Below are 40,756 nucleotides of genomic sequence, written 5' to 3'. Positions count from 1 at the left end.
GGATGTGTTGTGCTCCTTAGAAAGGAGGTGATCCAGCCGCACCTTCCGGTACGGCTACCTTGTTACGACTTCGTCCCAATCGCCAGTCCCACCTTCGACCACTCCCTCCCCTTACGGGGTTGGGCCATGGGCTTCGGGTGTTACCGACTTTCATGACGTGACGGGCGGTGTGTACAAGGCCCGGGAACGTATTCACCGCAGCGTTGCTGATCTGCGATTACTAGCGACTCCGACTTCACGCAGTCGAGTTGCAGACTGCGATCCGAACTGAGACCGGCTTTAAGGGATTCGCTCCACCTCGCGGTATCGCAGCCCTCTGTACCAGCCATTGTAGCATGTGTGAAGCCCTGGACATAAGGGGCATGATGACTTGACGTCATCCCCACCTTCCTCCGAGTTGACCCCGGCAGTCTCCCACGAGTCCCCGCCATAACGCGCTGGCAACGTAGGATAAGGGTTGCGCTCGTTGCGGGACTTAACCCAACATCTCACGACACGAGCTGACGACAGCCATGCACCACCTGTACACCAACCACAAGGGAAGCCCCATCTCTGGGGATGTCTGGCGCATGTCAAGCCCAGGTAAGGTTCTTCGCGTTGCATCGAATTAATCCACATGCTCCGCCGCTTGTGCGGGCCCCCGTCAATTCCTTTGAGTTTTAGCCTTGCGGCCGTACTCCCCAGGCGGGGCGCTTAATGCGTTAGCTACGGCACGGACAACGTGGATGTCGCCCACACCTAGCGCCCAACGTTTACAGCGTGGACTACCAGGGTATCTAATCCTGTTCGCTCCCCACGCTTTCGCTCCTCAGCGTCAGTATCGGCCCAGAGACCCGCCTTCGCCACCGGTGTTCCTCCTGATATCTGCGCATTTCACCGCTACACCAGGAATTCCAGTCTCCCCTACCGAACTCAAGTCTGCCCGTATCGACCGCACGCTCCACGTTAAGCGTGGAGATTTCACGGCCGACGCGACAAACCGCCTACGAGCTCTTTACGCCCAATAAATCCGGACAACGCTCGCACCCTACGTATTACCGCGGCTGCTGGCACGTAGTTAGCCGGTGCTTCTTATCCAGGTACCGTCACTTGCGCTTCGTCCCTGGCGAAAGAGGTTTACAACCCGAAGGCCGTCATCCCTCACGCGGCGTCGCTGCATCAGGCTTTCGCCCATTGTGCAATATTCCCCACTGCTGCCTCCCGTAGGAGTCTGGGCCGTGTCTCAGTCCCAGTGTGGCCGGTCACCCTCTCAGGCCGGCTACCCGTCGTCGCCTTGGTAGGCCATTACCCCACCAACAAGCTGATAGGCCGCGGGTTCATCCTGCACCGCCAGAACTTTCAACAACCCCCCATGCGAGAAGTTGTGATATCCGGTATTAGACCTCGTTTCCAAGGCTTATCCCAGAGTGCAGGGCAGATTACCCACGTGTTACTCACCCGTTCGCCACTCATCCCCACCGAAGTGGTTCAGCGTTCGACTTGCATGTGTTAAGCACGCCGCCAGCGTTCGTCCTGAGCCAGGATCAAACTCTCCAACAATGAACAGTTTAATCGAGGCAATTTAATGCTCTCAAAGGAACCTCATACGAGGTTCAATACATAAGCTCTACTGGCTTAGTTCACTAGCACACTGTTGAGTTCTCAAGCAACACACTCTGAATCCACCCGCGTTATCCGCGGCTAAATCCTCGGCAGTTGTTCCAAGCGATATTCACAAGCTTTTGGTCGAGCATGCCTTAGCCTACGGTGTTAGTCGTAGGGGGTCGGCGGCCGCTCGTGGGCCGACGCTGAACATTACCCGGTCCGATCCGCGGTGTCAACCCGCTCGTCCCGGCCTGGTCTCCGGGGCTTGCGGCCCCGGTGTGACCCGGTGTTCCTGGCGACGAAGAGAAGATTACATGCCCCGGAACCACCCCGAAACAGGGGGGTCACTTAACGCCATTGCCGCAGGTCAGAGTGCTTACAGACGGCTACGACGGCAAGGTCGGCAGATACCGCGGCGGGACCCGCGCCGGCGCGACGCGTTCGAAGTCGGCCGCGAGGGCCAGCATCTGGGCGTCGGACCACCGGGCACCCATGAACGAGATGCCCACGGGGAGGGGTCCGGCAAACCCGGCCGGCACGGTCACGTCCGGATACCCGGCCACCGCGGCCGGCGTCGAGGACGGGATCACGTCGTTGTCGCCCACCGCGCAGTCCGTCTTCCACGCCGGCGGGTTGGTCGGCGAGGCGATCGCGTCCAGGTGGTGCGCGGCCAGCGTCTCGTCCAGGGAGCGGCGGGCGAGGTCCGACAGCTCCGCCCGGCCGGCGAGGTAGCCCGGGTCCGTGGGCGGGGGCGCGGCCAGGGCCTGCTCGAACAGCTCCTGCCCGGCGAAGCACGTCCGCTCCAGGGGGTCCGCCCGGTTGTAGGCGATCAGCTCGGCCAGGTTGCGCGGGCCGGACGGGCGGGTCGCCAGGTAGGCGTCGATGTCGCGGTGGAACTCCGTGAGCAACGCCGGGAACTCCAGCTCCCCCAGCCTCGCCTGGTACGGCAGCGTCACCTCGACGACCGTCGCACCGGCCTTGACCAGCGCGTTTCGCGCCGACGTCATGATCGCGTCGGTGGCCGGGCCGAGGACCGGGAGGCGCCAGAGACCGATCCGCGCACCGCGGAGGACACCCGGTCGGAGGTACCTCGCGTAGTCCGTCGGCTGCGTGCGCGGGTAGGTCAGGGTCGCCGGGTCTGCAGGGTCGCGGGCCTGCAGGACCGACAGCGTCAGGGCCACGTCGACGACGTTGCGGGCGATCGGGCCCGCCGTGTCCTGCTCGGCGGAAATCGGCACCACGCCGGTGCGGCTGACCAGGCCGAGGCTGGGTTTGTGGCCGACCGTCGCCGTCATCCCGGCGGGGCACACGATCGAGCCGTCCGTCTCCGAGCCGATCGCCACCTGGGCCAGCGACGCCGCCACGCCGGCCGCCGACCCCGCGGACGACCCGCACGGGTTGTGGTCCAGCACGTACGGGTTGTTCGTCTGCCCGCCCACGCCCGACCAGCCGGACGTCGGTTTCGCGGCGCGGAAGTTCGCCCATTCGGACAGGTTCGCCTTGCCGAGGATCACCGCACCGGCGGCACGCAGCCGGGTGATCAGGGTGGCGTCCTTCGCCGGGTAGCTGCGCAACGCCCGCGAACCGGCCGTCGTCCACTGGTCACGCGTGTCGACGTTGTCCTTGACCAGCACCGGGATCCCGTCGAGCGGGCCACGGAGGTGGTGCGCGCGACGCCGGGCGTCACTGGCCGAAGCCTGCGAGAGCGCCGCCGGGTTGAGGGCCAGGACCGCGTTGACCTTGCCGTCGATCCGGTGAATCCGGTCGAGGTAAGTCCTGGTCAGGCCGACCGCGGTGAGCCGGCCGGACGCCATCCGCGCCTGCAGCGCCGGGATGTCGGCCGAGTCGAGGTCGAACTTCGCCGGGGACGCCGAGGCCGCGGGCGCGGCGGGGACGAGCACGAGTGCGGCGGCCAGGATCGCGAGGAACACCGGCCGCCGCCCCATCAGAGCACCGGGAGGAGCGTTCGGAGTTCGTACGGGGTGACCGCGCTGCGGTAGTTGTCCCACTCCACGCGCTTGTTCCGGAGGAAGAAGTCGTAGACGTGCTCGCCGAGGGCCTCCGGCAGCAGTTCGGACTTCTCCATCTCGGCCAGGGCTTCTCCCAGGTTCTGCGGTAGCTGTGCGTACCCGGCGGCGCGCCGCTCGGAGTCGCTCAGCTGCCAGATGTTGTCTTCGGCGGGTGGCGGCAGCTCGTAGCCCTTCTCGATCCCCTTCAGCCCGGCGGCCAGGATGACCGAGTACGCCAGGTACGGGTTGCACGCCGAGTCCAGCGTACGGATTTCCACCCGCCGAGATGACGCCTTTCCGGGTGAATACATCGGGACCCGGACGAGCGCCGAGCGGTTCGCCCGGCCCCACGACACCGTCGTGGGCGCCTCACTGCCGCTGATCAGGCGTTTGTAGGAGTTCACCCACTGGTTGGTGACCGCCGAGATCTCCTTCGCGTGGTGGAGCACCCCGGCGACGAAGGCCTTGCCGGTCTCCGACAGCTCGTGGGGGTCCTCGGCGTCGTAGAAGGCGTTGCGGTCGCCTTCGAACAGGCTGACGTGCGTGTGCATGCCCGAGCCGGGCTGGTCGGTGAACGGCTTCGGCATGAACGTGGCGCGCACGCCCTGCGTCAGCGCGACCTCCTTGACGACGTAACGGAACGTCATCACGTTGTCGGCCATCGTCAGCGCATCGGCGTAACGGAGGTCGATCTCCTGCTGACCCGGTGCCCCTTCGTGATGGCTGAACTCGACCGAGATGCCCATCGCTTCGAGGGTCTCGATGGCGTGCCGGCGGAAGTGCGTCGCCGTGGCGTGGCTGGCCTGGTCGAAGTAGCCGCCGTTGTCCGCGGGCTCCGGCTCGCTGCCGTCGTCCGGCATGGTCGAGAGGAGGAAGAACTCGATCTCGGGGTGGACGTAGCAGGTGAAGCCGGCCTCGGCGGCCTTCGACAGCTGGCGGCGCAGCACGTGCCGCGGGTCCGCCCACGACGGCGAACCGTCGGGCATCGCGATGTCGCAGAACATGCGGGCCGAGTACGGGCCGCCCTCGGGGGTCTCCCAGGGCAGGACCTGGAACGTCGACGGGTCGGGCTTGGCGACCATGTCCGATTCGTAGACGCGCGCGAAGCCCTCGATGGCCGAGCCGTCGAAGCCGATTCCGTCGTTGAAGGCGCCTTCGAGCTCGGCCGGCGCGACCGCGACGGACTTGAGGAACCCCAGCACATCGGTGAACCAGAGACGAACGAAACGGATGTCGCGCTCCTCGAGCGTGCGGAGCACGAATTCCTGCTGGCGATCCATGGCCGCACCCTAACCACAGCGTGTTAACGGCGTGTTTCGCGACGCGCCGACGCCGCCGAAGTCACGTCGCGAGTACCGCGACGGGCTTCTTCGCGCGCGTGATGGCCAGCGAAGCCACCGACGCGATGACGGCCAGGACCGCGGCCGCATACCAGGCCAGGTCGTAGTTCCCGAGCTGGTCGCGGACCAGGCCGGCGGCCGAGGCGGCGAACGCGGCGCCGAGCTGGTGGCAGGCGAACACCCAGCCGAACACGATCGGGCCGGCTTCGCCGAACGCGCGGACGCAGAGCGCGACCGTCGGCGGAACCGTGGCCACCCAGTCGAGGCCGTAGAACAGGATGAACGCCCACATGCTCGGCTGCACGGAGCCGGTGAACAGCTGCGGCAGCAGGGCCAGCGACAGCCCGCGCAGGGCGTAGTAGACGCCGAGCAGGATCCGCGGGTCGACGCGGTCGGTGAGCCAGCCGGAGAAGATCGTGCCGACGACGTCGAAGACACCGACCAGGGCCAGCAGGCCCGCGGCGGTCGTCTGCGGCATGCCGTGGTCGTGCGCGGCCGGCACGAAGTGGGTGCCGACCAGGCCGTTGGTCGTCGCGCCGCAGATCGCGAAGCCGACGGCGAGCAGCCAGAACGTCCGGGTCCGCGCGGCCTGGCCGAGCACGGAGAGAGCGCGGCGGACCGAGCCGGTCTTCGGCGCCGGGGGCGCGATCTCGGTGCCGGCCGGCGCGCCGTAGGCCGTGGTGCCGACGTCGGCGGGGTGGTCGCGGATGACCAGCAGGACCACCGGGACGACGGCGAGCGCGGCGATCGCGATCACCAGCGAGGCCGTGCGCCAGCCCGAGGTCACCGCCAGGTTCGCGATCAGCGGGAGGAAGATCAGCTGGCCGGTGGCGCCGGCCGCGGTCAGGACGCCGGTGACGACGCCGCGGCTGCGGACGAACCACCGCGTCGCGACCATCGCGGCGAAGCTCATCGCCATCGAGCCGGTGCCCAGCCCGACCAGCACGCCCCAGCACAGCACTAGCTGCCAGCTCGCGCTCATGAACACCGTGCCGCCCGCGCCCAGCGCGATCACGAACAACGCCGTCGCCGAGACGCGGCGGATGCCGAAGCGGTCCATCAGCGCAGCCGCGAAGGGCGCGAAGAGGCCGAAGAGCACGAGGTTGACCGAGACGGCGGAGCTGATCGTGGCGCGCGACCAGCCGAACTCCTCGTGCAGCGGGTCGATGAGGACCCCGGGCGCGGCGCGGAAGCCGGCGGAGGCGAGCAGCGCGACGAAGGCGGCACCGGCGATCAGCCAGGCGCGGTGCAGCTTCGGGGCGGGACGGGTTTCGACAGTCACCCAGGCAGTCTCTCCGCGCGCGCGGGCCGCCGGAAGTGGCCGGAAGGACATCATCCGCAAGGATCAGGCCATCAGTAGGCTTCGGGGATGCGCCGCCTCGCCCTCCTGCTCGTGCTCCTGCTGACGGCCGGCTGCACCGGATCACCCGACACGCGCGGGCCGTTCCCGGCGGGGTCCGAGCTGGTCCGCACCGCGGCGACGTCGTTCGCCTCCGTGCGCAGCGTGCACTTCGCGGCCGGGGTCAACGGCGTGCTCCCCGGTTTCCCGCTCCGCCAGATCGAGGGCGACGCGACCCTGGCCGACGGCGGCCACGCGACCGGCACGATCGACGTCCAGTCCGGTGACGGGCACGCCAAGTACCCCTTCGACGTGCACGACGGGCAGGATGCGCTGCCCGAGGCCTACCGGGTCGGCGCGTTCCTCGGCCCGCACGGCGGCCTGAAGCGGCTGCTCGACGGCGTGACCGACACCAGGACCGAAGGCCGCGAGAACGTCGACGGTGCGCCCGCGCTGCGGGTTGCCGGCACGGTGCCCGCCGCCGTCGCGCACAGCGTGCTCGCGCAGGTCGACGCCGACCTCAACGTCAAGGTGTGGGTGTCCGACGGCGGGCCGCGGCGGTTCGTCCGGCTGTGGGTGCAGATCCCGCCGCCGGACGACCACCTGAGCCCGGTGATGATCGAGCTGTCGCTGACCGAGCAGGCGTAGCTAGGGCGAGCAGCGCTTGCCCTCCGGCGGCACCGTGCCGTCGACGAGGTAGTCCGTGCCCGCCTGGTCCACGCACTTCACGCCCTGCAGGAACACCGTGTGCTGGGTGCCCTCGAAGGTCAGCAGCGCGCCCTTCAGGCCCTTCGCGAGGTTGACGCCGGCCTGGTACGGCGTCGCCGGGTCGTTGGTCGTCGAGATGACCAGCGTCTTCGCGAGCCCTTCGACGTTCGGCACGTGCGGCTCGGACGTGTTCGGCACCGGCCAGAACGCGCACGCGTCGCGCGCCGCCGAAGCCGGGCGGCCGTCGTCGAGGAACGGCGCCACCTTCACGTACTGCTCCTGCGCCTTGAGGATGACGGCCGGGTCCGTGACGCGCGGGTCGTCGACGCAGCGGATCGCGGTGAAGGCGTCCTGCGTGGTTCCGTACCTGCCGTCGGAGTCGCGCTCGTTGTAGATGTCGGCGAGCTTCTCCAGGGTCGCGCCGCGCTGCTGCTTCAGCTCGTTGAGGCCCGAGTTGAGGGTGTCCCAGAGGGTTTCCTGGTAGAGCGCCTGGATGACGCCGGTGGTGGCGTCCTCGTAGGAGAGCTTGCGGCCGTCGCCGACCGGCACCGGGAAGTCGATCAGCGGCCGGACCAGGTTCTGGAAGGCCGCGACCGCGCCGTCCGGGTCCGCGCCGAGCGCGCAGTCCTGCTGGGCCGCGCACCACTTCGCGAACTGGGTGAACGCCGTCCCGAAGCCCTGGCCCTGGGCGACCAGCGACTCGACGGCGTCCTGCTCCGGGTCGACCGCGCCGTCGAGGACCATCGCGCGGACGTTCTTCGGGAACGCCTCGGCGTAGGCCGACCCGATCCGGGTGCCGTAGGAGTAGCCCAAATAGGTGAGCTTTTCATCGCCGAGGACCGAGCGGAGGACGTCCAGGTCCTTCACGACGTCGCGGGTGCCGACGTTGGCCAGCATCCCGGTGCCGTCGTCGGTGCGCTGGGCGCACTTCGCGGCGAAGTTCTTTTCCTGCGCTTCCTGCTTCTGCACCCCCGCCGGCGAGCCGTCCGTCTCGCTGTCGTCGGCGCGGTCGGCGTCGCGCTCGGAGTCGGTGAGGCAGTGGATGGCCGGCTGGCTGGCCCCGATCCCCCGCGGGTCGAATCCGACCAGGTCGAAGCGTTTGCCCAGGCCGGCGCCCGTGGCCGGCTTGACCAGCCCGGCGGCCGCGACCATCCCCGACGCGCCCGGGCCACCCGGGTTGACGACGAGCGAGCCGATCCGCGAGCCGGCGTCGGTCGCCTTGTGCCGGAGCAGGCCGAGCGTGATCGTGTCCCCGGCCGGCTTGGCGTAGTCCAGCGGCACGGTCAGGCGCGCGCACTGGACGCCCTTCGCCTGGAACGCCGACCTCGAGTCTTCCGACGTCGCGTAAGGTGCGCAGTCGGCCCAGGACAGGCTCTGGCCGTAGAACCGCTCCAGCCCGGCGGGCACCGGCCCGGACGGCGGGTGCGACTCGGTCGTCGGGGCGGGCACCTCCGTTCCGGTGGACGTGCAGGCGGCCAGCGAGGCCGCGATCAGCACGGATGTCGCAATTGCGGTGATCCGGCGACGACCGGACCTGGCGCTGGGATGAGGGAACACGGTTGGATCGTCCCATCCGGCCGCGGAACTCGAACGCACCACCGTCGCGTTGGGTGGTGGAAGCCGGTCGAGCGAGAGAGAACGGGAGACCAGGGGTGGCAGCACTGATCAGCCGGATGGGCAAGAAGCTCCGCCGGATCATCCAGCGGCCGGGCAGCGTCGAGCTGACCCGCTACGAAGCACTGCTGCCCGCGGTCGAGAAGCTCGAACCCGAGCTCGAAAAGCTCTCCGACGAGGAGCTGACCGAGCGGGCGGGCAAGCTTCGCGAGACGCTGAAGGACACCGCGTTCGGCGACGAGCAGCTCATCGAGGTGTGCGCGCTGGGCCGCGAGGCCGCGCGGCGGGCACTGGGCGAGCGCGCGTTCGACGTGCAGGTGCTGGGCACGATGGGCCTGCTCACCAAGCACGTCGTGCAGATGGAGACCGGTGAGGGCAAGACCCTCGCCGGCGCGCTGGCCGCGGCCGGGTACGCCCTGCGCGGAAAGCGCGTTCACGTCGTCACCGTCAACGACTACCTGGCCCGCCGCGACGCCGAATGGATGGGCCCGGTGTACGCCCTGCTCGGCGTGTCGGTCGGCTGGGTCGAGCCGTCGCACTCGCGCGAAGAGCGTCGTGAGGCGTACGCCAAGGACGTCACGTACGGCGCCGTCGCCGAGATCGGCTTCGACGTGCTGCGCGACCGGCTGGTGACGTCGGTCGGCGACCTCGTCCAGCCGGCCCCCGAGGTCGCGATCGTGGACGAGGCGGACTCGGTGCTGGTCGACGAGGCCCGCGTCCCGCTGGTGATGGCCGGCTCGATCGACCACACCGACGCCGACGAAGAGGTCGCGAAGGTCGTCCGGCGGCTGCGTCTCGGCCTGCACTACGAGACCGACAGCGAAGGCCGCAACGCCTGGCTGACCGACGCCGGCGCGTCCGTCGTCGCGAAGTCGCTCGGCCTGGAGGTCGACGACCTCTACGGCGAGACGGCGTCGGACCGGCTCCCCGCGGTGAACGTCGCCCTGCACGCGCACGCGCTGCTCACCCGCGACGTCGACTACCTGGTCCGCGACGGCAAGGTGCAGCTGATCAACGCCGCCCGCGGCCGCGTCGCCGAGCTGCAGCGCTGGCCGGACGGCCTCCAGGCCGCCGTCGAGGCGAAGGAGCAGGTCACCGCGACCGACCGCGGCGAAATCCTGGACTCGATCACCGTCCAGGCGCTGCTGGCGCGCTACCCGGAGGTCGCCGGCATGACCGGTACCGCGGTCGCCGTCGCCGAGCAGCTGCGGGAGTTCTACGAGCTCGAGGTCGCGGTCATCCCGCCGAACACCCCGAACATCCGCGAGGACCTCGAGGACCGCGTCTTCGCGTCGCCGTCGCAGAAGCTGCGGGCGATCGAGGAGGAAATCCGCACGGTGCACGAGACCGGGCGGCCGATCCTCGTCGGCACCCAGGACGTCGCCGAGTCCGAAGAGCTGGCCGAGAAGCTGGCGAAGGTCGACCTCGAGTGCGTCGTGCTCAACGCGCGCAACGACGCCGAAGAGGCCGCGATCATCGCCGAGGCCGGCAAGAAGGGCGCGGTCACCGTGTCCACCCAGATGGCCGGCCGCGGTACCGACATCCGGCTGGGCGGCACCGACGGCGCCGACCGGGACGAGGTCGTCGAGCTGGGCGGGCTGCACGTCATCGGCACCGCGCGGTACCCGTCGAGCCGGCTCGACGGCCAGCTGCGCGGCCGCTCCGGCCGCCAGGGCGACCCGGGCAGCGCGATCTTCTTCGCCAGCCTGAACGACGACCTCGTGCTGTCGAACGCGCCGGACATCCCCGAGGGGATCGTCGACGACGAAGAGACCGGCGAGATCACCGACAACGCGGCGCTGCGGCAGCTCAACCACGCCCAGCGCGTCGCCGAGGGCGTCGACCTGGAGATCCACCGCAACACCTGGCGCTACACGCGGCTGATCGAGCGGCAGCGGCGCGACCTGCTGGTGCACCGCGACAAGGTGCTTCGCACCGCGTACGCGGCGGAGGCGCTGGAGAAGGCGCACCCGGAGAAGTTCGGCGAGCTGAAGGAGAAGCTCGACGACCAGGACAAGCTGGAGCAGATGTGCCGCGAGGTGCTGCTGTTCCACATCGACCAGCTGTGGTCGGACCACCTGGCGTACCTGACCGACGTCCGGGAGAGCATTCACCTGCGGGCGCTGGCCCGCGAGACGCCGCTGGACGAGTTCCACCGCGCGGCGATCCCGGAGTTCCACAAGATCATCGCCGAGGCCGACTCGCGGGCGGCGAAGACGCTCGAAGAGGCGGAGCTGACGGACGACGGCATCGACCTCGGTGACGCCGGGGTGCGGCGGGCGAACACGACGTGGACGTACCTCGTGCACGACAACCCGTTCGATTCGGACTTCGAGCAGACCATCAAGAAGGTCCGGAGCATGATCAAGCGCAAGTAGTCCTTCTCTCGGGAGGCCCCGTCCGGTTCGCCGGGCGGGGCCTTTCGATTTCCCCCACATTCGCTCGGCCTTCCGGGTGACCGTGAGCCAGAATGGCGGCATGCCGCAACTGCGCATCGCGCTCGCCCAGGTCAACCCCACCGTCGGCGACCTCGACGGCAACGCCGAGCTGCACGTCGAGTGGACGCGGCGGGCCGCCGAAGCCGGCGCGCACGTCGTCGTCTTCCCCGAGATGTCCCTGACCGGGTACCCCATCGAGGACCTCTCGCTCCGCAAGACCTTCGCCGCCGCATCGCGGCAGGGCGTCGAGGCGCTCGCGCGGCGGCTCGACGAGGCCGGCTGCGGTGACGTGCTCACCTACATCGGGTACCTCGACCTCGACGACGTCGGCCCGCGGGACGCCGCCGCGGCGCTCTACCGCGGCGAGGTCGTGGCGCGGCAGTTCAAGCACCACCTGCCCAACTACGGCGTGTTCGACGAGCACCGCTGGTACAAGCCGGGCACCACGCTCGACGTCGTCCGGTTCCACGGGCTCGACATCGGCATGGTCATCTGCGAGGACCTCTGGCAGGACGGCGGCCCGATCTCGGCGCTGGGCCGGGCCGGCGTCGACCTCGTCGTGGCGCCGAACGCGTCGCCGTACGAGCGGTCGAAGGACGAGCAGCGGCTGCCGCTCATCGCGCGCCGCGCCGCCGAAGCCGGGGCGCCGCTGGTCTACACCAACCAGATCGGCGGGCAGGACGACCTCGTCTTCGACGGCGACTCGCTCGTCGTCGGCGCGGACGGCACGCTGCTGGCCCGCGCGCCGCAGTTCGTCGAGCACCTGCTCGTGCTGGACACGGACCTCACCGCGGGCGGGCACGCCACCGACGGCGAACTCGAAGGGCTGCACGTCCGGCGCCGGGTGCTGAGCGCGGACCCGCTGCCGGCGTACGAGCCGACGGCGACGCCGGTGATCAGCGAGCCGCTGTCCGACGAGGCCGAGGTGTGGCACGCGCTGGTCATCGGGCTGCGGGACTACGTGCACAAGAACGGCTTCTCGTCGGTCACCTTCGGGTTCTCCGGCGGCATCGACTCGGCGGTCTGCGCGGCGCTGGCCGCGGACGCGCTCGGCGGCCAGAACGTTCACGGCGTCTCGATGCCGTCGAAGTACTCGTCGGGGCACTCGAAGGACGACGCCGCCGACCTGGCGCAGCGGATCGGCGCGCACTACCGGGTCGAGCCGGTCGAGGACATGGTCCGCGTCTACGTCGACCAGCTTTCGCTGACCGGCCTGGCCGAGGAGAACATCCAGGCGCGGACGCGGGGCATGCTCCTGATGGCACTGTCCAACCTGGACGGTCACCTGGTCCTCGCCACCGGCAACAAGACCGAGCTCGCCGTCGGGTATTCGACCATCTACGGCGACGCGGTCGGCGCGTTCGCCCCGATCAAGGACGTCTTCAAGACGCACGTGTGGCAGCTCGCCCGGTGGCGCAACGCCGAAGCGGTGAAGAACGGCGAAACCCCGCCGATCCCGGAGAACTCCATCACCAAGCCGCCGTCGGCCGAGCTGCGGCCGGGCCAGGTGGACACCGACTCCCTGCCGGACTACGAGCTGTTGGACGACATCCTCGACGACTACGTCGAGGGCGACCGCGGGTACGCCGACCTGGTGGCCGCGGGCTTCGACCCGGAGACGATCGACCGCGTGGTCCGGATGGTCGACAAGGCCGAGTACAAGCGGCGCCAGTACCCGCCGGGCACGAAGATCACGTTCAAGGCCTTCGGCCGCGACCGGCGGCTGCCGATGACCAACCTGTGGCGCGAGGGCAAGGCCTAACTCAGCGCCACCTGGCGGCCGTCCGGCGTCCGGAGGGCCGCCGTCAGGCTCGCCTTGTCCGCGCGGCGGACCAGCAGCTCCAGGCCGAGCGCGTCGGTCACCGCGAGCACCGAATCCGGGTCCGGGTGGGTGCCGGTGACCATCAGCAGCGGCAGGGACGGCAGGCCACGCGTGGTCGGGTGCGGTGTCGGACCCCAGTCGATCAGGAACGGGTGCAGGGTGCCCGGGACGCTCGGCGGGGTCAGGCGCCAGCGCAGCGTTTCGCCGTCGCCGGTTTCGCGGGACATTTCGGTCGCGTCGCCCGGGTCGAAGCCGTGGGCGCGGGCGTTCGCGATCGTCTCGTTGATGTCCGTCGTGCGGACGGCCCAGGCGACCAGCGCGGGCTCGGTCAGCTCGTCGATGCCGAACGGGCGGGGCGCTTCGGGGTCCGGCTGAGCCGGGTCGGGGCCGATGACCTCCAGGTACCTGCCCGCGCCGAGGTCGGCGAGGTGGTTGGCGGTGCCGAGGCCGACGTGGCGGCCGCCGGGCGCGGGCGTGACCCCGGTGAGGGCGGTGACGCGGGCGACGGCGTCGGCGAGGTCCGGGCCGGCGTAGACGAGGTGGTCGAGCACGGCGCCATCATCCCGCGCCGACGGCCCGCGCCGCATCGACCACCCCGTGGCCGTAGTAGGTGGTTCCGTGCTCCGTGGGCGCGCAGGTGGTGTCCGGACAGGGCAGCGGCGTCGCCGTGGCGTAGAGGGCGCGCTTGATCCGCTCGGCGCTCCAGTGCGGGTGCTCGCTCGCGATCAGGGCCGCGACGCCGCTCGCGTGCGGGGCGGCCATCGACGTCCCGCTCGCCGACCGGTATTCGCCGTTCGGCCAGGTCGACCAGACGCGCGCGCCGGGCGCGGCGACGCTGATCCGGGACGCCGAGTAGTTCGAGAAGGTCGCTTTGACGAGCTTTTCGTCGAGCGCGCCGGTGCCGACGACGCCGGGCAGTTCGTGCGGCAGCCGGGTGCAGGTGGGGTCGATCCGGCGCTCCACCGGGGTGCTGTCGGCCGGGCTTTCGCGGTCGACCGAGCGCGTGTCGAGGTTGATCCCGGCGTTGCCGGCGGAGGCGACGACGAGGACGTTCCGGCGTTGCGCGTAGGCGACCGCCCGCCCGACGGCGAGCTTCGCCGCGGCCTGGTCCGGCTGGTCGTCGCAGTTGTAGCGCCACGGGATCGAGCGGTAGCTGTTGTTGGCGACGGCGAAGCCGTGCTCGGCGGCCCAGACGAACCCGCAGACCATGCTTTCGGCCGTCTCGGTGTCGTCGAGTTCGGCGAGCTTGACCGCGGCGATCCGGGCTCCCGGGGCGACGCCGACGACGCCGGTTCCGTTGCGGGCCGCGGCGATCGTGCCCGCGACGTGCGTGCCGTGGCCGTCGAGCGTGGGGCGCCAGGCGCCGGGGCCGCGGTCGGGCCAGCCGGACAGGCAGGAGACGGAGTTCCTCGCGTCGAACGCCGGTTTCAGCTCCGGGTGGGCGTCGTCGACGCCGACGTCGAGGACGCCGACGAGCGTGCGCCGGCTGCCGTCGGTGACCTGGTGCGCTTCGGGCAGGTGCAACGCCGGGACGTCCCACGCCGTTCCCTCCGGCGGGACCTGGCCGGAGTTCGGCGAGCCGGGGCCGGTGTAGCGGAGGTCCTTGCGGGGGGCGAAGAACGCCTTCGGGATCTTCGCGGTGCGGGTGGCGCCGACGGCGTCGATGCCGGGCGTTCTGCGGACCTTCGCGGCGAAGTCGTCCTTCGCCGTGTACGCGACGACGACGCCGATCTGCGGGTAGCTCGCGACGACCGTCCCGCCGGCTTTCTCGACGACGAGCTCGGCCCACCACGTGTGGTGCGCGACGACGACGTGCGGCATGACGAGCGGGTCGGCGGCGGCCGGGGTGGCGATGAGGCCGAGCAGGAGTGCCGTCGCCAGGATGATTCGCCGCACGCGTCCTCCTCGAATTCGCCCAAAACGAACTTAGCGATCATTTACGGCGCAGCGGTACCCCTCTTCGGTCGTAGGCTGACCGCATGACGACGGGGTTCACGGTGTTCGACACGGCGATCGGGGTGTGCGGGCTGGTGTGGCGCGAGGACGTCGTCGTCGGGACGTCGCTGCCCGAGGGCAGTGCTTCGCGGACCCGGGCCTGGCTGGTCCGGCGCTTCCCGGACGCCGTCGAGGGGCCGCCGCCGGCGCCGGTGCAGGAGGCCGTGGACGGGATCGTGGCGCTGCTGGGCGGCGCGCGTTCCGACCTGGCGTCGGTGCCGCTGGACATGACGGGCGTGCCGGCGTTCCACCGGCGCGCGTACGAGATCGCGCGGGCGATCCCGCCGGGCAAGACGCTGACGTACGGCGACATCGCCCACCGGCTCGGGCAGCCGGGATCGGCACAGGCCGTCGGGCAGGCCATGGGGCACAACCCGTTCCCGATCATCGTGCCGTGCCACCGGGTCCTGGCGGCCGGCGGGAAGGACGGCGGGTTCTCGGCCCGGGGCGGGGTCGGGACGAAACGCCGGATGCTCGTGATCGAGGGCGCGCTGGCGGACGAGCCGACGCTGTTCTGAGCCGGGCCCGCAGGGGCATCACGCGCGCTGGGAGGGTCGGCTCGCGTGCCGGGAGGGTCGGCTCGCGTACCTGGGAGGTCGGCTCGCGTGCCGGGTGGGTCGGCTCGCGGTGGGCGCGAGGGTCGGCTCGCGTGCCGGGAGGGTCGATTTGCGTGCCGGGTGGGTCGGCTCGCGGTGGGCGCGAGCCGAGCCGAGCCGCGGTGAGCTGTCAGGCCGGGGTCCAGGGCTTGATCCAGGGGCTCTCCGGCCAGCCCTCGGCCGCGGCCATCAGGGGCATGGCCGTGCCGCCGTCGATGTGCTCGCGGATGATGTCCGCGTGGCCCGCGTGGCGGGCCGTCTCCTGGATCAGGTGCAACAGGACCCAGCGGACCGACCACGCCTCGACGTCCTGCGGGAACCACGGGACGCCCTTCGGCACCGGGACCGGCCGGCCGAGGTCGTCGATGCCCGCGATGACCTCCACCGTGCGGGCCGCCACCTCGTCGTAGCGGGCCAAGACGCCCGCCAGGGTCTCGTCCGGGCGCAGGCGGTGGGCGTCCTCGTACTCCGCCACCGCCTCGTTGAACGGCTTCTGCGGCACCTGCAGCACCGTGTCCAGCCAGCCGTACTCGGTGCTGGCGACGTGCTTGACCAGCCCGCCGACCGACAGCGAACTCTTCGTCGGGGTGGCTCTCGCCTGCTCGTCGGTCAGCCCGTGGGCCGCCAGCTTGAGCACGTACCGCTGCTGCTCCAGGAAGTTCAGCAGCCCGTCACGCTCGTCGGCCACCGGGCGCACGTTTCCGGCCATGTCGATCCTTCCGCCTTGGGACACTGCGGCGATCGTGCCACCCGGCACCGACAATTTCGCTACCGGTGCGCGTGCCTCGGCGCCGGCTTCACGAAGGCGTACGCCCCGCCGATGCTGTACAGGGCGGCACGGACCACGAGCTGGACCCGGGTGAACACACCCTCGTACGTGTCGAACTGCCGGGCGAGCACGACGGCCAGCCAGGTCGCCAGCACCACCGCCAGGCCGGCGACCGCGAGCGCGCGCCAGCCCGGCGGCCACCACAGGATCAGGCTGATCACCCCGGCCACCAGGACGACGCTGAGCAGCGACGACCAGACGTCGCTGCGTTCGGGGTAGGCGGCCTGGAGCAGCACGACGAGGCCGAACGCGCTCACCGAGATCGAGCTCAGCCGCGCCGACCACTGGACCGGCCCCAGCCGGTGCAGCGGGGGACCGGCGAGCAGGAACGCCACACCCGACACGGCGAGCAGGATCCGGAACACCGGCGGCCCGGCCAGCAGCGCCTCGGCCGGGTCCCGGACCGGGGACACGCCCGTGGGCAGGAGGAATTCCAGCAGCCAGCCCGAATACGCGAGGACGGCCACCCCTATCAAGAGGGCCGAGGCGATCCGAGCCGTGCGCACGAGGCACACAGTAAGCGACCCCCCGCGCCCCGGCCGAGTCACCGTGACCAGGTCGACCGATCCGTTATGCCTGCGGACGGACGAAGGGGAACAGGACTGTCTGGCGGATGGAGGCCCCGGTGAGCATCATGAGCAGCCGGTCCACGCCCAGGCCGAGCCCGCCGGTGGGCGGCATGCCGTGCTCCAGGGCCAGCAGGAAGTCCTCGTCCAGCTCCATCGCTTCGACGTCGCCGCTGGCCGCGCGCAGGGACTGCGCCTCCAGCCGCCGCCGCTGCTCGATCGGGTCGGTCAGCTCGGTGTAGGCGGTGCCGACCTCCGAGCCGAACGCGATCAGGTCCCAGCGTTCGGCCAGCCGTGGGTCTTCGCGGTGCTGGCGGGTCAGCGGCGAGACGTCGGTCGGGTAGTCGGTGTAGAACGTGGGCAGCACGGTCGCGCCCTCGACGAGGTGCTCGAACGCCTTGAGCACCAGGTCGCCGTGGCTCGGGTCCTCCCCCACCGGCACACCCGCGGCGACGCACAGGCGGCGCAGGTCGGCCACCGGCGTCCCGGAGCCGACCTCCTCGCCGAACGCCGCCGAGACGGCCTGGTGGACCGGCACGACCGGCCAGTCGCCGGAGATGTCGTGCTCGACGAGCTTCCCCCCGGCGTCGGGCCGCCGCACGATCTGGGCGCCGTACGCCGCTTCCGCCGCGTGCTGGACGAGCTCGCGCGTCAGCGTCCTCATCGTGTCGTAATCCGCGTACGCCTGGTACGCCTCGAGCATCGTGAACTCGGGGTTGTGCGTCGCGTCGACGCCTTCGTTGCGGAAGTTGCGGTTGAGCTCGAAGACGCGCTCGACGCCGGCCACGCAGAGCCGCTTCAGGTACAGCTCGGGCGCGATCCGCAGGTACATCCGCATGTCGTAGGCGTTGATGTGGGTGACGAACGGCCGGGCGTTCGCGCCGCCGTGCACCGTCTGCAGCATCGGCGTCTCGACCTCGAGGTAGTCGGCGTGGTGCAGCCGGTCGCGCACCGCGCGGACCACGGTGGACCGCAGCCGCAGCATGTTCGTCGAGTCCGGGTTGACCGCCAGGTCGAGGTAGCGCTGCCGGACCCGCGTCTCCGGGTCGGTCAGGCCCTTCCGCTTGTCGGGCAGCGGGTGCAGGCACTTCGCGGTGACCGTCCACTCGTCGACGAGCACCGAGAGCTCGCCCCGCTTCGAGGTGACGACCTGGCCGCTGACGCCGACGTGGTCGCCGAGGTCTACGCCGGTCCGCCAGCGGGTGAGGTCGAGTTCGCCGGCTTCGAGCATCAGCTGGATCTCGCCGCTGAAGTCCTTGATGCGGGCGAAGCACAGCCCGCCGAGGACGCGCAGGTTCAGCACCCGCCCGGCGATCCGGACGCGGTGGCCGGTGGTGGTGTCCGGGGCCAGGTCGCCGAACTTCGCCACGACGTCGCCGATGTGGTCGTCGCGCCGGAACCCGACCGGGTAGGGGTCGATGCCGGCCTCGCGCAGCTTGCCGAGCTTGTCGATGCGGACGCGGACCTGCTCGGGCCGCCGCACCGCCTTCGCCGCCGGCGTCGCCGCCGACTCCTCGATCTCCCGGACGCGGGCGACGAAGTCGTCGCCGACCGTCTCCAGCCGCAGCGACCGCGCCCGTCCGGTCGGGACGAACCCTTCGAGCGCGCCCGCGACGATGCCGACGCGCGGCAGCCGCCGGGCCGAGGAGTAGCAGAGGAACCGCGGCTCCCAGTCCGGCCCGTACTTGGCGTTCGACCGGTACAGCGACTCCAGCTGGAAGAACCGGGAGAACACGCTCAGGATGCCGCGCCAGGCCCGCAGCACCGGTCCCGCGCCGATCCGCTCGCCTTCGGAGAACACCGCGCGGAACATCGCGAAGTTGAGCGAGATCCGCTGCGCGCCGAGGTGCTGCGCGGCCGCGACGACCTCGGCGATCAGGTACTCGTTGAGGCCGTTCTCGGCGTCGCGGTCGCGGCGCATGAGGTCCAGCGAAAGCCCGCGGCGGCCCCACGGCACGAACGACAGCAGCCCGCGCAGCTCGCCGCGGGCGTCGTACGCCTCGACCATCACGCTGCGGCCGTCGCTGGCGTCGCCGAGCCGGCCCAGCGCCATCGAGAAGCCGCGTTCGGTCTCCGCGCCGCGCCAGGACTGCGCCCGCCAGAGCAGCTCGGTCATCTCGGCCGCGGGGATCTCGCCGTGGCGGCGGACCCGCGAGGTGTAGCCGGCCCGTTCGATGCGCTTGACGGCCTGGCGCACCGACCGCCGTTCCGGCCCGGCCAGGCTGAACTCGCGGACGTCGAGGACCGCTTCGTCGCCGATCTCCAGGGCCCGCAGCCCCGCGTCGGTGTACGCCTTCGCGCCGCGTTCACTCGCCCCGAGCACACCCGGGGTCCAGCCGTACGTGCGCGTCTCGTCGAGCCACGCGCGGACCGCGTCGGGCCACGCCTCCGGGTCGCCGACCGGGTCGGCGCTGGCGACGCTGGTGCCGCCGAGGACGCGGTAGGTGACCGCCGCGCGGCCGTTCGGCGCGAAGACGACGCTCTTGTCGCGCCGGGTCGCGAAGTAGCCGAGCGAGTCGTCCTCGCCGTGTTCGGCGAGCAGCCGGCGCAGCCGCAGCTCTTCGTCGTCCGTGCGCAGGCTGCGGCTGCGGACACCGCGGAAGAGCATGTACAGCGCCGCGGTGGCGACCGCGGTCGCGCTGAGGTCGAGGAAGACGTCGAGCCAGCCCGGTCCCTCGCCGACGCCGATCCGGCGCAGCTGCAGGTTCTCACCGGTGGCGTGGTTGACGACCCAGGCGAACCGCTCCCAGCTGTCGCCGAGGTGGCCGGGGAACGCCTCCGCCAGGCCCCAGCCGACCAGGATGACCACGGCGAAGCCGCCGAACAGCATGGCCAGGCCGTCGCGCCAGGCGCTCGGCGCGAGCCGGGCCGGGAAGGCCGGGCGCAGCGCGAGCAGGAACACGATCAGCGCGATCGAGGCGATGTCGGCCAGGGTCAGCACCCACAGCTGCGCCGGGATGTGCCGGACCTGCTTGGGGCCCAGCGTCAGCAGTTCGGGTGACCAGAGCAGCGTCGCCTGCAGGGCCAGGGTGAGCACCAGGCCGCCGACCTGGAACAGCACCAGCGTGTACAGCGCGGCCGCCTTCCGGCGGCGCAGGGCGCCGCCGAGGACGACCAGCAGCAGCACCATCACGAGGCTCGCGCTGGTGGGCACGCTGAGGGCCGAGAACGCCATGTCGATGCCGTTGAGGAGCCGTCCGTGCGGGCCGTTGGTGAACAGCAGGACCACCGAGAACACGGCGGCCAGCTGCACGACGGTCGCGGTGATGCCGCCGGCCTTCGCCTTCCAGACGGGAAGGCGCGGACGCGAGCTCGCGAGGGTACCCATGGGTGGTTTCGTCGCCTTTCGCGGCCGTTCGGTGGTCATGCCCTCTTCTTGACGTGAGTGAACCCGGATTGGTTGTCCCCCGGCATCAACCTGGAGGCTGACCGTCCATGGTCCTCGGGGGTGTGAAGCTGGTCGCAGGCGGTCGGTGCCGGTCCGGGGGCGTGTCACCCTGTGAGACGCCTCTGCTCCACGACCCGGGGACCTCACCGAGGCCTCGAGGGAAGGACGGTCGACGACGATGTCTGCCAGCGCCGAAGAACCCGCCCCGTACGGCACCGGGCCCGCCGCTCCCGCGGCACCCGCCCCGGGCCGGAAGGTCCGCGTCCACCACCTGCGTGAGCTCAAGGAACGCGGCGAACCGTGGCCGATGCTCACCGCCTACGACATGTACACCGCCGCGTTGTTCGACGAAGCCGGGATCCCGGTGCTGCTCGTCGGCGACTCCGCGGCCAACAACGTGTTCGGCTACGACACCTCGCTGCCGGTGACGGTGGACGAGCTGCTGCCGCTGGTCCGGGCGGTCACCCGGTCGGTCAAGCGGGCCCTGGTGGTCGCCGACCTGCCGTTCGGCTCGTACCAGCTCTCGCCGCAGCAGGCGCTGGAGACGTCGGTGCGGTTCATGAAGGAGGGCCGCGCGCACGCCGTGAAGCTCGAAGGCGGGCGCCGGTTCGCCCCGCACGTCGAGGCGCTGACCTCGGCCGGCGTGCCGGTGATGGGTCACATCGGGTTCACCCCGCAGAGTGAACACAACCTCGGCGGCTACCGGGTGCAGGGGCGCGGCGAAGCGGCGGACGTGCTGCTCGCCGACGCGCTGGCGCTGCAGGAGGCCGGGGCGTTCGCGGTGGTGATGGAGATGGTGCCCGCCGAAGCCGCGAAGCGCGTCACGGCGGAGCTGAAGATCCCGACGGTCGGCATCGGTGCCGGCCCGGACTGCGACGCCCAGGTGCTCGTCTGGCAGGACATGGCCGGGCTGCGGCGCGGCAAGGCGCCGCGGTTCGTCAAGCGCTACGCCGACGTGGCGACGGTGCTGCAGAACGCGGCGACGGCGTTCGCCGAGGACGTCCGGCGCGGGGAGTTCCCCGCCCCGGAACACACGTTCCACGACTGACCGCCGCCCCGAGCGCCCCAATGTGGCGTTGGTTGCGTCTGACGCACCCAATGTGGCGTTCGGTGCGTCTGACGCCCCGAACGCCACATTGGGGCGCTGGAGGAGCCTGGTCGTCACCGGCGCTTGAACCGTTCCGCGAGCGCCGGGTCGTGCTCCCACCACAGGCCGGTCGGGGGTGTCTCGTCCAGCCGGGCGTCGATCTGCTTCGCCCGCCGTTCGTCGTCGCGGGCCCACCGCACGAACAACGCGACGACGAACGGCAGGCCGGCGACGTCGCCGCCGATCCACAGCACGCCCGCGCCGATGATCTGGTCCGTGCGCGGGTCCGGGCCCCGGCCCGGGTGCGCGGCCGCGTAGTGCGCCGGCGCGAGCAGGGGGCCGAGCCACAGGACCAGGCCGAGCGCGCCGTCGAAGACGACCTCGGTGATCGCGATCCACACCGACACCAGGTGGGGGTCCGCCCGCGGCGTCGGGTCGAGGCCCAGGCGCGTCCAGAAGTACGTGAAGCCGGCCAGGACGAGGACGAGCCGCATGAGGCCGTCCACGAGCGGTGAGCGCAGCGTGAGGTCGTAGAGCGGGGTCAGGTACAGCACCAGCACCGGCGCGACCAGGACCGCCGTGACGACCGGCGGGAACGTCAGGGCACGGGCGAGCGGGCCGCGCCCGTGCCGCCGCAGCCAGGCGGCGCGCGGGAGGCTGTCCAGGAGCAGCCGGATCGGCGCGCCGAGGGCCAGCAGCAGCGGCGTGATCATCAGCAGCGTGACCGTCTGGACCGCGCGGACCCAGAAGAACGTCGTGTCGTAGCCGGCCAGCGGGGAGCAGGTGACGACGACGATCGTCGCGAGCCCGGCGAGGAACGCCGTCGTGCGGCCCGGTGGCCAGCCGCGGCCGCGGGCCGCGCGGACGTAGAGCGTGCCCAGGAGGAGCACGCTGCCGGCCGCCGGTGCGTCGAACGTCAGCGGCACGTCAGACCGCGAAGAAGATCAGGCTGCCGATTCCGGCGACCGCGCAGTAAATGGCGAACGGGGTCAGAGTGCGCGTTTCGAAGTATCCGGTGAGGAACCGGACAGAAATGTACGAAGCGACCCCGGCGATGACGCTGCCGACGAGCGCCGGGCCGAGTGAAGCGTGGTTTTCGGGGGCGAACAGCGTCGGCATCTTGAGCACGCCGGCGGCGAGGATCACCGGGGTGGCGAGCAGGAACGCGAACCGCGCGGCGTCCTCGTGGCCCAGTCCACGGCGCAGGCCGGCGACCATCGTGATGCCCGAGCGGCTGATACCCGGCAGCAGGGCGAGGATCTGCGCGGCACCGATCAGCACGGCCTCGCCGACCCGCAGCTTCGCCAGCCGGACGTCGGTCGCCTCCTCGACGGTGACCGCCCGCATCACCATCGTGTCCTCGGCCGAAAAGTCCACTGTGTCCGCTTCCGCCGCGGCCTTGCCCGGCTTGGAGAACTTCTCGGCGGCGTAGAGGACTCCGCCGTTGAGGGCGAGGAAGATCGCGGCCGGCACCGGCTTGCCGAGGAAGTCGCGCAGCAGGCTTTCGAAGAGCAGCCCGGCCAGCCCGACCGGGATGGTGGCGAGCACCAGCAGCCACGCCAGCCGCTGGTCCGGCGTGCGCACTTCGCGGCGGCGGATCGACGTCCACAGCCCGCCGATGATCCGCACCCAGTCCTTCCGGAAGAACAGGACCAGCGCGAGCGCGGTGGCGACGTGCATCGCCACGAGCACCGCGAGGTACGGCGAATCCTTGCCGATGCTCAGGTCCCGCTGCCACGCCCCGCCGAGCCAGGCGGGCAGCAGGATGCTGTGGCCGAGACTGGACACCGGAAACAATTCCGACACCCCTTGCAAGGCGCCGACGACAATCGCCTCGACATAGGTCACCGCGGACATTCCGTACCCTCTTTCCAGCGAATCCGACACCGGAAAGTACCGGCCCATTCGTTAACCGGTGGCAAGGGGGACGGGCGCGCTCAGCGTCCTCACAGCGGATGTTCACATGCATGAACATCAATCATGTTCTTGACTGGTGTTCGACTTGTGGCTTAGCGTTTAGCCCGTCGCCGCCACGACGAAGCATCGAACCTCGACGAGGAGGACGGGAAATGCGTGTGCGGATCGCCGGCCGTCGTGACCACTCCGACGGCATCGGACTCGCTCCCCCTCCGAACCTCGCGGACGCGGCCGACAGCCGCTGACGCGTCACGAACCGGGGACCCGCTCAGCCCGGCGGCGGGGGCGGGTCCCCACCTATCTCGGCCGTCGTCCCGGCACCCGGCGGCGAGGCACCGGGGCGGCGGCCGGGGCCCTGCGGCACAGGTGCTCTTTCGGGTTCCGGGTGGTGGAGCCCGAGGCCGCGGATGTCACCACCTGTCCTTCGGGGGTTCCGGGTGGCGGAGCCCCCGGCCCGGGGCGAAGCCCCGGATGTCACCACCACTCCTTCGGGGGTTCCGGGTGGCGGAGCCCCCGGCCCGGGGCGAAGCCCCGGATGTCACAGTGGCGGCATGGACGAGCTCTACCCGCCGATCGGCCCGCGCGCCGAAGGGTTCCTGGACGTCGGCGACGGGCACCGGATCCGCTGCCAGGAGGCGGGGAACCCGGCCGGGAAGCCGGTGGTGGTCCTGCACGGCGGTCCCGGCAGCGGGATCGCCCCGATGACCCGGCGGCACTTCGACCCGGCCGCCTACCGGATCCTGCAGTTCGACCAGCGCGGGTCCGGCCGGTCGACGCCGGGTGCGGACGACCTCGCGGCCAACACGCTGTGGCACCTGGTCGCCGACATGGAGGCCCTGCGCGAGCGGCTCGGCATCGAACGCTGGCAGCTCTTCGGCGGCTCGTGGGGCGCCACCCTGGCCCTCGCCTACGCCGAGACGCACCCGTCACGGGTCAGCGAAATGATCCTGCGCGGGGTGTTCACCGTCCGGCGGAGCGAGCTGGACTGGATCTACCGCGGCGGCGCGGCCCACCTGTTCCCGCGCGAGTGGGAAGCGTTCCTGGCCCCGCTTCCGGAGGCCGGCCGCGACGACCCGCTGGCCGCGTACGCCGAGCTGCTCGACGACCCGGCCGAGGAGGTCCGGCACCGGGCGGCGGTCGCGTGGAGCACCTGGGAGGGCGCGACGGTCTCGGTGGTGCCGCAGGAGGCGTTCGTCCGCCAGTACGCCGATCCGGCGTTCGCCCTGCCGTTCGCCCGGCTCGCCGTGCACTACTTCCGCCACGGCGCCTGGCTCGACGACGGGCAGCTGATCCGCGACGCGGGCAAGCTCGCCGGCATCCCGGGCGTGCTGGTCCAGGGCCGCTACGACACGGTGTGCCCGCCGGTAACGGCGTACGAGCTGCACCGGGCGTGGCCGGGCTCGGAGCTGACGCTGCTCGAGGGCGCCGGCCACGCGGCGACGGACCCGGGCGTGCTCGCCGCGTTGCGCGCGGCGACGGACTCATTCCGCGAGTAGCACGGCGAACACCTTCTCGAGCTTGCGCCGCAACACCCCTTCACCCGCCTCCGCGAGCGCCGTGCTGCCGATGAGCGTGCGCATCAGCCAGAACCCGGCGATCACGGACAGGGCGAGGCCGCGAGGTCGGCGGCGAGCGTCGCCGGGTCGCCGGTGAGCACGTCCGCTCCGCCATCGCCGCGTCGACGACCTCGGCGAAGAGTCCTTCCTTCGAACCGAATCAGCTCAAGTCCACCCTCGTATACATGAGACCCGCAACGCCGCCGCGACCCCGCCCGCGACCTGGTCCCCAACGACATCGGGCGCCTGGGCCGCCCGAGGAGGTCGCGGCGGCGGTCGGGTACCTGGTCAGCCCGGCGGCGGCCTACGTGAGCGGTGCGACGATCCGCGTGGACGGCGGCACGATCCGCTCGGTGCACTAGAGCCGGCCGCCGGACGCGGTGTCGCCGGACAGCCGCTGGGCCAGGTACACCGGCACCGTCGAGGCGACGATCAGGACCGCCGCCACCACGTTCACGATCGGCGCCTGGTTCGGCCGGAACAGGTTGTTGTAGATCCAGATCGGCAGCGTCTCCATGCCGGTGCCCAGGGTGAAGGTCGTCACGATGATCTCGTCGAACGACAGCGCGAACGCCAGCAGCCCGCCGGCCAGCAGGGCCGAGCGGAGCATCGGGAACGTCACCAGGCGGAACGTCGTGAGCCCGGTCGCGCCGAGGTCCATCGACGCCTCCTCCAGGTTGCCGCCCATCCGCCGCAGCCGCGCGACGACGTTGTTGAACACCACCACGATGCAGAAAGTCGCGTGCGCGATGATCGCCGTCAGCAGGCCGAGGTCGATGCCGAGGATCGTCCGGAACGCGTTGTTCAGCGCGATGCCCGTGACGATCCCCGGCAGCGCGATCGGCAGGATGATCAGCAGCGACACCGGGTTGCGGCCGAAGAACCGGTAGCGCTGCAACGCGAACGCCGCCATCGTGCCGAGCACCAGCGCGATCGCCGTCGCCGCCAGGCCCGCCTCCACGCTCGTCCACAGCGCGTGCAACGCGCCTTCGTTGGACGCCGCGCGGCTCCACCACTCCACGGTGAACCGGGTCGGCGGGAAACCGAACGTGGTGTCCGCGTTGAACGAGTTGAGCAGCACCACGACCAGCGGGAAGTAGATCACGGCCAGCCCGAGCCCCAGCGCCGTCCACAGCAGCTTGCGCACGAGAGCTCCTAGAGGTTGTCCAGCGCGCCGGTGCGGCGCACGGCGGCCAGGTAAACCAGCATGATCACGACCGGCACGGTGGCCACCGTCGCCGCGAACGGCAGGTTGTCGGCCGTGCCGATGTTGTCGTAGACGACGTTGCCGAGCATCTGCGAGGTACCGCCGACGATCTTCACCGCGATGTAGTCGCCCAGGGACAGCGAGAACGTGAAGATCGAACCCGCGACGATCGCCGGGAACGTCAGGGGGAGGATCACCGAGCGGAACGTCCTCAGCGAGCGCGCCCCGAGGTCGCCCGAAGCGTCCACAAGGGAATCGGGCAGCCGGTCGAGGCCGGCGTAGATCGGCAGGATCATGTACGGCAGCCAGAGGTAGGACAGCGTGATGATCGTCGCCGTGACGCCGTAACCGGGCGAAAGCCAGCTCAGGGCGCCGTTGCCGGACAGCATCGACCGCCACGCGTACGCCTTCACCAGGTAGCTGGCCCACAACGGCGTCATCACCGCGATGACCAGAATCCGCTGCGCCCGCGGCGAAGCGAGCTTGGCCATCGCGTAGGCCATCGGGAAGGCGATGACCGCGTCGATCACCGTGACCAGCGCCGCGATCCCGACCGTGCGGAAGGTGATCGTGCGGTACACCGCGTCGGTGAACAGCGTCTTGAAGTTGTCCAGCGACCAGTCGATGACGACCTGGCCGGTGAAGGCGTCGGTGTGCCAGAACGCCGTGACGAACAGCGCGGCGAGCGCGCCCAGGTAGGCCAGGCCGAGCCAGAGCAGCGGGGCGGACAGCAGGAAACCGAGGCGCAGCTTGGGTTTCCGGTAGAAGAAGGCGGATACGGCGGTCATCACACCTCGCAGGGAAAGGCCGGGAGCGGCGGGCGGAGTGGGGGGACACAGCCCGCCGCTCCCGGGGTCGGAGGGGTCAGCCCTTGATCTCGGTCCAGGCCTTCGTCCACTCGCCGTAGTCCTTGCACTTGACGTCCGTGCGGCCGTCGAGGCACTGCGGGATCGGCGTGGTCCAGTACGCGATCTTCGAGGCGTACGCCGCGTCGCTGGCGTGGTAGGTGTCGCAGAGAGTCTTGTCCGACATCTCCGCGCACGCCTTCGTGTTCGCCGGCGCTTCGCCGAAGTACTCGGCGACCTGGGCGTTGACCTTCGGGCTGATGATGTAGTCGAGCCACTTGTACGCGCACGTCTTGTGCGCCGACTTCGCCGCGACCATCCAGGTGTCCGACCACCCGGTGGCGCCTTCGCTCGGCACGGACGCCTCCAGCGGCGCGCCTTCGCCCTTGGTCAGGTTGACCGTGACCTGCCAGGCGGTGCCGACGACGGCGTCGCCGTTCTTCAGCGCCTGCGACTCCTTGAGGTAGTCCGACCAGTACTCGGACACCAGCGGGCGCTGCTGCTTGAGCAGGTTCACCGCGGCGGTGAACTGCTTGTCGTCGAGCGAATACGGGTTCTTGATGCCGAGGTCCGGCTGGTGCGCCATCAGGTACAGGGCGGCGTCGGCGAGGTAGATCGGCGAGTCGTAGGCGATCACCTTGCCCTTGTAGGGCGAGTTCGCGTCGAACATCACCGACCACGACGCCGGCGCCGGCGTCACCTTGTCGGTGCGCCAGGTCAGCAGGTTCGCGCCCCAGCCGTGCGGGATGCCGTAGGAGACGCCGCCGACGCTGTTCCACGACTTGTCCTTGAGGAACGGCTGGACGTCGGCGTAGTTCGGGACGAGCGCGGTGTTCACCGGCTCGGCGTCGCCGGAAGCGACCAGCCGCAGCGACGCGTCACCGGAGGCGGACACGACGTCGTACTGCCCGGTTTTCATCAGCGTCACGGCCTCGTCGGACGTGCCGAACGGCTTGACGTTGACCTTGCAGCCGGTCTGCTGCTCGAACGGCGTCACCCAGTTGACCTTCGGGTCGTTCGAGCCGTTCTCCGCGTACCCCGGCCAGGCCAGCACGTTCAGCTGGCCTTCCGGCTGCCCGAGCGCCTTGAGCGCCTCCAGCTTCGGCGGCGTGAAGCCCTGCGCGCCGGGCGGTGCGGCGGAATTCGAGCCGGACGTGCCACATGCAGCCAACAGCAGGCTGACGCCGAGAAGCCCGGCCAGCCGCGTCTTCCTGTTCTTCATGGCAACCTTTCGAGGGAACTACTGGACCTGGAAGCTGTGTTCGTCGCGCCAGCTCAGCCGGACGCGGCCGGCCTCGAGAACGCCGTCGGTGTTCTGCCGGACAACCGAAAGCCGGCCGCCGGCGTCGAGCGCGACGGAGTACCGCACGGTGGCCCCGGCGTACACGACGTCGGTGACCGTGCCGGTGGCGCTGGTGTCGCCCGCGGCGGCGGGTCCGGCCAGGTCGCCGTCGATGCGGATCTTCTCCGGCCGGATGCTGAACAGCCCCGGCCGGCCGATGACGCTCTCGGCCCCGCGGCCGCCCAGCAGGTTCGACGTCCCGACGAACCCGGCGACGAACGCGCTGGCGGGCCGCTCGTAGACCTCCTCCGGCGGCCCGACCTGCTCGATCCGGCCGTTGTTGAACACCGCGATCCGGTCGCTCATGGTGAGCGCCTCGTCCTGGTCGTGGGTGACGAAGACGAACGTGATGCCGACGTCCCGCTGGATCTGCTTGAGTTCCAGCTGCATCGCCTGGCGCAGCTTGAGGTCGAGCGCGCCGAGCGGCTCGTCGAGCAGCAGCACCTTGGGCCGGTTGACCAGCGCGCGGGCCAGGGCGACGCGCTGGCGCTGGCCGCCGGAGAGCTGCGTGGGCTTGCGCGAGCCGTAGTCCTCCAGCCGCACGGTCTTCAACGCCTCGACCGCGCGCTCCCGGCGTTCGTGCTTCGGGACGCGCTTGACGCGCAGGCCGTACTCGACGTTCTGCTGCACGGTCATGTGCGGGAACAGCGCGTAGTCCTGGAACACCGTGTTGACGTCCCGCTCGAACGGCGCCAGCCGGCTGACGTCGTGGCCGTCGAGCTCGATCGTGCCCTCGGTGGGCAGCTCGAACCCGGCGATCATGCGCAGCACCGTCGTCTTGCCGGAGCCGGACGGGCCGAGCATGGAGAAGAACTCGCCCGGCGGGATGTCGAGGTCGACGCCGTCGACCGCGTGGACGTCGCCGAAGTGCTTGCGCAGCCCGGAAAGCCGGATCGCCGGGCGCGTGCTTTCCGGCGCCGCGGGCTCTTCCCGCGGCTCGGTCGGTGCTTGGTTGGGCACGGTCAGCCTCACAGTGCGCTCATCACGTGCTTGACGCGGGTGTAGTCCTCGAGGCCGTAGAGGGAGAGGTCCTTGCCGTAGCCGGACTTCTTGAACCCGCCGTGCGGCATCTCGGCGACCAGGGGGATGTGCGTGTTGATCCAGACGCAGCCGAAGTCGAGCTTCGCGGCCGCGCGCATCGCGCGTTGGTGGTCGCGGGTCCAGACCGAGGACGCGAGGGCGTACTGGACACCGTTCGCGAATTTCAGGGCTTCGGCCTCGTCGGAGAACCGCTGGACGGTGATGACCGGGCCGAAGATCTCGTGCTGGATCGCCTCGTCGTCCTGCTTCAGGCCGGAGACGACGGTGGCTTCGTAGAAGTAGCCCTCTTCGCCGACGCGGTGTCCTCCACAATGGACGGTGGCATGCTCGGGCAGCCGGTCGATGAACCCGGCCACCTTTTCGAGCTGCGCGGCGTTGTTGAGCGGGCCGTAGGCGGCGTCTTCGTCGTCCGGCTTGCCGGTCTTGGTTTGCTCCGCCTGCCGGGTGAGCGCGGCGACGAAGGTGTCGTGCACGTCGTCGGCGACGAGCACGCGCGTGGCGGCGGTGCAGTCCTGGCCCGCGTTGAAGTACCCCGCGACGGCGATCGCTTCGGCGGCGGCTTCCAGGTCGGCGTCGGCGAAGACGATGACCGGCGCCTTGCCCCCGAGTTCGAGGTGGACGCGTTTGACGTCGTTCGCGGCGGACCGGGCGACCTCGATGCCGGCCCGGACCGAGCCGGTGATCGACACCATGGCCGGGATGTCGTGCTCGACCAGCGCGCGGCCGGTGTCGCGGTCGCCGCAGATGACGTTGAAGACGCCGGGCGGGAAGAACTCGCCGGCGATTTCGGCCAGCAGCAGCGTCGACGCCGGGGTGGTGTCGGAGGGCTTGAGCACCACCGTGTTGCCGGCCGCGAGCGCGGGCGCGATCTTCCAGATGGCCATCAGCAGGGGGTAGTTCCACGGCGTGACCTGCGCGCAGACGCCGACCGGCTCCCGGCGGACGAACGACGTGTGGCCCTCCAGGTACTCGCCCGCGGCGCGGCCTTCGAGCACGCGTGCGGCGCCGGCGAAGAAACGGACCTGGTCGAGAATCATCGGGATTTCTTCGGCCATGGTCAGCGCGATCGGCTTGCCGGTGTTCGCGGACTCGGCGCGGACGACCTCCTCGGCGCGGGCTTCGAGGGCGTCGGCGAGCTTGAGCAGCGCGAGCTGGCGCTGGGCGGGGGTCGTCTCGCGCCAGGTCTCGAACGCGGTCGCGGCGACCCGCAGTGCGTGGTCGACGTCTTCGGGCCCGGCGATCGGGGCGGTGCAGTAAGGACGTCCGGTGACGGGGTCGGTGATCTCCGCCGTCCGGCCCGACTCGGACTCGACATACGCGCCGCCGACGTAGTGCTTCAGCTCCTGCACGCTCACTCCTCGGTGCTGACGGGAGCTAAAACATATAAGTCCATATGTAATAGGACAAGCGGATCAGGCAAGATTGGTGCGAACGGGTAGTCCGGCGGCGAAGGGTCACAATGCGCAAGGGCATGTCGCACAGCGCGCGATCCGCCATGTTCGCGCCGCTCGGCCAGGTCGGCCGGGCGGAGGCGGTGGCGGCGCGGCTGATCGACGCCATCACGATGGGCCTGCTGGCCGACGAGGAGCAGCTGCCCAGCGAAGCCGACCTGGCCGCGCAGTTCGGTGTCTCGACCGTGACGGTCCGGGAAGCGCTCGTGGCGCTGCGGCAGCAGGGGCTCGTCGAGACGCGGCGGGGGCGCAGCGGCGGCAGCTTCGTCCGCGCACCGGCCAACCCGCCGGCGGACGCGTGGCGCGCGCGGCTGGCCGAGGTCTCGCTGTCGGACCTCCGGGACGTCGGCGACCACTACCTGGCGATCGCCGGCGCGGCCGCGAAGCTCGCCGCCGAGCGCAGTTCCCCCGAAGACATCGCCCGCCTGCGGCTGGCGGCCGACGACCTCCGCACGGCGCACGGCATCGACTTCACCCGGGCCGAGCGGCAGTTCCACCTGGAGGTCGCGGCGGCCGCGCAGTCACCGCGCCTGACGCACGAAGAGGTCCACCTGCAGAGCGAGCTCGGGGGCCTGCTGTGGCTGCCGCTCGGGCCGGCGGTGCCTTCGTGCGAAGAACACACGGCGATCACCACGGCGATCGACGCCGCCGACGGCGAACTGGCCCGCAAGCTGACCGAAGAGCACCTGCTGGCCGCGCTCGACCGGCTCGCGGACGTGCATCTCGGCTTGCTCAACCCGTACTCTGCCGATGGTCACTGATCCGGCCACAGCCACGGCCGAACGACTTTTGCGGCAACGGTGACGTGCCGCCCGAGGGGTTCGGCCTGCTTTTGGCCGGCTCAATGACTTCGCCCCACTCCGCGCATCGAGGTGAGCACCGTGAACGACACCCGCACGCTGGCCGGCGACGAGGTCGTCGAGCAGGTCTCGGCGTTGGTGGAAGGGGTCTTCGGACGCCTGAAGCCGCTGCTGGCGGCGGCCGAGTCGGTGCTGGCGGACGCCCCGGCCGCGGCGGCCCTGCACCGGATCCGCCCGCAGGTCACCGAGGCGCTGGGCGGCCTGATCATCGGCGCGGGCTTCGTCAGCGCGCCGCACGTGCTCACCGATTCGGAGTTCGGCTTCGAGTGGTGGACGGCCGGTGCGCCGCCGGCCCAGCTGTTCATCAGCCTCGACCCGGCGAGCGAGAACTTCCTCGACTACACGCGCCAGTCGTGGTTCACCGTCCCCCGCGACACCGGGCGGCGGCACATCAACGGCCCGTACGTCGATTACCTGTGCACCGACGAATACACGCTGACGTTCACCATCCCGGTGTTCCGCTCCGGCGCGTTCGCGGGCGTGGTGGGTGCGGACATCTACGTGCGCGAGTTCGAGCGCGCGGTCCGGCCGCGGTTGCGGGCCCTGGGCCGCGGGGCGGCGCTGCTGAACGCGCAGGGGCGGGTGATCGTGTCCAACAGCGTCCGGCAGCCGACCGGGTCGCTGGTGCGGGAGGCCGACGTCCCGGCGTGGTGGTCGGCGGGCGCGGAACCCGGGCCGGGCCTGCGGCGGTGCGGGGATTCGCCGATCGTGCTGGTCAGCTAGGTCTGCAGGGCCACCCAGAGTTCGGCGCGGACGCCCGGTGCGTCCAGGTCGCGGCCCAGCAGGTCCTGCGCCTTGGTGATCCGGTTCCGCAACGTGTGCCGGTGGACGCCCAGCCGGGCCGCGGCGGTGTCCCAGTGGCCGTGGTGCTCCAGCCAGCAGCGCAGGGACTCGACCAGGTCGCCACGGCCCGTTTCGTCGTGGCGGCGCAGCGGGCCCAGCAAGTGGTCGCCGTGGATGCGGGCCACCGCCGGGTCGATCAGGGCCAGCAGGCCGCGGCCGGTGTGCTCGGCCGCGGAGACCAGGATCTTGTCCTCGGCCTCCGCCGCCCGGGCGGCCAGTTCCGCTTGCTGCAGCCCGGCCGCGAAGTCGCGCGGGGCGACCGGCCCCGCCACGCCGCCGTGCAGGCCGCCGATCCGCAGCGCCGCCTCGGCCACCGGCTCGGCCACGCTCGCCGGGCCGAAGGCCACCACCGACGCCCCGGCGCGCGCCGCGAACAGCTCTCCCTCGACGGCCCCGAGCAGCTTGCGCCGGGCCGCCGGCGGCCCGAGGAACACCAGCACCGACCACGGCGGCTCCGGCGGCTCGGCGCCCGTCGCGGCCAGCACCCGCAGCGCCAGTTCGGCTTGGCCGCCCACGAGCAGGTCCACCAGCCCGGTCCGCAGCGCCTCCCGCGCCGCCGCCTGGGCACGATCCTGTTCCAGCGCCAGGGAAAGCACCGAGACCGCGGTGTTCACGATGTGCCGCCCCGCGGTGTCCAGGGGTTCCGCGGTCCCGACGGCGAGCACCCGCCGGGCGCTGGTGTCGAGCGTCTGGAGGACGACCTCCTGGCCGTCGAGGGAGAAGGCCCGGGTGCCGGTGCGAAGCCGCTCCAGCTTCTCGCGCAGTGAAGCGCCGTACGCCCGCGCGCTCGGCGGGGCGCTCTCGGTGACGGTCGTGCGATCGAAGAGCAGGACCCAGCCGTCGACCAGCTTCGCCAGCTTGCGCAGCACCCCCGCCGGGCCGCCCTTGCCGGCCGCCGTGCGGGTGAGCTCCTGCTGGGCGCGGCCGATGCGGACCGTCGTCGCGTACTCGTCGGCCGCCACCGCCCGGGAGACCGCCCGGGTGATCGCGATGAACGGCGTCTCTCGTGGCACCTCCAGCACCGGCAGCCCGACCTCGGAAGCCGTCGTCACCAGGGAACGCGGCACGGCCTCGTGGCTCAGCCCGACGCCGAAGCCGAGGCCCGCCACGCCGGCGTCGACCAGCCGGCGCACGTAGGCCGGCGACGTCTCCTCGTCCAGGGCCAGGCCGGTGGTGAGCAGCAGCTCGCCGCCTTCGAGGAACGCCTGCGGGTCGGTCAGCTCGGTCGGGTGGACCCAGCCGACCGGGCGGTCCAGGAGGTCGTCACCGGTCAGCACCCGCAGCCCGAGCGGGCGCTCGGCGGCGAGACCGGCCAGCGTGAGTGCCATAATGGCCAATCCTACGCCTCGATCTGGACAGAACGGCCAGCTGACGACCGTCCGGTAACCACTCATCCTGAGGACGTCCCCCGACTTCCCCAGGAGCACGCCGTGACCGCAACCACCACCGCCGGGCCGCAGGCCCCGGCACCCCGGCAGCGCAGGCTGCGCACCGAAATCCCCGGCCCGCTCTCGCGCGAGCTGCAGGAGCGGCGCGTCGCCGCCGTCGCCGCCGGGGTCAGCTCGGTGCTGCCCGTCTACGTCACCTCCGCCAGCGGCGGGCTGCTCACCGACGCCGACGGCAACGTGCTGATCGACTTCGGCTCCGGCATCGCGGTGACGAACGTCGGGCACTCCGCGCCGGCGGTCGTCGACCGCGTCCGCAAGCAGGCGTGCTGGTTCACCCACACCTGTTTCATGGTCACGCCGTACGAGGGGTACGTCGAGGTCTGCGAGGCGCTGGCCGAGCTGACGCCGGGCGAGCACGCGAAGAAGTCGGTGCTGTTCAACTCCGGCGCCGAAGCCGTCGAGAACGCCGTGAAGATCGCGCGGGTGGCGACCGGGCGCCAGGCCGTCGTCGTGTTCGACCACGCCTACCACGGCCGCACCAACCTCACCATGGGCATGACCGCGAAGTCCGTGCCCTACAAGCACGGCTTCGGCCCGTTCGCGCCCGAGGTCTACCGCGTGCCGGGCTCGTACCCGTTCCGCGACGGCTTGTCCGGCCCCGAAGCGGCCGCGCTGGCCATCGACCGGATCGAGAAGCAGATCGGCGGCGACCAGGTGGCCGCGGTCGTGCTGGAGCCGATCCAGGGTGAGGGCGGGTTCATCGAGCCCGCGCGCGGCTTCCTGCCGGCGATTTCGGCGTGGTGCCGCGAAAACGGCGTCGTGTTCGTCGCCGACGAGGTCCAGACGGGCTTCTGCCGCACCGGTTCCTGGTTCGCGTCGTCCGACGAGGACGTGGTGCCGGACCTGATCGCGACGGCCAAGGGCATCGCCGGCGGCCTGCCGCTGTCCGCCGTCACCGGCCGCGCCGAGTTGCTGGACGCGGTCCCGCCGGGCGGCCTCGGCGGCACGTACGGCGGCAACCCGATCGCCTGCGCCGCGGCGCTGGGCTCGATCGAGACGATGAAGAACGAGGACCTCGCCGCGTCGGCCAAGCGCATCGAAGGTGTGGTCCTGCCGCGCCTGCGGGCGCTGGCTTCGGATACCGGGGTGATCGGAGACGTCCGCGGGCGCGGCGCGATGCTGGCCGCGGAGTTCGTCCGCCCCGGCACCACCGAACCGGACGCCGGCCTGACCAAGCGCGTCGCGGCGGCCTGCCACCGGGCCGGCGTGGTCGTGCTGACCTGCGGCACCTACGGCAACGTCGTCCGGCTGCTGCCACCGCTGTCCTTGTCCAACGACCTGCTCGACGAGGGCTTGGCCGTCCTCGAGCACGCTGTCCGCACGGAGGCCCGCGCATGACTTTCCCGTTCTGGGTGGCCGGCAAGCCGGTGACCGGCGGTGCGATCGCCGAAGTCCGGCACTCCTACGACGGCTCGTCCGCGGGGTCGCACTTCGTGCCGTCCGCCGCGGACGTCGAAGCCGCGGTCCAGGCGGCGCACGACGTCGCCGACGAGTTCGCCACGCTGCCCGCGCACGTCCGCGCCGGCGCGTTGGACCACGTGTCCCGATCCCTGGGTGAGCGGTCCGAAGAGATCGCCGCGCTGCTCACGGCCGAGTCGGGCAAGCCGCTGAAGTGGGCGCGCGGCGAGGTGGGGCGCGCGGTGTCGACGTTCCGCTGGGCCGCGGAGGAGGCCCGCCGCTTCTCGGGCGAGCTGCAGCGCCTCGACACGGACGCGGGCGGCACCGGCCGGCTGGCGCTGGTCCGGCGCGTGCCGCGCGGGCCGGTGCTGGGCATCACCCCGTTCAACTTCCCGCTGAACCTGGTGGCGCACAAGGTGGCCCCGGCGCTCGCAGTCGGCACCCCGATCGTGCTCAAGCCGGCGCCGGCGACCCCGCTGACGGCGTTGTTGCTGGGCGAAATCCTGGCGGCGGCGGACCTTCCGGCGGGTTCGTGGTCGATCCTGCCGGTGGACAACGAGACGTCGTCCCGCCTGGTGGAGGACCCGCGCCTGCCGGTGGTGTCGTTCACCGGCTCGGTCCCGGTGGGCTGGGCCATCCGCGACCGCGTGCCGCGCAAGCACGTCGCTCTGGAGCTGGGCGGCAACGCGGCGGTCCTGGTCTGTCCGGATTGGACGGACCTGGACTTCGCGGCGCAGCGGATCGCGACGTTCGCGATGTACCAGGCGGGGCAGTCGTGCATCTCGGTGCAGCGGGTGTACGCGCACGACTCGGTGTTCGACGCGCTGGCGGAAAAGGTCGTGTCCGAGGTGCGTGCGCTGGGCGTGGGCGACCCGCGCGCGGAGGGCGTCGACGTGGGCCCGCTGATCAACGTCGACGCGGCTACCCGGGTGTCGTCTTGGGTTTCCGCCGCGGTGTCTTCCGGCGCCACGCTGCTGACCGGCGGCGGCCAGTCGGGGGCCACGGTGGAGCCGACGGTGCTGGCGGACGTGCCCGAGGACGCGTCGGTGATGGCGGAGGAGGTGTTCGGGCCGGTGGTTTCGCTGGTCCGGGTTTCTTCGGTTTCGGAGGGTGTTTCGCGGATCAACGCGTCCCGGTTCGGTTTGCAGGCGGGGGTGTTCACGCGTGACGTGCCGACGGCGTTCTCGGTGTCGGCGGCGTTGAAGGTGGGCGGCGTGATCGTCGGCGATGTGCCGAGCTTCCGCGCCGACCAGATGCCGTACGGCGGCGTGAAGGACTCGGGCGTGGGGCGCGAGGGGCCCGCGGCGGCGATGGCGGACTTCACGGAGGAGCGGGTAACGGTCCTGACGGGCCTGACGCTGTAGTCAGTGTGAGACCGCTGATCCTGCTCGACGTGGACGGCCCGCTGAGCCCGTGGGCGGCGCCGCGCCACGCGAAGCCGCCGGGCTACGTCGAGCAGGTCCTGCGGCTCTCCCGTTGGAGCCGCAGGCGGCTGCGGATCTGGCTGAACCCGGCCCACGGCCCCACGCTGCTCGACCTGGCCGGCTCCGCGAACGCGGACCTGGCTTGGGCGACCAGCTGGGAGCACCGGGCGAACCGCCAGATCGGCCCGGCGATCGGGCTGCCGCCCCTGCCGGTGATCGCGTTCCCCCACCGGCGGCGTCGTGGAAGTTCGGCCCGGTGGCCCGCTTCGCGGCCGGCCGCCCGTTGGCCTGGTTCGACGACGACTTCGAGCTGTTCCCCGAGGCCCGGCGGGAGTTCGTCGAGCGCCGGGCGGACCTCCCGACGGAGCTCATCCCGGTCGACGCCCACACCGGCTTGACCGCGGAGCACTTCGCGCACCTGGAAGCGTGGTTGAGCGGCCCAGCACGATCATGGTGAAGGCTGGTCCAGCCCGTCCGTCAAAGCCGCGTGCGCCTCGACGAGCGATGGTCCGTACCAGGTGAGGTACCGGCCCGAGACCAGGACGTACCGCGCGTCCGGGAAGTGGTCCGGGCCGTCCTCCTCGGTGAACAGGTACGGCTCGTCCGGCAGGACCAGCAGGTCCGCGTCCGCGCGCAGGTGGGCCCGCAGCTCTTCCACGTCCGGGCGCGGGTAGCGCTCCTCCGAAGCCGCGTACACGTTCGCCACGCCGATGCGGCGCAGGACGTCGCCCGCGAACGTGTCGCGGCCCAGGACGATCCACGGCTTGCGCCACACCGGGACCACCGCGCGGAACCGGACCGGCCGGACTTCGCGCCAGAGTTCCTCGGCCGTGACCAGCCAGTCCGGCTCGTCCAGCTCGTACGCCTGCGTGAGGATCCGCCGCAACGAGCCGAGGGCGGCCGGGACGGTGGCCGCCGCGGCCATCACCCACACCGGGATCCCGTTGGCGCGCAGGCGTTCCACGTCCTCCGGGCGGTTCTCCTCCGCGTTGGCCAGCACCAGGTCCGGCGCCAGGTCGAGCACCCGGTCCAGCTTCGGGTACTTCGAGCCGCCCACCCGCGGCACGGCCAAAGCAGACGGATGCGTGCAGTAGTCCGTCGCGCCGGCGAGGCGGCCCGGCGCGCTGACCTCGACCGCCTCGGTCAGCGACGGCACCAGCGAAACCACGCGGGACGCCGGGCCGCGTACCGGCACCGGCTCTCCGAGATCGTCGACGAGGTGGGTCATGCGCGCTCGAACGACACCTTCCGCTTGTCGACGTCGACCGCGGTCAGCCGGACCGCGATCCGCTCCCCCGCGGTCAGCCGCTCGCCCGCGCACTTCGCCATCACCGTCGGGTCCTCGACCAGGATCTCGGCCTTGTTCTCGTCCGCGCGCAGCACCACCGCGCTGAACTCGCCGCCGACGTGCTCGGCCAGCACCCACGCTTCGACCTGGTCGATGCACGCCCGCTCGACCTTCGCGGCGAGCGTGTCCGACGCGCTCATCCGCTCCGGGACGTCGGCCAGCGCCGCCCGCACCCACTCCGGGACCTCGCGGCCGGCCGAAACGGCGAGGCAGATCTCGGTGGCGAACCGGTCGACCAGCCGCCGGATCGGGGCGGTGACGTGCGCGTACGCGCCGCCGATGCCCGCGTGGGTCGTCAGCGCGGGCAGTTCGCCGTCGAACGCCGTGTAGCCCGCGCCGCGCAGCAGCCGGGTCGTGTCGGCGTAGAGCGCCATCGACGCCGGCTGCCCCGGATCCAGCTTGGCCAGGAACTCCGAGACGGTCGTCCCGGGCGCCCAGGCGATGCCCAGCGCTTCGGCCGAGCGGCGCAGCCAGTCGACGGCCTCGGGTTCCGGGTCGGGCAGCGTGCGCAGGACGCCGATCCGCGCGTCGATCATGATCCGCGCCGCGGCCATCCCGGTGAGCAGCGAAATCTCGGCGTTCCACGCGTCGACGGCCGTGCGCGGGCGGCGGGCGAGCACCCAGCCGCCGTCCGGGTCGCCGGTGATCTCCTGCTCCGGCAGCTGCAGTTCGACGGCGCCGCGCCGGACGGCCAGCTCGCGCCGCCGCCGGCCCAGCTCCGGCAGGGCGGCTACCGACGGGTGCGGGTTCCCGGCGTCCAGCGCGGCCTGCACGGTCTCGTAGTCGAACTGCTCGGTGGACCGGACCAGCGCGCGGCGCACGCGGGTGGCCGTCGGCTCGCCCGCGTCGTCGGTCTCGATGGTCCAGAGCACCGCGGGCCGGACCTCGCCGGGCAGCAGGCTGGCCGCGCCCTCGGAGAGCACCGGCGGGTGCAGCGGAACGTTCCCGTCCGGCAGGTAGAGCGTCTGCCCGCGCCGGCGCGACTCGCGGTCGAGCGCGCCGCCGGGCGGGACGAAGGCGGCGAGGTCGGCGATCGCGTAGTGCACGCGGAAGCCGTGCGCGGTCTTCTCGACGACCATCGCCTGGTCGAGGTCCTTGGCGCCGGGCGGGTCGATGGTGACCAGCGGCAGGTCCGTCGCGTCCTCCCGCGGGCCGGCGCTGGCGAGCGGATCGAGCACCGCCGCTTCCGCTTCGGCGAGCACCTCGGGCCCGAACGACTCCGGCAGCGAAAACTCGGCACGCAGGGGGCCGAAGTCCCCGCCCGCCGAGTGTGTCCTGATCACGAGGGGAGGCACCCCCCAACCCTAACCCGCTCCGGACCCGGAGATCGCCCGATCGGGCGCGGGCCGGTCGGGTGTACGTTGCCCGGTAATAACGAAAACCGTATTCATTCGCAGAAAGGGTCTCCCGTGAAGATCGCGTTCGTCGGCAAGGGCGGCAGCGGCAAGACCACGTTGTCGTCGCTGTTCGTCGCGCACCTCGCCGACGCCGGGCTCCCGGTGCTGGCCATCGACGCCGACATCAACCAGCACCTCGCGGTGGCGCTCGGCGCGACCGAGGAGGAAGCGCTCGCCTGGCCGACGCTCGGCGACAACATGGCCCTGATCAAGGACTACCTGCGCGGCGACAACCCGCGGATCCCCGACGCGGCGGCGATGATCAAGACGACCCCGCCGGGCCGCGGCTCGAGGTTGGTCCGGCCGTTCGAGGACAACCCGGTGTTCTCGGCGTGCTTCCGGCAGCTGGGCGGCGTGCGGCTCGGTGTCACCGGCCAGTTCGACGAGGACGACCTCGGCGTCAAGTGCTACCACTCGAAGGTGGGAGCGGCGGAGCTGTTGCTGAACCACATGGTCGACATCGACGGCGAGTACGTCGTGATGGACATGACGGCGGGCGCGGACGCGTTCGCGTCGGGGCTGTTCACGCGGTTCGACGTGACGTTCCTGGTGTGCGAGCCGACGGTCCGCAGCGTGGGGGTGTACCGCCAGTACGCGGACTACGCCCGCGACTACGGCGTGCGGCTCGTGGTGGTGGGCAACAAGGTGACGGACGCGGAGGACGTCGAGTTCCTGCAGGACCAGGTGGGCAGCGCGCTTCTGGGCTGGCTGTCGGCGTCGGGGCATGTGCGCGCGGCGGAGCGCGGCGCGGCCCGGCCGATCACCGAGCTCGAGCCGCGCAACCTCGCGACGCTGCGTTCGATGCAGGCAACGGTGGACGCGGAGCACCGCGACTGGGCCCGCTACCAGCACCAGGCGGTGGAGTTCCACCTGCGCAACGCCCGGGCGTGGGCCGGCGCCGACCTGGCGTCCCAGGTCGACCCGGAGTTCGTACTCGGCCCGCAGCTGGTGGTCTAGTCGTCATCCTCGGCATCGGCCCGCCGCGTCCGCTCGCGGGCGATGTCGAGGGCGCGCCGGGCGGTGGCCTCGTCCGGGTAGGGGCCGAGCAGATCGATCCCGCGGCTGCGTTCGAGGTGCTCGACCTGGTTGGTGCGGGTGTTGTAGTACCACCCGGTGTCCGGGTTCGGATCTTTCGCCATGTGTCCAGGTTCGCATCCGCAGGCCCGGCTGTCAGCGCTTGTAGCGGTACGGGATCTCGGTCGGAGTACCGGTGGGCCCGAAGTCCTGCGGTTCTTCGGGCTGTTCGGGGAGTTCGTCGAACCAGCCGCGCGGGGTGCCGCGAGGCGGGGTTTCGGGTTCTTGGCGGGTGGGTTGCGGGAGCGGGGTGTCCCGGCCGGGGAAGACGGGCCGCGCGTTGGGGGCGG

The 40,756-nt window shown here is 71.2% G+C and carries 33 protein-coding genes, 1 rRNA gene and 1 pseudogene; 13 read left to right on the top strand and 22 right to left on the bottom strand.

The window, feature by feature from the left end; genetic code table 11:
• Window positions 1–20 precede the first annotated feature (20 nt).
• From C2L59_RS40440 to C2L59_RS40425, 4 genes are all read right to left on the bottom strand, one after another.
• Window positions 21–1,539: ribosomal RNA gene (locus tag C2L59_RS40440) — 16S ribosomal RNA — on the bottom strand.
• A gap of 431 nt (window positions 1,540–1,970) precedes the next feature.
• Entirely contained in the window at window positions 1,971–3,530 is a 1,560-nt protein-coding gene (locus C2L59_RS40435) for an amidase (RefSeq protein WP_103354877.1), read from the bottom strand.
• The gene (gene glnA / locus C2L59_RS40430) at window positions 3,530–4,873 is read right to left on the bottom strand and encodes a type I glutamate--ammonia ligase (RefSeq protein WP_103354876.1); all 1,344 of its coding nucleotides are present in this window, start codon (window positions 4,871–4,873) and stop codon (window positions 3,530–3,532) included. Before glnA ends, C2L59_RS40435 begins: the two co-directional genes overlap by 1 nt.
• Before the next feature lie 61 nt (window positions 4,874–4,934).
• Window positions 4,935–6,215, bottom strand: a complete 1,281-nt coding sequence (locus C2L59_RS40425) for an MFS transporter (protein ID WP_103354875.1) — start codon at window positions 6,213–6,215, stop codon at window positions 4,935–4,937.
• An 87-nt stretch (window positions 6,216–6,302) separates the two neighbouring features.
• Here C2L59_RS40425 and C2L59_RS40420 point away from each other — a divergent pair, with 87 nt between their 5' ends.
• Entirely contained in the window at window positions 6,303–6,920 is a 618-nt protein-coding gene (locus C2L59_RS40420; protein ID WP_103354874.1) for an LppX_LprAFG lipoprotein, read from the top strand.
• Here the strand turns inward: C2L59_RS40420 and C2L59_RS40415 are convergent, their stop codons facing one another.
• Window positions 6,921–8,477: an alpha/beta hydrolase gene (locus tag C2L59_RS40415; protein WP_103354873.1), complete on the bottom strand. Its 1,557-nt coding sequence runs from the start codon at window positions 8,475–8,477 to the stop codon at window positions 6,921–6,923.
• Window positions 8,478–8,632: 155 nt separating this feature from the next.
• Here C2L59_RS40415 and secA2 point away from each other — a divergent pair, with 155 nt between their 5' ends.
• Window positions 8,633–10,972: an accessory Sec system translocase SecA2 gene (gene secA2, locus C2L59_RS40410; RefSeq protein ID WP_103354872.1), complete on the top strand. Its 2,340-nt coding sequence runs from the start codon at window positions 8,633–8,635 to the stop codon at window positions 10,970–10,972.
• 100 nt (window positions 10,973–11,072) lie between these two features.
• Window positions 11,073–12,794 (top strand): NAD+ synthase, encoded by a 1,722-nt coding sequence (locus tag C2L59_RS40405; RefSeq protein WP_103354871.1) that lies wholly within the window; start codon window positions 11,073–11,075, stop codon window positions 12,792–12,794.
• Here the strand turns inward: C2L59_RS40405 and C2L59_RS40400 are convergent.
• Both C2L59_RS40400 and C2L59_RS40395 read right to left on the bottom strand, forming a co-directional pair.
• Window positions 12,791–13,405 carry a VOC family protein gene (locus tag C2L59_RS40400; RefSeq protein ID WP_103354879.1) on the bottom strand — a complete coding sequence of 205 codons (615 nt, stop codon included), beginning with the start codon at window positions 13,403–13,405 and terminating at the stop codon, window positions 12,791–12,793. The two genes, C2L59_RS40405 and C2L59_RS40400, sit on opposite strands and share 4 nt — an antisense overlap.
• 7 nt (window positions 13,406–13,412) lie before the next feature.
• Window positions 13,413–14,750, bottom strand: a complete 1,338-nt coding sequence (locus C2L59_RS40395; RefSeq protein WP_233223962.1) for a S8 family serine peptidase — start codon at window positions 14,748–14,750, stop codon at window positions 13,413–13,415.
• Window positions 14,751–14,833: 83 nt separating this feature from the next.
• On the opposite strand from C2L59_RS40395, the gene C2L59_RS40390 reads away from it, so the two are divergent.
• Window positions 14,834–15,367, top strand: a complete 534-nt coding sequence (locus C2L59_RS40390) for a methylated-DNA--[protein]-cysteine S-methyltransferase (RefSeq protein ID WP_103354870.1) — start codon at window positions 14,834–14,836, stop codon at window positions 15,365–15,367.
• Between the two features lie 208 nt (window positions 15,368–15,575).
• Here the strand turns inward: C2L59_RS40390 and C2L59_RS40385 are convergent, their stop codons facing one another.
• The 3 genes from C2L59_RS40385 to lysX form a co-directional block, all read right to left on the bottom strand.
• Entirely contained in the window at window positions 15,576–16,154 is a 579-nt protein-coding gene (locus tag C2L59_RS40385; protein WP_103354869.1) for a DinB family protein, read from the bottom strand.
• A 59-nt stretch (window positions 16,155–16,213) separates the two neighbouring features.
• Window positions 16,214–16,780 carry a hypothetical protein gene (locus C2L59_RS40380; protein ID WP_233223961.1) on the bottom strand — a complete coding sequence of 189 codons (567 nt, stop codon included), beginning with the start codon at window positions 16,778–16,780 and terminating at the stop codon, window positions 16,214–16,216.
• A 64-nt stretch (window positions 16,781–16,844) separates the two neighbouring features.
• The gene (gene lysX / locus C2L59_RS40375) at window positions 16,845–20,168 is read right to left on the bottom strand and encodes a bifunctional lysylphosphatidylglycerol synthetase/lysine--tRNA ligase LysX (RefSeq protein WP_103354868.1); all 3,324 of its coding nucleotides are present in this window, start codon (window positions 20,166–20,168) and stop codon (window positions 16,845–16,847) included.
• 238 nt (window positions 20,169–20,406) lie between these two features.
• Between lysX and panB the strand changes: the two genes are divergently transcribed.
• Window positions 20,407–21,276: a 3-methyl-2-oxobutanoate hydroxymethyltransferase gene (gene panB, locus C2L59_RS40370; RefSeq protein WP_103354867.1), complete on the top strand. Its 870-nt coding sequence runs from the start codon at window positions 20,407–20,409 to the stop codon at window positions 21,274–21,276.
• Window positions 21,277–21,389: 113 nt separating this feature from the next.
• Here the strand turns inward: panB and C2L59_RS40365 are convergent, their stop codons facing one another.
• Window positions 21,390–22,241: a cytochrome c oxidase assembly protein gene (locus tag C2L59_RS40365; RefSeq protein ID WP_103354866.1), complete on the bottom strand. Its 852-nt coding sequence runs from the start codon at window positions 22,239–22,241 to the stop codon at window positions 21,390–21,392.
• 1 nt (window position 22,242) lies between these two features.
• On the bottom strand, window positions 22,243–23,172 hold the full coding sequence (locus tag C2L59_RS40360) for an undecaprenyl-diphosphate phosphatase (RefSeq protein ID WP_103354865.1): 930 nt from the start codon (window positions 23,170–23,172) through the stop codon (window positions 22,243–22,245).
• Between the two features lie 611 nt (window positions 23,173–23,783).
• Here C2L59_RS40360 and pip point away from each other — a divergent pair.
• Both pip and C2L59_RS47250 read left to right on the top strand, forming a co-directional pair.
• Window positions 23,784–24,728, top strand: a complete 945-nt coding sequence (gene pip / locus C2L59_RS40350) for a prolyl aminopeptidase (RefSeq protein ID WP_103354864.1) — start codon at window positions 23,784–23,786, stop codon at window positions 24,726–24,728.
• A gap of 245 nt (window positions 24,729–24,973) precedes the next feature.
• Window positions 24,974–25,150, top strand: coding sequence for an SDR family oxidoreductase (locus C2L59_RS47250; protein WP_146060506.1), 177 nt, complete (start codon window positions 24,974–24,976; stop codon window positions 25,148–25,150).
• Here the strand turns inward: C2L59_RS47250 and C2L59_RS40340 are convergent.
• The 5 genes from C2L59_RS40340 to C2L59_RS40320 form a co-directional block, all read right to left on the bottom strand.
• Complete coding sequence (locus C2L59_RS40340; protein ID WP_103354863.1) at window positions 25,147–25,935, bottom strand: ABC transporter permease; 789 nt, start codon at window positions 25,933–25,935, stop codon at window positions 25,147–25,149. The genes C2L59_RS47250 and C2L59_RS40340 overlap by 4 nt on opposite strands.
• A gap of 8 nt (window positions 25,936–25,943) precedes the next feature.
• A complete protein-coding gene (locus C2L59_RS40335) occupies window positions 25,944–26,783 on the bottom strand; it encodes an ABC transporter permease (RefSeq protein WP_103354862.1) in 840 nt (279 codons plus the stop codon).
• Window positions 26,784–26,859: 76 nt separating this feature from the next.
• Window positions 26,860–28,062 (bottom strand): ABC transporter substrate-binding protein, encoded by a 1,203-nt coding sequence (locus tag C2L59_RS40330; RefSeq protein ID WP_103354861.1) that lies wholly within the window; start codon window positions 28,060–28,062, stop codon window positions 26,860–26,862.
• Between the two features lie 18 nt (window positions 28,063–28,080).
• Window positions 28,081–29,142 (bottom strand): ABC transporter ATP-binding protein, encoded by a 1,062-nt coding sequence (locus C2L59_RS40325; RefSeq protein ID WP_233223960.1) that lies wholly within the window; start codon window positions 29,140–29,142, stop codon window positions 28,081–28,083.
• Between the two features lie 8 nt (window positions 29,143–29,150).
• Window positions 29,151–30,572, bottom strand: coding sequence for a gamma-aminobutyraldehyde dehydrogenase (locus C2L59_RS40320; RefSeq protein ID WP_103354859.1), 1,422 nt, complete (start codon window positions 30,570–30,572; stop codon window positions 29,151–29,153).
• 110 nt (window positions 30,573–30,682) lie between these two features.
• Here C2L59_RS40320 and C2L59_RS40315 point away from each other — a divergent pair, with 110 nt between their 5' ends.
• Together C2L59_RS40315 and C2L59_RS40310 are read left to right on the top strand one after the other, a co-directional pair.
• Window positions 30,683–31,435, top strand: coding sequence for a FadR/GntR family transcriptional regulator (locus C2L59_RS40315; protein WP_103354858.1), 753 nt, complete (start codon window positions 30,683–30,685; stop codon window positions 31,433–31,435).
• A 120-nt stretch (window positions 31,436–31,555) separates the two neighbouring features.
• Window positions 31,556–32,257, top strand: a complete 702-nt coding sequence (locus C2L59_RS40310) for a cache domain-containing protein (protein WP_103354857.1) — start codon at window positions 31,556–31,558, stop codon at window positions 32,255–32,257.
• On the opposite strand, the gene C2L59_RS40305 is transcribed toward C2L59_RS40310, so the two are convergent.
• Window positions 32,254–33,705 carry a PucR family transcriptional regulator gene (locus tag C2L59_RS40305; RefSeq protein ID WP_103354856.1) on the bottom strand — a complete coding sequence of 484 codons (1,452 nt, stop codon included), beginning with the start codon at window positions 33,703–33,705 and terminating at the stop codon, window positions 32,254–32,256. The two genes, C2L59_RS40310 and C2L59_RS40305, sit on opposite strands and share 4 nt — an antisense overlap.
• Window positions 33,706–33,807: 102 nt before the next feature.
• Between C2L59_RS40305 and gabT the strand changes: the two genes are divergently transcribed.
• From gabT to C2L59_RS40290, 3 genes are all read left to right on the top strand, one after another.
• Window positions 33,808–35,163 carry a 4-aminobutyrate--2-oxoglutarate transaminase gene (gene gabT / locus C2L59_RS40300; protein ID WP_103354855.1) on the top strand — a complete coding sequence of 452 codons (1,356 nt, stop codon included), beginning with the start codon at window positions 33,808–33,810 and terminating at the stop codon, window positions 35,161–35,163.
• Window positions 35,160–36,587, top strand: coding sequence for an aldehyde dehydrogenase family protein (locus tag C2L59_RS40295; protein WP_103354854.1), 1,428 nt, complete (start codon window positions 35,160–35,162; stop codon window positions 36,585–36,587). Before gabT ends, C2L59_RS40295 begins: the two co-directional genes overlap by 4 nt.
• Before the next feature lie 316 nt (window positions 36,588–36,903).
• Window positions 36,904–37,104 carry a hypothetical protein gene (locus tag C2L59_RS40290; protein ID WP_103354853.1) on the top strand — a complete coding sequence of 67 codons (201 nt, stop codon included), beginning with the start codon at window positions 36,904–36,906 and terminating at the stop codon, window positions 37,102–37,104.
• Here the strand turns inward: C2L59_RS40290 and C2L59_RS40285 are convergent.
• Both C2L59_RS40285 and C2L59_RS40280 read right to left on the bottom strand, forming a co-directional pair.
• Entirely contained in the window at window positions 37,096–37,875 is a 780-nt protein-coding gene (locus C2L59_RS40285; protein WP_103354852.1) for a helical backbone metal receptor, read from the bottom strand. The genes C2L59_RS40290 and C2L59_RS40285 overlap by 9 nt on opposite strands.
• Window positions 37,872–39,278: an RNB domain-containing ribonuclease gene (locus C2L59_RS40280; protein ID WP_103354851.1), complete on the bottom strand. Its 1,407-nt coding sequence runs from the start codon at window positions 39,276–39,278 to the stop codon at window positions 37,872–37,874. Before C2L59_RS40280 ends, C2L59_RS40285 begins: the two co-directional genes overlap by 4 nt.
• Before the next feature lie 126 nt (window positions 39,279–39,404).
• On the opposite strand from C2L59_RS40280, the gene C2L59_RS40275 reads away from it, so the two are divergent.
• Entirely contained in the window at window positions 39,405–40,349 is a 945-nt protein-coding gene (locus C2L59_RS40275; protein WP_103354850.1) for an AAA family ATPase, read from the top strand.
• Here the strand turns inward: C2L59_RS40275 and C2L59_RS40270 are convergent.
• A complete protein-coding gene (locus tag C2L59_RS40270; RefSeq protein ID WP_103354849.1) occupies window positions 40,346–40,531 on the bottom strand; it encodes a hypothetical protein in 186 nt (61 codons plus the stop codon). The two genes, C2L59_RS40275 and C2L59_RS40270, sit on opposite strands and share 4 nt — an antisense overlap.
• 31 nt (window positions 40,532–40,562) lie before the next feature.
• Window positions 40,563–40,756 (bottom strand): annotated as a pseudogene (locus tag C2L59_RS40265) (hypothetical protein); the annotation flags it as partial.

This window comes from Amycolatopsis sp. CA-128772 (assembly GCF_002904295.1).
In the GTDB taxonomy this organism is placed as follows: Bacteria; Actinomycetota; Actinomycetes; order Mycobacteriales; family Pseudonocardiaceae; genus Amycolatopsis.
The sequence above is the reverse complement of the archived record's forward strand: the minus strand, read 5'-3'. Positions and strand labels throughout refer to the sequence as shown.

Excerpts from the sequence above, each read along its gene's own strand:
- C2L59_RS40435 (WP_103354877.1), bottom strand. The coding sequence starts at position 3,530 with ATGGGGCGGCGGCCGGTGTTCCTCGCGATCCTGGCCGCCGCACTCGTG.
- glnA (WP_103354876.1), bottom strand. The coding sequence starts at position 4,873 with ATGGATCGCCAGCAGGAATTCGTGCTCCGCACGCTCGAGGAGCGCGAC.
- C2L59_RS40420 (WP_103354874.1), top strand. The coding sequence starts at position 6,303 with ATGCGCCGCCTCGCCCTCCTGCTCGTGCTCCTGCTGACGGCCGGCTGC.
- C2L59_RS40405 (WP_103354871.1), top strand. The coding sequence starts at position 11,073 with ATGCCGCAACTGCGCATCGCGCTCGCCCAGGTCAACCCCACCGTCGGC.
- C2L59_RS40390 (WP_103354870.1), top strand. The coding sequence starts at position 14,834 with ATGACGACGGGGTTCACGGTGTTCGACACGGCGATCGGGGTGTGCGGG.
- C2L59_RS40385 (WP_103354869.1), bottom strand. The coding sequence starts at position 16,154 with ATGGCCGGAAACGTGCGCCCGGTGGCCGACGAGCGTGACGGGCTGCTG.
- lysX (WP_103354868.1), bottom strand. The coding sequence starts at position 20,168 with ATGGGTACCCTCGCGAGCTCGCGTCCGCGCCTTCCCGTCTGGAAGGCG.
- panB (WP_103354867.1), top strand. The coding sequence starts at position 20,407 with ATGTCTGCCAGCGCCGAAGAACCCGCCCCGTACGGCACCGGGCCCGCC.
- C2L59_RS40360 (WP_103354865.1), bottom strand. The coding sequence starts at position 23,172 with ATGTCCGCGGTGACCTATGTCGAGGCGATTGTCGTCGGCGCCTTGCAA.
- pip (WP_103354864.1), top strand. The coding sequence starts at position 23,784 with ATGGACGAGCTCTACCCGCCGATCGGCCCGCGCGCCGAAGGGTTCCTG.
- C2L59_RS47250 (WP_146060506.1), top strand. The coding sequence starts at position 24,974 with ATGAGACCCGCAACGCCGCCGCGACCCCGCCCGCGACCTGGTCCCCAA.
- C2L59_RS40335 (WP_103354862.1), bottom strand. The coding sequence starts at position 26,783 with ATGACCGCCGTATCCGCCTTCTTCTACCGGAAACCCAAGCTGCGCCTC.
- C2L59_RS40330 (WP_103354861.1), bottom strand. The coding sequence starts at position 28,062 with ATGAAGAACAGGAAGACGCGGCTGGCCGGGCTTCTCGGCGTCAGCCTG.
- C2L59_RS40315 (WP_103354858.1), top strand. The coding sequence starts at position 30,683 with ATGCGCAAGGGCATGTCGCACAGCGCGCGATCCGCCATGTTCGCGCCG.
- C2L59_RS40305 (WP_103354856.1), bottom strand. The coding sequence starts at position 33,705 with ATGGCACTCACGCTGGCCGGTCTCGCCGCCGAGCGCCCGCTCGGGCTG.
- C2L59_RS40295 (WP_103354854.1), top strand. The coding sequence starts at position 35,160 with ATGACTTTCCCGTTCTGGGTGGCCGGCAAGCCGGTGACCGGCGGTGCG.
- C2L59_RS40285 (WP_103354852.1), bottom strand. The coding sequence starts at position 37,875 with ATGACCCACCTCGTCGACGATCTCGGAGAGCCGGTGCCGGTACGCGGC.
- C2L59_RS40270 (WP_103354849.1), bottom strand. The coding sequence starts at position 40,531 with ATGGCGAAAGATCCGAACCCGGACACCGGGTGGTACTACAACACCCGC.